The 42,750-nt window shown below is 61.3% G+C and carries 30 protein-coding genes and 4 tRNA genes; 4 read left to right on the forward strand and 30 right to left on the reverse strand.

Features of this window, described 5'->3' with window-relative positions; all coding sequences use genetic code 11:
* The 3 genes from CLV65_RS08940 to ilvA all read right to left on the reverse strand — a co-directional run.
* Positions 1 to 246 (reverse strand): hypothetical protein (locus CLV65_RS08940; protein ID WP_211287613.1); only part of this gene is annotated, 246 nt, incomplete at its 3' end.
* 129 nt (positions 247 to 375) lie between these two features.
* On the reverse strand, positions 376 to 1,146 hold the full coding sequence (locus CLV65_RS08120; protein ID WP_094691249.1) for an SIR2 family NAD-dependent protein deacylase: 771 nt from the start codon (positions 1,144 to 1,146) through the stop codon (positions 376 to 378).
* 214 nt (positions 1,147 to 1,360) lie between these two features.
* Complete coding sequence (ilvA, locus tag CLV65_RS08125; protein ID WP_094691274.1) at positions 1,361 to 2,626, reverse strand: threonine ammonia-lyase; 1,266 nt, start codon at positions 2,624 to 2,626, stop codon at positions 1,361 to 1,363.
* A 208-nt stretch (positions 2,627 to 2,834) separates the two neighbouring features.
* Here ilvA and CLV65_RS08130 point away from each other — a divergent pair, with 208 nt between their 5' ends.
* The gene (locus tag CLV65_RS08130) at positions 2,835 to 3,512 is read left to right on the forward strand and encodes a hypothetical protein (RefSeq protein ID WP_094691250.1); all 678 of its coding nucleotides are present in this window, start codon (positions 2,835 to 2,837) and stop codon (positions 3,510 to 3,512) included.
* Positions 3,513 to 3,702: 190 nt separating this feature from the next.
* Here the strand turns inward: CLV65_RS08130 and CLV65_RS08135 are convergent, their stop codons facing one another.
* The 15 genes from CLV65_RS08135 to CLV65_RS08205 all read right to left on the reverse strand — a co-directional run bounded on the left by CLV65_RS08135 (position 3,703) and on the right by CLV65_RS08205 (position 21,841).
* Positions 3,703 to 4,284 (reverse strand): hypothetical protein, encoded by a 582-nt coding sequence (locus CLV65_RS08135; protein WP_094691251.1) that lies wholly within the window; start codon positions 4,282 to 4,284, stop codon positions 3,703 to 3,705.
* On the reverse strand, positions 4,281 to 4,688 hold the full coding sequence (locus CLV65_RS08140; protein WP_094691252.1) for a hypothetical protein: 408 nt from the start codon (positions 4,686 to 4,688) through the stop codon (positions 4,281 to 4,283). Before CLV65_RS08140 ends, CLV65_RS08135 begins: the two co-directional genes overlap by 4 nt.
* Before the next feature lie 51 nt (positions 4,689 to 4,739).
* On the reverse strand, positions 4,740 to 5,261 hold the full coding sequence (locus CLV65_RS08145) for a hypothetical protein (protein ID WP_094691253.1): 522 nt from the start codon (positions 5,259 to 5,261) through the stop codon (positions 4,740 to 4,742).
* A gap of 20 nt (positions 5,262 to 5,281) precedes the next feature.
* The gene (locus tag CLV65_RS08150) at positions 5,282 to 5,764 is read right to left on the reverse strand and encodes a hypothetical protein (protein WP_094691254.1); all 483 of its coding nucleotides are present in this window, start codon (positions 5,762 to 5,764) and stop codon (positions 5,282 to 5,284) included.
* Positions 5,761 to 9,561 carry a starch-binding protein gene (locus tag CLV65_RS08155; protein ID WP_094691255.1) on the reverse strand — a complete coding sequence of 1,267 codons (3,801 nt, stop codon included), beginning with the start codon at positions 9,559 to 9,561 and terminating at the stop codon, positions 5,761 to 5,763. The genes CLV65_RS08150 and CLV65_RS08155 overlap by 4 nt, the downstream gene beginning before the upstream one ends.
* A gap of 406 nt (positions 9,562 to 9,967) precedes the next feature.
* Positions 9,968 to 10,339 carry a fluoride efflux transporter FluC gene (locus tag CLV65_RS08160; protein ID WP_094691256.1) on the reverse strand — a complete coding sequence of 124 codons (372 nt, stop codon included), beginning with the start codon at positions 10,337 to 10,339 and terminating at the stop codon, positions 9,968 to 9,970.
* Positions 10,339 to 11,115 (reverse strand): fluoride efflux transporter FluC, encoded by a 777-nt coding sequence (locus CLV65_RS09240; protein ID WP_094691257.1) that lies wholly within the window; start codon positions 11,113 to 11,115, stop codon positions 10,339 to 10,341. The genes CLV65_RS08160 and CLV65_RS09240 overlap by 1 nt, the downstream gene beginning before the upstream one ends.
* A 5-nt stretch (positions 11,116 to 11,120) precedes the next feature.
* Positions 11,121 to 12,428 (reverse strand): adenylosuccinate synthase, encoded by a 1,308-nt coding sequence (locus CLV65_RS08170; RefSeq protein WP_094691258.1) that lies wholly within the window; start codon positions 12,426 to 12,428, stop codon positions 11,121 to 11,123.
* A gap of 217 nt (positions 12,429 to 12,645) precedes the next feature.
* Positions 12,646 to 13,707, reverse strand: a complete 1,062-nt coding sequence (fbaA, locus tag CLV65_RS08175; RefSeq protein ID WP_094691259.1) for a class II fructose-bisphosphate aldolase — start codon at positions 13,705 to 13,707, stop codon at positions 12,646 to 12,648.
* Positions 13,708 to 13,823: 116 nt separating this feature from the next.
* Positions 13,824 to 13,897 (reverse strand) — tRNA-Gly (locus CLV65_RS08180).
* A gap of 146 nt (positions 13,898 to 14,043) precedes the next feature.
* The gene (locus CLV65_RS08185; RefSeq protein ID WP_094691260.1) at positions 14,044 to 14,700 is read right to left on the reverse strand and encodes a hypothetical protein; all 657 of its coding nucleotides are present in this window, start codon (positions 14,698 to 14,700) and stop codon (positions 14,044 to 14,046) included.
* A 183-nt stretch (positions 14,701 to 14,883) separates the two neighbouring features.
* Positions 14,884 to 15,846: a zinc metalloprotease HtpX gene (gene htpX, locus CLV65_RS08190; protein WP_244569147.1), complete on the reverse strand. Its 963-nt coding sequence runs from the start codon at positions 15,844 to 15,846 to the stop codon at positions 14,884 to 14,886.
* A 210-nt stretch (positions 15,847 to 16,056) separates the two neighbouring features.
* Positions 16,057 to 17,553 carry an FAD-dependent oxidoreductase gene (locus tag CLV65_RS08195; protein ID WP_094691262.1) on the reverse strand — a complete coding sequence of 499 codons (1,497 nt, stop codon included), beginning with the start codon at positions 17,551 to 17,553 and terminating at the stop codon, positions 16,057 to 16,059.
* Positions 17,554 to 17,646: 93 nt separating this feature from the next.
* Positions 17,647 to 19,626 carry a heavy metal translocating P-type ATPase gene (locus tag CLV65_RS08200; RefSeq protein ID WP_094691263.1) on the reverse strand — a complete coding sequence of 660 codons (1,980 nt, stop codon included), beginning with the start codon at positions 19,624 to 19,626 and terminating at the stop codon, positions 17,647 to 17,649.
* Between the two features lie 376 nt (positions 19,627 to 20,002).
* Positions 20,003 to 21,841: a S1C family serine protease gene (locus CLV65_RS08205; protein ID WP_094691264.1), complete on the reverse strand. Its 1,839-nt coding sequence runs from the start codon at positions 21,839 to 21,841 to the stop codon at positions 20,003 to 20,005.
* Between the two features lie 296 nt (positions 21,842 to 22,137).
* On the opposite strand from CLV65_RS08205, the gene tgt reads away from it, so the two are divergent.
* Entirely contained in the window at positions 22,138 to 23,490 is a 1,353-nt protein-coding gene (gene tgt / locus CLV65_RS08210) for a tRNA guanosine(34) transglycosylase Tgt (RefSeq protein ID WP_094691265.1), read from the forward strand.
* Here the strand turns inward: tgt and CLV65_RS08215 are convergent.
* The 5 genes from CLV65_RS08215 to CLV65_RS08235 form a co-directional block, all read right to left on the reverse strand.
* Positions 23,467 to 24,840 (reverse strand): amidase family protein, encoded by a 1,374-nt coding sequence (locus CLV65_RS08215; protein WP_094691266.1) that lies wholly within the window; start codon positions 24,838 to 24,840, stop codon positions 23,467 to 23,469. The genes tgt and CLV65_RS08215 overlap by 24 nt on opposite strands.
* A gap of 123 nt (positions 24,841 to 24,963) precedes the next feature.
* Positions 24,964 to 26,517 carry a hypothetical protein gene (locus tag CLV65_RS08220; RefSeq protein ID WP_094691267.1) on the reverse strand — a complete coding sequence of 518 codons (1,554 nt, stop codon included), beginning with the start codon at positions 26,515 to 26,517 and terminating at the stop codon, positions 24,964 to 24,966.
* A gap of 228 nt (positions 26,518 to 26,745) precedes the next feature.
* Positions 26,746 to 26,829 (reverse strand) — tRNA-Leu (locus CLV65_RS08225).
* Between the two features lie 297 nt (positions 26,830 to 27,126).
* Positions 27,127 to 27,199 (reverse strand) — tRNA-Ala (locus CLV65_RS08230).
* A gap of 37 nt (positions 27,200 to 27,236) precedes the next feature.
* Positions 27,237 to 27,310, reverse strand: a tRNA-Ile gene (locus tag CLV65_RS08235).
* A 598-nt stretch (positions 27,311 to 27,908) separates the two neighbouring features.
* Here CLV65_RS08235 and CLV65_RS08240 point away from each other — a divergent pair.
* A complete protein-coding gene (locus CLV65_RS08240) occupies positions 27,909 to 28,490 on the forward strand; it encodes a M48 family metallopeptidase (RefSeq protein WP_244569148.1) in 582 nt (193 codons plus the stop codon).
* Between the two features lie 57 nt (positions 28,491 to 28,547).
* On the opposite strand, the gene CLV65_RS08245 is transcribed toward CLV65_RS08240, so the two are convergent.
* The 4 genes from CLV65_RS08245 to CLV65_RS08260 all read right to left on the reverse strand — a co-directional run bounded on the left by CLV65_RS08245 (position 28,548) and on the right by CLV65_RS08260 (position 34,837).
* Positions 28,548 to 29,528, reverse strand: a complete 981-nt coding sequence (locus CLV65_RS08245; protein WP_094691268.1) for an SPFH domain-containing protein — start codon at positions 29,526 to 29,528, stop codon at positions 28,548 to 28,550.
* Between the two features lie 239 nt (positions 29,529 to 29,767).
* The gene (locus tag CLV65_RS08250; RefSeq protein WP_094691269.1) at positions 29,768 to 31,147 is read right to left on the reverse strand and encodes a hemolysin family protein; all 1,380 of its coding nucleotides are present in this window, start codon (positions 31,145 to 31,147) and stop codon (positions 29,768 to 29,770) included.
* Between the two features lie 53 nt (positions 31,148 to 31,200).
* Positions 31,201 to 31,812 (reverse strand): carbonic anhydrase, encoded by a 612-nt coding sequence (locus CLV65_RS08255; RefSeq protein ID WP_244569149.1) that lies wholly within the window; start codon positions 31,810 to 31,812, stop codon positions 31,201 to 31,203.
* 241 nt (positions 31,813 to 32,053) lie between these two features.
* Entirely contained in the window at positions 32,054 to 34,837 is a 2,784-nt protein-coding gene (locus CLV65_RS08260; protein ID WP_094691270.1) for a phosphoenolpyruvate carboxylase, read from the reverse strand.
* A 409-nt stretch (positions 34,838 to 35,246) separates the two neighbouring features.
* Here CLV65_RS08260 and CLV65_RS08265 point away from each other — a divergent pair, with 409 nt between their 5' ends.
* Positions 35,247 to 36,935, forward strand: coding sequence for a threonine/serine exporter family protein (locus tag CLV65_RS08265; protein ID WP_094691277.1), 1,689 nt, complete (start codon positions 35,247 to 35,249; stop codon positions 36,933 to 36,935).
* 81 nt (positions 36,936 to 37,016) lie between these two features.
* Here CLV65_RS08265 and CLV65_RS08270 read toward each other — a convergent pair whose 3' ends face one another.
* The 3 genes from CLV65_RS08270 to CLV65_RS08280 form a co-directional block, all read right to left on the reverse strand.
* The gene (locus CLV65_RS08270) at positions 37,017 to 38,888 is read right to left on the reverse strand and encodes a hypothetical protein (protein ID WP_144441877.1); all 1,872 of its coding nucleotides are present in this window, start codon (positions 38,886 to 38,888) and stop codon (positions 37,017 to 37,019) included.
* Between the two features lie 650 nt (positions 38,889 to 39,538).
* Positions 39,539 to 40,897 (reverse strand): hypothetical protein, encoded by a 1,359-nt coding sequence (locus CLV65_RS08275; protein ID WP_094691272.1) that lies wholly within the window; start codon positions 40,895 to 40,897, stop codon positions 39,539 to 39,541.
* Entirely contained in the window at positions 40,887 to 42,125 is a 1,239-nt protein-coding gene (locus CLV65_RS08280; protein ID WP_094691273.1) for a hypothetical protein, read from the reverse strand. Before CLV65_RS08280 ends, CLV65_RS08275 begins: the two co-directional genes overlap by 11 nt.
* Positions 42,126 to 42,750: the final 625 nt, after the last annotated feature.

The following is a 42,750-nucleotide window of genomic DNA, read 5'->3' on the forward strand; positions in this document are numbered from 1 at the left end:
GACCGGACCCAGCCGGCCGCCGCCCCTCGAAGCAGCAAGAGAAGAACATACACCACCCCCCGCAAAAACACAAACCACCCACAAACCCACACCCCCAAAACCCAACAAACAAGCCACCACCCACGGCGTGTCGCACACACCCACAAACACACCACACAACAACACAAAACAACCCACAAACACACCCACAAACACCAAAAACACCCCAACAAAAACAAAAACCCGCGTGTCGCGTCTTGCGACCACGCGGGTTGCGCCTCAATCGACCGCCTTACCGCTCTACACGATTCCCCACCGGTGTATCGCCAGTTCCCAGAAACTTACTTACGCGGAATAAGGCTGCCTCGCTTGCGCCCTGTTTGCGCCCTGCCTGCCCTATGCGGCGACCTCGCCGCCATGTGCAGCGATAGTTTCGTCGACCAAGCGCGGCAACGCGTCCTGGATCGGCTCCGAGATGAGGCGCTTGGCGATCGAATCGTATTGGGTGCGTCCCATGTTCATGATCGTTACCGGCACGCCCGCCTGAGCGGCGATCGGGGCCAGGCTTGCCGCCGGATACACCTCCAGCGTCGAACCAATCACCCAGAACTCATCTGCCTGTGTCACAGCCTGCATGCTGCGCTCCATTGCGCCCTCGGGCAGAGATTCGCCGAAATACACGACATCCGTCTTGATGATGCCGTTGCACACCTCATCGCCTCTATATGGCAGATTGCGGTGGCAATGCGGATCCGGCTCGGCATCGAGGTTATTCATGATGTCAGCCGTGTCGTATTTGTGGTGGCAGCGCATGCAATGCGACGTGCCGATGGTGCCATGGAGGTTCACGATGAGGCTGGGGCTGTTGCCGGCTTTCTCGTGCAAGGCATCGAAGTTCTGCGTGGCGAGAAGGCTCAGCAAGCCAGCCTTCTCGAGCTTGACGAGCGCCTTATGCGCCGTGCCAGGCTGGGCGCCCCACACAGGGCTTTCTTTCTGCCAGCGCCACGAATATTCGCGCGCTTTCTTATCGGAGAGGAACAGATCGATGTCGTATACGCTCTGCTGATCGGGATGCTTGGTCCATACGCCGTCAGGACCACGAAAATCAGGGATTCCGGCGCTTGTGGAAATGCCGGCGCCGGTCAGCACTGCAACCTTGTATGTCATGCTTTCAGCTTAGACGCACGAGGTTGCGCAACCCGCGTGAAATCCGCCCACAACGCAACATGCCGGTGCCTTCCCGATGAACAGTGCGGAAACTGAACGTCGGGGAAGCACCGGCATGTAGATCAGCAATCTGCCAATCAGCACGACCCGCCGATTGAGCCTGCAATCAGACCTTTAACCAGGCCTGCAACCAAGCCTGCAACCAAGCCTGCAATCAGTAGATCTGCTTGGGATCGTAACCTTCGCCGCGCAGGGTCTCGAGGATCTGCGCGATGTGGTCGGGGCCGTTGGTCTCGACGGTGACCTCGAGCACCACCTTGTTGGAGTAATGCGTGTCGGCCTTGAACTGGTCGTGGGTGAGCTCGATGACGTTGGCGCGCAGGTCCGCGAGAATGCGGGCAATGTTGACGAGCTGGCCAGGCACGTCCGGAAGCTCCACGGAGAACGACATGATGCGGCCGCGGGAGATCATGCCCTGCTGGATGACCGCGCCGATCGTGACGGTATCGATGTTGCCGCCAGACATCACGGGCACCACGACATGCGGGCCGGACGCCTCGTTGTAGGCCTTGCACTGCAGCTCGAGCTGGCCGAGCGCCGCCACGGAGACCGCGCCTGCACCTTCGACGACGAGCTTGTGCTTCTCCATCATCGTCATGATGGTCTCGTAGATGTCGCGCTCGGAGACCTGCACGAGGCCATCAAGGTACCGCTGGAGCAACGCGAACGTGAGGTCGCCGGGGTGCTTGACGGCAACGCCTTCGGCGATCGTGTGCACTTCGTCGGCCTCGACCACATGGCCGGCGATGAAGCTTTCCTTGAACGCGGGGCTGCCGATCGGGATGGCGCCGATGACGCGCACATCCGGGCGGAAGATCTTCGTCGCCATGGCGATGCCGGCGCCCAGGCCGCCACCGCCGAGCGGCACGACGATGTCGGTGACCTCGGGGAGGTCCTCGAGAATCTCCATGGCGATGGTGCCTTGGCCGCACAGCACGTCATAGTCATCGAACGGCGGGATGAAGGTCATGCCGCGGTCCTTGGCGAGCTGGATGGCGTAAGCGTTGGATTCGTCGAACACGTGGCCGTGCAGCACCACCTCGGCGCCGAGCGCTTGGGTGGCGTCGACCTTGAGCGGCGGCGTGATGTCGGGCATGACCACGATCGCCTTGGCATGGCGTTCGCGAGCGCCGTAGGCGACGCCCTGCGCGTGGTTGCCGGCGGAGGCGGTGACCACGCCGTGCGACAGCTCCGCGTCGGACATCGACGCGATCTTGTTGTAGGCGCCACGCAGCTTGAAGGAACCTGTCTTCTGCAGGTTCTCCGGCTTGAGATACACCTGCGCTCCGGTGCGGTCGCTCCACTCGTCGGAATGGATGAGCGGCGTATGGCGGACGGTCCCCTTGAGGCGCTCGGCGGCGGCTTCCATGTCGGCCTTGTGGTCGCGCTTGAGATACTTCTCGACTTCAGATTGCTCCATGCGCATCATCGTAATCCTCCCCCACGTCCCAAGCACGTAACAAGAGCGAGAAATGGACGGGCTTGCGGCCTCGTGTCCCGACACGGGGCAAATACAGCGCGAACACGATGCGAGCGCCGCAAACAGACAATCGAATATCAACACCAGAAATGCATGCCCCCCCCCGCGAATCTAGAGCCAACGGCAAGTTCTAGTGAGGAGAGAATCCATGGAAGGGTTTCCTGGCAAACATGCGAAACCGTCATTCATCACGAAGTGGTGGTTCTGGGGGATAATCGCAATCGTCCTCGTCGTCGCTTTAGTACCATCTCGCAGTCAGTCGCCATCGAGCGAGGTATCTTCAGCGACGGCGAGCGCAACAACCTCAGCCACCGTCTCCACAACGCCCCCTAGCGCGAACGCATCTCCGACGATTGACCTCAGTGCACAATCGCAACAGCTCATTTCAGCAATAGCCGCATCGACGAATGCCGAGGTGATGGGCACGGAGACATTCAACCCTTACGAGGAGCATAAGCAGGGCGGCCCTCATAGCCGAGTTGAGTATCGATTAGACGCATATAAAGAATCCGCCGGTGTCCACGGAACCATCAACGGCGTTTCCGTCGACACCGTTGTGTATCGCAACGGGAAAATGCAGAGAGTTTATCTGTTCGGGAACGAAAATGACGTAATGGCTTTGTACCCCCAAGTCGCGAAAGTACTTGACCCTTCCCTTTCTGATGCAGATATCACTGCAGCAGTCACGAAGTATCAAACAGATGAAGCAAAAACCCAGACCGACTTGTTGTCACTATCCGACTCGCATCGATTGATGCAATCAGATTCAATCATCGGTTCCGGGAACGATTGCGAAGCATTCATGGATGCGAATACCGGCAACTAACGCTCCCAGCTTCTTTTCATACAGCCTGAAAGACGCGGAATTGCAACGATTTTCGGGCGAAATGCGTCTTGTATAATCATGATTATACTAATCACGATTATACAAGACTTGGGCTGCGGCGATGCGGGAGAGACACCCCGAGCAAATGGCCGCGGGAAGTGCCGCAAGCAGACGGTTATTCTCACATTGGTCACTCCTGTGCGGGAATCTGATCATCCCAATAGAACGAGAAGAAGTAATCGGGCCGGGTATCGAATCGGCGTTGAGCCCCGATGTCGACGTGCCCTTCTCCCCATTCCACCGCACACGGTTCGCTCTGGAAAGTCACCTCATCTACCGACGGCACATATACGATGGTCGATCGCGACTCCAGCACGTCACCAGAGGAATCGACATGTCTCAACGTGAACCGGGTGGGTACTCCGGACAGCGAGTACCATGCCACCCTGTCGGCCTGAAGGGTGTATATACCGTCAGGCGACGCAGACTGGCACCATGTGCGATTGCCTAGAACGGGCACCTTGGTCAGGCCGAAAGAACACAGGAACACCAGGGAGCAGACGATCAAGACGTTCGCCACGAACGACAAGCCGTGCAGTGCATCCGAACCGCCGTCTGGTCTCCTCCGCTCCACAAGCCAGCACACGAAGAAGACCACAAACGCGAACGTACACAGCGCGACGATGAGGAAGGTGGCGAGGAATACGGGCACCACGACATAAAACAACACCGTTGCGAAATCACCCGCAGCAATCAGACTGGCTCTGTTCATCGCGCCGCCTGAACGCGGGCAACAAGACTCTCATTGGACGGGCAGCCCGGGAAGGTGATACGCACGTATCTTCCGCCCTTTCCGCCATCCAGGGTGCGCACATCGACACCTATCTCGGTGACGATCGGATCGCCCGCCGCACATCGGGGTATGACGAAGGTCAGGTCCTTGCCGTTCAGCGTTTGCGCCAACGACAATTGCATGCATGTGCCCACGACGCCAGGGCACGTAATTTCCCGAGGGACCCAGCCCGAGTATTGCGGGTACTCATAAGTTCCCAAACCATACGGGAACAGGGACGTGATTCCCAGTGCTAGCATGACGAACGCCAGCACAACCTTCGCGAGCACACGGCGGGGCATCAAGCGCGCCTTGGGCATCGGAAGCCTTGCCAGCGCTGCCATCCGGTTTTCCCACACTGCCGTCGCCGGGCGTGTTTGCCCTGGGCTCTGTGCTCATGACGATTCCATGTCCTTCCAGTAGATGCGGAACGCCGGCCACGAGTAAGGGGGCTTCGAACCGGTGAAGTCGCTCCCCCAATCGCTCACCACCTCCGAAGGGTCCGAAATCTCCTCGACGTCATACATGAAGACCTCGCCGTACTCCTCGTTGACCACGGCGACGCAACCCTCCAACGCACCCAGATACGTCGTCGTGTCCGTGACCACGTCCCCCGACGCATCGCGCTGCGTGACCGTGACCTCGTACCTCCCGGTATCGAACGTCAGGTCGTACACCCCGAAGGATAAAGCGTTCACGGTGATCGAACGGCTCCCGTCGGCCGTGGACGCCGTGACCTGCGAACACGCCGCGCGCCTGTCCGCGGAATGGGCATCGAACAGGAAGCCCCAGACCAAGCAGCACGGAGCGATCAGGAACGCCACGACAAAACAGGCGCAGACGAACGGCACGGGACTCGACCCCGCCCGCCGCCCCGCGCAGGCCTCACGCTCGTCCAACGCGTCGAAACCATCCATCCTCCTGAACACGCCGCCCCCTATTCAAGAGACAGGCACATGTCGAAATCCAGGCGGACCGCGACCGGCCGGTTCTCGTCGGACGGCAGGAAGACCACGACGCCCCCGCCGTCCCACCGCGCCCGCAGGCCCTCCGGGAAGCCGGATCCCCGGCTCACCGCGAAGCTCCTGCTGGCCTCCCTCCCCCGGTAGCCCCCGTCGGAGTCCGTGGTGCGGAGGGTCACGTCCACAGGGACCCTCCGGCCGAACGCCGGGTGCTTCGCCACCTGCAATGTGTAGCCGCCGTCAGGGGACACCGACGTGAGGACCACCTCCGGCGACAGGCTCGGATACACCAGCTGCCAGACAAGCGGCGCCAGCAGGACCACGAAGACAACCAGCTCGGCGAAGAACGCCGTGCGCCAGTTCCTCCGCGCCCGCCCATCCGCCACACGCCCCCTCGGGCGGGACGCCATGCGGGAATGGTCATCAAGCGTCTTCTTTGATTTGACCGGATGCATCATTCCTCTCCTCTCCTGTCCATGATGAAATCGGTGAATGCGCGTGCGGCCGCTTCGGACTGATCGGGTGTTATCGGACACTGGCCGCCTTCCTTCAGCAGTGGCCAGGTGATCACAAGATACTTGGAATTCGTGTAGGTCTTCGTCAGGTCGAAGACCTTGCTGCGGGACCAGTAATTGCTGAAGGAATGATATCGCTTGAGGCGTCCGCTCGAATAGTATTCCCGCACCCCGTCGGCGAAACCGTGGTGAGTCCACTTGATCGAGGTATAGACATTGTATGAATCGGTGTCAGCGTACATGTCGTCCATTGAGAAGGTGGTGTCATCGCCGCCTATCAGGCCATAGAACGCGTCCCGGTAGCGGTTGACGAAGTCCTCCGATCCGATCTTGCCTGTCTTCACATATCTCTTGTATCCGTCCAGCATGAGCGTCTGCAGGTCCCCAGCCCAGCCAGCGAGGTTATCGAGATGGTATTCAGGCATGAAGGATTCCGCTAAGCCCTTGAAAGATGGGTCTTTCTCGAGTCTACCGGTATCGCCAATGCCGGTTTCGTATATGTACGCCGACAGCGTCGCGCCCCAATGGCGCAGGTCCACGGCATCGCCCTTCTCGTTCGCGTTGACGGACGTTGTCGATTCGAAGTACGGCACCAGCCTCTTGCGGGTGTCCGACTGCTTCGCGTCCCAGTCCATGACGTAATCCTTGAAGCCATTGTCGACCGGTCCCCCGACGCCGGGCCATTTCGTGCCGCCCAGATAATTGGGGTTGAACTGCCTGACGAAGGAAGCGATGTACCAGTACTCGATGTCCGTGCCGTACTTCAGGATATCCTGGCCGATGCCGTTCGCCCGCGTATAGCTATAGGCGAGTTCCTCCAGCTGTCGCATTTTGTCGATGAAGTTGTCGTTCAGCTGGTAAGCCATCGGATGCGGGTCGACGCCATCCGCGTCGAGATCCCTGTCCGTGTCCGCCTGGGTGGGGTCGGACACGTAGTTCACATAGGACGGCAGGCTAGGCCACGAGTACACGGCCGACGGGGTGCCGTTGCGCGCCAGCTTCTCCGACCAGGGGCGGATGTCGATGGTCGCCGTCGTGACCGAACCCCCGAGCTCGGCGATGTCACTGGCACCGTCCTTGTCCGTGTCGGTTCCGCTCCCCTCGCGCAACGGCGCCGCGAGACGGACCACCCGGGGCAGGAAGGTGCTGTCGGACGGACCGGCGCAATCGCCGAGCACGATCCACTGCCCGCCGGCGACTTCATCGCGGATGGACTGGGCGACCTGGAGCAATTGTGACTGGAAGTCGCCGTTCAGGTCCGCAAAGATGCCGCCGGTGCCCTCCCACAGCGCCTCGTAATCGTCCTTGTGGGATTGCCCGGTGACGACGGACACATGCCACCCGGCGGCCTTGAGCCTGTCGGCGGCGTCCTGCATGCCGGCGAGCCCGTGGGAGTTGTCGGCCTTCGCGCCCGCGTCGGTGACCAGGACCACGAACCTCTCCGCACCGTCCCGCGCGTCGAGGTCCAGCACCTCGCCCAACGCATCGAGGGGCGTCTCGGGGTCGTCGCCGCCACCGTCCACGGTGAGCGCGTCAATGGCCTGCTTGAACCGCCCGAGGTCCGTGTACCAGGGGGACCCGTTGTCACGCGCGACCCTGGTGGAGTCCGGGCCGTCCGCGGTGGTGTCCCTGAAACTGACCAAGGCGAGGCTGGCGGAGACGTCGGCGCCGTCGATCCTGTCGACGAACCGGTCCACGTTGGCCTTCACGTTGCCGATGGCGCCTCCCATGCTGCTCGTCGTGTCTATGGCGAACACCACATCCGCCTGGCCTTTCACGTCCCATGTGGCGATCGTGGCGCCGGGCGCCCTCATGACCGGCGCCCTCGACAGGGACGGGGACGCGGGCGCATTCCCACCGACAGGCACCAGGCCGATCCCGCCGGCCCATTCGATGAAGTCCAGCACGAAGTAGTACCCTCCCTGCGTGATGGGCACGGTGAGAGTGCGCGCCGCCACGTCCCACCGGGCGTCCAGCGCCTCCGCCTGGCCGCCGTCCGAATGCATGACGAGCAGGCCGTTCGTGACGGTGCCGTCCGGAAGCGCATACTCATGCAGCGCGTACCCGTCGGACAACGCGAAGGAAAGCGTGCCCGAGCCGAACGAACCGTCCACCCGCGCCACGTCGCCCACGAAGCCGCGGGCGTCTCCCTTCAGCCACCCGTCGTACGCAGCGACCCTCACGCCCGCCACGTCCCGCGCCGCGCCCGTCACCTCGAGGGATGGCACGGCCAGGCTGGCGGCGTCCAGGAGCCGCGGTTCGATGCCGCCCACGGCGGACGGGCCATCCGAATCCTCCGCACCCAGGGTGCGCGTCACCGTCGCCGACGCATCGCCCGTGCCATCCCCGTCCGAATCCGCCGCCAGCGGATCCAGGCCCAGCGCGGTCTCCGCGCCGTCCGGCAGGCCGTCACCGTCCGAATCCGCCGCCAGGGGATCCGTGCCCAACGTCACCTCGCGGGCATCGTCCAGGCCGTCCCCGTCGGAATCCGGCTCCAGGGGATCGGTGCCCAGCCCCTGTTCGCGCAGGCTCGACAGCCCATCGCCGTCCGGGTCCGCGTCGCCATCCGCGACCCCATCCGCATCGCTGTCCGCCGAAAGCGGATCCGTGCCGGACCTCCCCTGCTCGAACCCGTCCAGGAGACCATCCCCGTCGCTGTCCGCGACGGCACGGTCCGTGCCGGCCACCAGCTCCATGCAATCGGCCAGCCCGTCCCCGTCACTGTCCGACTCGCCATCGACCCACGCGCCGTCCCGATACCACATCGTGCCCTCGGCCTCCAAGCCCGGCTCCATGCGCGCGGGCACCTGGCTGGCGCCATCCGTGAACACCACCCGGGCACGCGAATACCGCTCGATCCGGTACGCCCACCAGCCGCCGCCCGCATCCGACATCGCCACCCCAGGCCACGCAGGCCCCGTGTCCGAATCCGACGCATAGTAATACACCCGCGGCTCGCCCCAGCCATCCGGCCGGCGGAACAACACCGTCACCCCCTCCGGACGCGACCCGGTCCACACGCCGCCCCGGTACCACGCCTCGCCCGACACCGCGAAACCCTCCTCCATCCGGGAAGGCACCTGCCGCGACCCGCCGTCGCTGAACAACACCCTCAGCCCGTCGCCCGCGCCGAACACCGTCCTGCTCCACCAGCCGTCCCCGTCAGGGAACATGCGCGCGCCCGGCCACCCCGGCCCCGACGCACCCGACGAATCATACCAATACAGGCACACCCGGCCCCACGAATCCCAATCGAAGAAATGGACCGTCACCCCCTCCGGCTCGCTGCCATACACACGGCCGTCCACGACCCACGCGCTCCCGCCCGACAGCACGACCCCCGGCTCCCCCGCGCCAGGCCACTGCGACGCCCCGCCGTCGCTGAAAATCCCCCTCACGCTCCCATAACCGGGCACCTCGCACGAATACCAGCCGCCACCGCGCGCCTCCATCGCCACGCCCGGCCACGCCACCGGCCGCGCGTCATCCGCATACCAATAGAAGAACAGCGACTCCCAGCCATCCGAATCATAGAACCACACCGTCAGCGAACCATCGGACGAAGCCGAAGACGAAGCCGCCGGGGACCCCGAGCCGCCGGAACCATCCGCCTGCTCCGCCGCCGCGCCCGCCGCCCCGCACGACACCGCCACCGACAAAGCCACCAGGCACGCCAGCGCACGCAGCAACACGCCCCGCACGCCACGCAACCCACACGACCAGGAACCCCGACCCGTCATCGCGGTCCTCCTCCCGGGCCCGCTCCCAGGCCCCGTCCGATCCCATCAGCCTCCCACGGCAGCAAGGCGACACCGCCCCGCCAACCACGAGTGCGACAAACATAACAAACACACGACCCACGACACGCCAACACACAAAACCCACACACAACAATCACAAATCGCCACAAACTTCCCATGAGATACACGAACGCCCGCAGTATGAGGTGGGCTCACACCGCGGGCGGTTGGGGGTTGGGAATTATTGGAATCCTGCAATCAGGCAAGGGACAGAGCCGCTGGCGACCAAGTAACAGACCGGTGCCAGCAATGAGGCGACACCGACAGGTGACACGGACAGACCCTAGCTCAGAAGACGTCTCGGACAGACGGCTTAGACAGATAGCTCGTGGCTCGTGCAGCCCGCTTAGATGACGGCGTAGCCGGCGATGACGCACAGAAGCGGCACGATGACGCAGGTCGCCATGTAGGCGGCGGCGGTGCCGAGGCGTTCGCTCTTGAGCAGTGAGGTGATCTCGTTGATCGCCGTCGAGAAGGTCGACAGGCCGCCGCAGAAACCGGTGGCGAGCAGCAGCTTGGCGTCGGCACCCATCGCGCCATACGCCGCCATTGCGGCGAACATGCCGGCGAGGAAGCTGGCGATGGCGTTGATGAGCAGCGTGGTGAGCGGAAACGCCGCCTTGTAGGCACGCTTGATCTGCGTATCGATAGTGAAGCGGGTGACGGCGCCCAAGCCACCGAGCGCCGCGATGCCGAGAGCCAGAACGAAGGATGACATCACTTCACCTCGCTTTCGGATGCATCAGAGCTTGCGGATGCATCAGGGCTTTCGGACGTATCAGAATCAGCAGCATTGCCCACATCCATGGAAACGCCTGCGGAAACCGGCTCAGACGGCGCGTCAGCGACCGAGGAAGCGGAATCCGGCCCAGAATGCCCGGCAGCGGCCTTGGCACCCAGGGAAGCGCCCACTGCGGAGCCTGCGTAGGCAAGCAGCACGCCGACCACGTAGGTGAGCGCCACGTAGATGACGAACGCAACGTTGGCGGGAATCGTGGGGCCGGCGCCCGTGGTAGTCACCACAATCGAGGTGCCGCCCACGCTCTGGGAAGCGGCGTCAGCGGCATCCTGCGCGACGCGCAGCTGGGTGAAGCCTTCCAGAGCGAACGTGGACATCGTCGACAGGCCGCCGCACAGGCCCATGCCGAGAGCGCGGTTCGTGCGCTCCTTGCGGCGAGCGCCCATCCATGACGCGGCGCCAAGATACGCCGCGACCGCCGCGTAGACGAACGCGGCAAGCATGTTGGCGGTGAAGGTGCCCCAGTAGAGCACCCCGCCCGCCGAGCCGTTTTGCGGCAGCGCGACCGACAGCGCGTAACGCAGCAGGGTGCCGACGAAGCCGCCGCAGAACACCGCGGCGTACACGCCCCAATCGGTCAGAGGATTGTAGGCAGGTGCGGGCGCTGGCACGGCGTGGTCATCGGCGGCCGGCTGAGCGGCATCGGCCGGTGCATAAGCGGCAGAATCCTTGTGCAAAGCTTCAGAATCCGCCATGCCGGTCAGTCCTCCCCGAGCAGGTTGTGCACGGAGATGATGTGGTCGCGCGCGGCGCCCGTGCCGATGGCGGAGATGCGGCAGCCCGAGAGCTCCTCGAGGCGCTTCACATAGGCCTGGGTGTTGGCGGGCAGCTCATCGAACGTGTGGCAGTTCGAGATATCCTCCGTCCAGCCAGGCATCTCTTCGTAGATCGGCTTGGCGCGGGAGAAGACGTCCTGATCGGTGGGCATGTCGTCGTAACGGGTGTGCGTGCCGTCGGCGTTCTCCACGTCGTAGGCGACGCAGATCGGGATGGACTTAAGGCCGGTGAGCACGTCGAGCTTGGTGAGCACAAAGTCGGTGAGGCCGTTGACCTGGGTGGCGTAGCGCTGCACGACGGCGTCGAACCAACCGCAGCGGCGCGGGCGGCCCGTCGTCACGCCGTACTCGTGGCCTTGCTCGCGCAGCCAGGTGCCGGATTCGTCAAACAGCTCGGTGGGGAACGGGCCCTCGCCCACGCGGGTGATGTAGGCCTTGCCCACGCCGATGACGCGGTTGATCTTCGTGGGACCCACGCCGGTGCCGGTGCACGCGCCGCCCGCGGTCGGGTTCGACGACGTCACATACGGGTAGGTGCCGTGGTCCACGTCGAGCATCGTCGCCTGCGCGCCCTCGAAGAGCACGGTCTTGCCTTCGTCGAGCGCCTTGTTGAGGATCACCTGGGTGTTCGCCACGTACGGACGCAGCTTCTCGCCCATCTCGAGCAGGTAGTCGGTGGTCTTGTCGATGTCGACGGGGCGGCGGTTGTACAGCTTGACGAGCATCTGGTTCTTCTGGTGAAGCGATGCCTCGACCTTGTCGTGCAGATGGCTGGGGTTGTACAGGTCATGTACGCGAATGCCCACGCGGTTGATCTTGTCGGCGTAGGTGGGGCCGATGCCGCGACCAGTGGTGCCGATCTTGTGCTTGCCGAGGAAGCGCTCGGTCACCTTGTCGAGTTCACGATGATACGGGGCGATGATGTGCGCAGAATCACTGACCAGCAGCTTGGAGCAGTCGACGCCGCCTTCCTCGAGGTTGGCGATTTCTTGCAGAAGCACCGCAGGGTCAACCACCACGCCATTGCCAATGACCGGCGTCGCGGTGGGGCTAATGATGCCAGACGGCAGCAGGTGCAGCGCGTACTTCTTGTCACCGACCACGACCGTGTGGCCTGCATTGTTGCCGCCATTGAAACGAGCGACGTAATCCACCTTCGTACCGATGAGATCCGTCGCTTTGCCCTTGCCTTCGTCTCCCCATTGGGTACCGATAAGAACGATTCCAGGCATAGTGCCACCTTCCCTAGTCGTGCTCTCACAGACTATCGCAATGGCTCTACCGCTAGGGTTTCTCGGCACGCGCCACGCTCACAGTGTGGAATCACCACATGGAAGCCCGGGAGGAACAGAGAAGAGGCAGAGATGGCAAGAAGGATGCGGAACAGTGACAGAACGGGGCGGGGCGGCGGGACGGTGACAGGAAAGACCTTGTCACCGTCCAAATTCGCTACTTGAGTGCCTTGCCGGCGGAGCCGAGCTCTTGGCACGCCTCGACGACGCGCTTCGCCATGGAATCCTCGGCCTCGCGTCCCCATGAACGCGGATCATACTGCGCCTTGGCACCCACTTCGCCGTCCACTTTGAGCACCTTGTCGTAGTTGACGAACATATGCCCGGCGATGGCGCGGGTGAAGGCGTATTGCGTGTCGGTGTCGATGTTCATCTTGACCACGCCGTAGCTCACCGCCTGCGCAATCTCTTGCGCCGCGGAACCGGATCCGCCATGGAACACGAGCAGGAACGGCTTGTCTTCGGCCCCCTGCGGCAGCGGCGAGTGCAACTGTCCGTCGCGCACCGCCTGCGCCACTGTGGACTGAATGTCGCCGAGAATCTGTGGACGCAGCTTGACGAATCCAGGCTTGTAGGACCCGTGCACATTGCCGAAGGTGAATGCGGCGGTATACAGGCCGTTTTCGCCCAATCCCAGCCTCTGCGCAACCTGCATGCCCATGCTCGGTGTGGAATACAGCTTGTCGTCGATGGCACCGGTCATGCCATCCTCCTCGCCGCCGACCGCGCCGACTTCGATTTCTAGACCGGTGTGTGCCTTGCGCGACTTGTCAAGCAGTTCCTCGGCGATTGACAGATTCTCGTCAAGCGATACCGTGGATCCATCCCACATGTGGGAGTTGAAGAATGGCTCGCGGCCATGCGCGACTTCTTCAGCTTCCAGGTCAAGCAACGGACGCACCCATTCGTCGAGATACTGCTTGGCGCAGTGGTCGGTGTGCAGTGCGACGGTGATATGCGGATATTTCTTGGCAACCTCACGGGCGAACGCCGCCATCGCCAGGGAGCCGGTGACGCGATCGGCAACCCGTTGCCCCGAGAAATAGGCGCTGCCGCCTACCGACACTTGGATGATTCCATCGGACTCAGCGTCCGCAAGCCCTTGCAGCGCTGCATTGAGGGTCTGGGAACTGGTCACATTGATGGCAGGCAAGGCATAGCCGCCTTTACGCGCGGCATCATACATCTGCGCGTAGCGTTCAGGAGTCGCAATCGTCATGAATCTATTATCGGACGCATTTCTGACGAATCCAACATCGCAACGCCGCGGTCTCCCTCAAACAATGCGCTCAAGCAATGCGGCAAAAAGAAAAGCCGACCACAATGGCCGGCTGATGGAGCGGGCGACGGGAGTCGAACCCGCCTCTGAAGCTTGGGAAGCTTCCATTCTACCGATGAACTACGCCCGCATGGTAGTTGCGAAAAGTGAGTCTAGCACAGCCACCGGGATTGCGCATCTGGGAGAGGGCCAAATCCTTCTCCGATTCCGCAAAACGTCGCAGCCACACAGCCAGGCAACCTCAGCCTTTCGCAACCTCAGCCTTTCGCAATCACATCATTCGGAACTGCCGGAAGCGTCCGATGCAGAACCCGATGAGGCATATGCCGAGGCGCTCGAAGCGGCAGCGGAAGCCGAAGCGCTGGCGGAGGCGTTGGCTTCTTCCGTGGAGTATTCGCGGAAAATTTCAGCAGAGCTGGAATCCCCGCCATCAGGCAGGTAATACAGCCACGCGTACTTGGCCATGTCGGAATCCGAGAAACCTGCCTTCTGCACCGCGGCATAGATGTCAGAGAACGCATCCTTGGTCAATGCGCCCTGCGGCACATACGTGTAGGTCACGCTGGCGTCGGTGTCCCATGACATCGCGCTGCCATCGAGCTGCTTCAACGTGCCATCTTTGTAAAGCATCGAGTTGTAGAGCGACTCGCCCACGGCCTTGACGGTGACCGCGCAATCGCTCGCCACCGAAAGCGTGTAGGCCTTGCTGGTCTCCTGGATGTAGCTCGTGGGGATGGTGGAGCAGGCATCGGTGGCAGGGGTTGTGGAACCGGTTGCGCTCAATGTCGCGGCGCTGATTGCCGATGTGCTTGAGTCTTGGGATCCGCACGCCGCAAGGCCGACCCCCGCCACAGCGAAAACCGAGAACGCAGCAGCGGCGCGGAATGCAGCGGTGCGTGCAGCGGTGCGAGAGAAATGAAAGTGACGGGACATGGCGCCTCCCTGTGCCGGCATTCCCCGCAGCGAGCGCACACACATTGCCATTGCGCTTCGGCGAGGAACGCATTGTGATTTCGATTCACCGCGATTTTATAGCTGCTGCCTGAAAACATACTGCGAGTAGCACACTGCGAGTAGGCGCGGGAACAGGAGAGGGAACGCGCCTCCCCTGCGCAATCAGCGCGACGAGTATTGAGAGTATTGCGCATACTGCTCGTATTGCGGAATTTGCGCGGATTCCGCTGCCGCACCATGCATCTCACGGTCCATTTGGCGCAACCGCGCGATGCGGTCGGATGTCGGCGGATGCGTGGAGAACAGCTTCTGCAAGCCTTCGGCACGGAACGGGTTTTCAATCATCATCGCGGCAGTGGTTTGCGTGCTGGACGTGACGGGAATGGTGTTGCCGGAATTCACCGAGCCTTCGATGCGTTGCAGCGCCGAGGCGAGCGCAGCGGGGTCCTCGGTCAGCTTCGAACCGTCTTCGTCTGCATCGTATTCGCGGGTGCGCGAAATCGCCATTTGGATGAGCGACGCACCGATGGGCGCCAGGATGTAGGCGAGCAGCATACCCAGCGGGTTGACGCCGCGATCGTCATCATCGCGGTCGTTGCCGAAATACATGAGCGCGTAGCCCAGATAGGTGATGACCGTTGCCATGGATGACGCGATGGCGCCGGTGAGAATGTCGTGATTGTAGACATGCATGAGTTCATGGCCAAGCACGCCGCGGATTTCGCGCCATGAGCAGATTTGCAAGATTCCCTGCGTGCAGCACACCGCCGCATGACGTTCATTGCGGCCGGTGGCGAAAGCATTGGGGCTCATTGTGGGAGCGATGTAGATGCGAGGCATGGGTTTGCCGGCCTTGGTGGACAGCTCTCGCACGATTTGGTACAGCTCCGGCGCCTCTTGTTCACTGACCGGCTGTGCGTGCATGGAAGCGAGCGCCAGCTTGTCAGAGAAGAAATAGCTGAAGAAATTCGTCCCCAGGCCAAGCAACAGATAAAAGACCAGCGTGTCTTCTGACGCTCCGGTGAACCACCAGATGAGCATGATGATGCCCCACATGAGCGCAAACAGCAGCGTGGTCTTGAGTCCGTTGAAGTGCCCGTGCACATGCATCGTTCCGTTTGACATGTTCCAAGGATACAGAGCGCGGTGTCCCGGCGCTAAATTTCACTGCGCGCAAACTTCACTGCGCGCAAACTTCACCTTCACCGCGCGCCACCTTCATGCGCGATTGATTGCAGCCGCAAAAATGGTTTCGGCCCCCGCATGCGGGAACGCGGGGTTCCTATGCATACGAGGGCCGAATCGCCGTCACCGTTTCAGTGGGCTGTATGGTTCTCAGGCGGTTTCTTCGCCACGGGCGACACGCCGAATCTGATCGGGCTCGACGAGCTTGATGTGCTCACGCCCCACCTTCTCGCCCTGCGCATGCTCGAACGCAACGACGCGGTCCCAGCCTTCACGACCGATGGGCTGCAGCCCCTTGCCATGCAGGTAGTCGAGGACCTCGGCCTCATCCCCCGCCTTGTCGGCCACACGGCCCGCCATGCCGCTCGCCGCCCAATCATCGAGGATGTTGTTGACGGTCTCGAGTGCATCGGACTTCGTGGAGCCAATGAGGCCCACAGGACCGCGCTTGGCCCAGCCGGTCGCATAAACGTAAGGCACGGTCTCGGACTCGGCGTCGGCAGTCGGCTCGGTCTGGATGCGGCCTTCCACATTGAGCAGGCGTGTGCCTTTATCGTCATAGGCCACGCCGTTCACTGCGGCAGGCTTGTAGCCAATGGCATGGTAGACGGCCTGCACCGGCACGTCGTAGGTTTCGCCAGTGCCCCTCATCTTGCCATCGGGCGTCGTTTCCGTGCGTTCCACGCGCACACCCGCCACGCCACCGTTGGCATCCGTCAGCACTTCCACCGGGTTGGAATTGAAGTGCAGGTAATAGCGCTTGTTGGCCGGCTGCCCCTGGAAGTCAGTGCCGCCGTCGTATTCCATGTCTTCCGCCATGTCGCGGATTGCGTAAAGCTCCTCAACCATCTGGCGAGTGAGCTTGTCATCAGCGGCGACCTCCAGTGTCTCGTCCGACAGGTCGAAGTCGTCTTCGTTCACGATGAGCTGCACACCCGGCAGTTTCTCAAGTTCGCGCAATTCCTGCACCGAGAACTTGGCATGAGCCACGTCACGGCGCACGAACAGGTGGAGTTCACGGCAGGCGTTGGACTTGATGCCGTCATACACATTGTTGGGGATATCGGTACCCAGCAGATCATCGGCGTTGCGTACGAGCTCGCGGGCGACGTCCATTGCGACGTTGCCGCCGCCGATCACCGCCACGGCCTCATCGGTGAGAGGCCATGTGCGCGGACCCGTGGGGTAACCGTCGTACCACTCAACAAAATGCGCCGCGCCATACACGCGATTCGCATCATGCCCAGGAATGCGCAGCGGCTTGTCATCCACGGCGCCGGTGGCAAACACGATGGCGTCGTAACGGTCGCGCATCTCGTCAAGCGTCACATCCTTGCCGAATTCGACATCGCAAAACAGCCGAATCTTGGGATTATTGAGAGTCTTGGCAAGCGCCCCTTGAATGAACTTGATGGATGGATGGTCAGGCGCCACGCCGTAACGCACCAAGCCGAAGGGCACCGGCAGCTTCTCGTACAGGTCAATCGTTGCGTCGTCGCCCAAACCAAGCTCGGGGCCGCGCTGCTTCAGCTGGCGCAGAAGAATGTCGGATGTGTAGACGCCGGCGGGGCCTGCGCCCACGACTGCAACGCGCAGGGGACGCGATGCGGCATTGGTGGCGGAAAGATTCTCAGAGTTGTCAGTCATAGGAATTGATAGTAATCGTAGGGGCGGCGCAGCGGAACCCCGCCGCCCCGCACGATTTGCGTCTTTCTTTCGTTGCTTCTTCTGTTATTTCCGTTACTTCTTGCGGTCGATGAGCGCGGTAAGCGCCCACGTGATGGAGACGACATCGATGCCTTCCTGAAGGATTGCGCCGATGACTGCGGGAATGAGGTTGAACGCCGCGCATACCATGCCCACGATTGCCAAGCCCAAGCCCACGAACACCGCTTGCAGCATGACGCGCTTCGTCTGACGCGCTACGAGAATGGCGCGGGGCACCATCTCGATGTTGTCGTTCATGATAACGACCTGCGCGGATTCCGAGGCGGCGGTGCTCGTGCCATCTGTCATGGCCATGCCAATGTCCGCCGACGCCAACACTGGGGCGTCGTTGACGCCGTCGCCCACCATCATCGTGACGGTGCGCGTCATGGATTCGCCCACATACTTCATGAGCAGGCGGTCCCACCATGGGGTCTTATTGGGGATCTCTTTGCGCGCTTCCTTCACAGCGTCGGCCTTTTCGCCTGGCAACAGTTCATAGCGCACGTCATCGATGCCGACCTGTGCCGCGATTTTCTTGGCGGCGGTGGGCTTGTCGCCCGTGAGCATCGTCAGACGCTTGACGCCCAGTCGCCGCAGTTCGTCCAGCGCGGCGGCGGAATTAGGCCGGGGCAGGTCGCGCAGCACGATGCGCGCGGCAATCTGACCGTCGATGGCAATGAACGTGCCCATGCAATCGTCCGAAAGCTCGTCGAACAGTTCGCTGGGATCGGCAGGACGCACCTTGCCAATCACCACGTCGTCATCCACGACCTCCATCACATAGCCAAAACGCCCGACGCGCACCGTGTGCCCGGACACGACGCCTTCAATGCCTTGGCCGGATTCCTCACGCACCTCGCTCACCTCACGGCGAATGTCGGGATGCTTCTTGTATTCCTTCTCGCCTGCCGCCACGATGCCGGGCGCGAGAATATGCACCGAGTAGTTCTCGATAAGCCCTGCGAGCGCGATGATTGCTGAATCTGACATGTCGAGCTTGTCGAGGATGCGCGTGGAATCGGGCCGGTCGAGGCGGATGACCTGCGGCTGCTTGCTGGTAAGCGTGCCCGTCTTGTCAAAGAACACATGGGATACGCGGCCGAGGGTCTCCAGAATCTCCTGCGACTTGATGAGTATGCCGTTGCGGGCAAGGCGTCCGGTGCCTGCCAAGTAGGCGACAGGAGCGGCGATGAGCAGCGGGCATGGCGTGGCGAGCACCAGCACCTGGGCGAAACGCACAGGCGTCTGCGCGATGAACCATGCGACGCCGGCGATGGCCAGCGAAATCACCGTGAACGGCACGGCGAGCAGGTCGGCCGTTTTCACAACGGCGGGACGCGAACTCTGGGCGCTCATGACCATTTCAAGGATGCGCTGGTATTGCGAATCGCGCGCGACCTCGGTGGCACGCAGACGGAACATCGCATCGCCGTTGATGGAACCGGACAGCACTTTCTGACCGGAGTAGATGGTGCGCGGCACAGGTTCACCGTTGACCTGTGAAAGGTCGAGCGTCGCCTCGCCATCGAGCAGCATGCCGTCGACAGGCACGGTCTCACCGGGACGCACAACAAGCGTGTCGCCGATCTGTACATCGTCCACGGTCTTGTCTTCCCAGTCGTGCCCGGCCTCGTCAGCTGCGATATGCGCGACGGTCGGCGCCGCCTCCATGAGCTTACTGAGGTTGGATTTTGCAGCGCTTTCCGCGTAATTCTCGATTGCGGAGCCGGAATACACCATGAGCACCACGACCCATGCCGCCCAGTATTCACGCACTGCGAGCGTGGAAATAAGCGCTATCACCGCCAGGATGTCGAGACCGACATGGCCTTCGCGAATGTCGCGGATCATGCCGACGACCGTCTCCACCAGGCAGATGGTGACCACGGCGATGACAATGCCATGGCTCACACGTGGTGCGGAAGTCTGACACAATGCGATGGGGATGACGCACAGTATGACGATGGGCAGCATCGGCACCATCTTGCAGATATTCCAAACCGTTCTCATGTTTACCTTGCCTCTCACGTTGTTTCGCATGCCCGGGGCGTGCGACGTTGTTCGCTGGATTGTCAAGGACGACAAGGTGTCGCGGTTTCCCTCCCGCCTCGTCTTCTTTACCTTTTCTCCATCTTCCCACATGACCCCTGTGCATGTGCAATTTGCGGTATCGGAGGTCTTGCGATCTCTTGGATTCCGTTGGAAGAGCACAAAAACGCCTTCCATCCCTCGCGTGTCGCGAATGGAATGGAAGGCGTTGGGATTCGGAGTCTCCGGCAGTGTAGTGCGGTTTAAGTTCCGCCTGCGCGTCGGAAGCCACGACCTGACTATGCCGTAGGCATAATGGTTGCCCGTTGACGCGTTTGCGCCAGCGAATCAATCACCGTCAGTTATTGTCGCCGTTGCCGAACAGGCCGAACGGATCGTACAGGCCGCCGCTATCGCCGTTGCCGTTGCTATTGCCGTTACTGCCGTTATTGTTGCCGTTGCTGTTGCTGGACGACGAGGAGGACGACGTGCTCTCCGTTTGGTCCATGGTGACTTGGATGTCTTGCATGGCGCCGTTTCTGATGACGGTGAGAGTGACGGTATCGCCCTTGTTGGTGGCGCGCACGTAGCCGAGCACCGACGAGGAGCTGTTGACGAGGTTACCGTTGTAAGCCACGATCAAGTCACCCTTCTGCAGTCCGGCCTTTTCTGCCGCGGAACCAGAGGTGACGCTTTCGATCTGTGCGCCGGCGCGGTATCCGTTGTTGTATTCGACGTACTGCGTAGAGACCTGCACGCCGAGCTGCACGTGTGCGACGGAACCGGTGTTGATGATTTGGTCGCATACGCTCTTCACCAGGTTCGACGGGATTGCGAAGCCGATGCCGATGGAACCGGACGACGAGGAATCAGAGCTGCTCGACGAACTTGTGGTGGCGATCGACGAGTTGATGCCGATGACCTGACCTGCGCTGTTGAACGTAGGGCCGCCGGAATTACCCGGGTTGATGGCGGCGTCAATCTGGATGGCGTTCGTCACAACAACCGATGATGAAGAGGATGACGAGGAGTCATCATAGGTGGAGACCGGGCGGTTCAGCGCGGAGATGATGCCCGTGGTCGTCGTGTTCGACAGTCCCAGCGGATTACCGATGGCCATGACGCCTTCGCCGACTGCAAGGCTGTCGGAATCAGCGAAGGTGATGGGCGAGAGACCGTCTGGCACCGTGTTCATCTTGAGCACCGCAAGATCGGTCGTCGCATCCGTGCCCACGACAGTGGATTCATACATCGAACCATCGGAAAGCGTCACATAGATCTTGGAGGCACCGGAAACGACGTGATTGTTCGTCACGACATGCCCATCGGTGTCGAGGATCGCTCCTGAACCGCGAGCGCTGCCCTCATTGGTCGTCACGAGGATGGATACGACAGAATTGCTCACGTTCTTGGCGACGGTGACCCAATCGGAACCGTCGGCGACCTGCGTGGAGGAGCCGGTATCGGTGCCGGTGGAGCTCTTCAGAGCGGTCGTGGACGTTGAGGTCGAGCCGACTTTAATCCAGCCGTGTTCGACTGCCGCAAAGCCGATCGCCAGAGACAGCGCAACAGCCACGATGGCTGCAATCACGGCTGTCAGGACTGGAGATGCGCCGTTTTTCTTCATTTGTGCTGCCGGCGGCTGCTGCGGGAACGGCTGCTGCGGTCCGTTGCCAGCGTTGCCAGCATTGCCGCCGTCCGCGCCAAATCCAGGGCCAGCGTTCACATTCGCCGCGTACCCGGCATTGGCTGCGTCGTTTGCCTGAGGGGCCTGAGGATTCTGATATCCCGGCGTGGTGTAACCGGTGTTCTGCCCATTGGCGCCCGACATGCCGGCATTCGGATCGGAATACCCGTAGTCGTATGCACCATAACCCGGCGCCAGACGATAACCGGTGGATTCAGCAGGACGCTGGGAAGCCGCACCATAGTCCGGAGCGGGATCGGGAATCGTCTGGATGGGCTGGGTCGGCTGGGTGGCATTAATCGGTTCGGTGGGCTGAGCGTCCGAAGCCACATACAGCGGCTTCGTCGGCTGCTGCGACGCGTCCTGTCCTGCCTGCGCCTGCTGGTCGGCGGACGCATCACTGCCCGTGGTGGAATCATTGGAATTGCTAGAGGTGTCGGGGGTCGAACTCCACGAAACCTGGTTCCAGGAATCCTGCTGCGGATCCCTCTGGGAATCGTTATCGCTCATGCTTCATGCTCCTTCGTGCATCCGCGGGTTGCCCCGCCGCATTCGTGTGCTGATAGAAAGTAAAGAGCACAATCCTGAAAGCCTTCTAAATGCCGCATGAAAGAAAACATCCAACTTGTGTGCAAATTCCTCATGGCGTCATCTACCCCGCTCGCACCTGCGGGAATCCGATTGGCGAGCTGACATTGATAGGCGTGGGATGCCATCGCCTATGACGGCGGGAATCCACGGGAATCAGCCCCGCCGCGTAATCTGATGGCATGACTTCCGAGGGTTTGACAGCACAGCCACCACACATGACCGACGCAATCGCAGGCGCAGCCATCGCCGCAACGGCCGCGACCTGGCCGGCGACGCCGCTCGGCGCGCACCCCGACAAGCCCGGCGACCGCGCGGCATTCGGTTTCACGATCGGCACCCGCATACCGGGGCGCCATGGCCGCACCGGCGTCATCCACACGCCTCACGGCGACATCGCCACGCCGGCGTTCGTGCCAGTCGCCACGCAAGCGACAATGAAAGGCGTGCTGCCTGAGCAAATGCGCGACCTGGGAGCCCAGTGCCTGCTGGCGAACGCCTTCCACCTGTTCGAACGCCCCGGCGAGGATGTGCTCGACGAGGCGGGCGGCTTGGGGCGTTTCATGAACTGGGGCGGCCCCACATACACGGATTCCGGCGGTTTCCAAGTGCTTTCACTCGGCGCAGGATTCAAAAAGACGCTGGCGATGGACGTGCAGGGCATGAAATCCGACGACGTGATCGCCAAAGGCAAGGAACGCCTGGCGTTCGTTGATGAAGATGGCGTGACATTCAAGTCCCCGCTCAATGGCGCCAAGAAGCGTTTCTCTGCGGAAATCTCCATGGGCATCCAACACAAAATCGGCGCTGACATCATGTTTGCGTTCGACGAGCTGACCACCCTCATGAACACGCGCCAATACCAGGAGAAGTCCGTGGAGCGCACGTTCCGCTGGGCCAAGCGCTGCGTGGCCGAGCATGAGCGCCTCACGCAGACGCGCCTCGGCAAGCCGTACCAGGCGCTGTTCGGCGTGGTGCAGGGCGCGAACTACGAGGACCTGCGCCATCTGGCCGCACGTGAAATCGCATCGCTGGACTTCGACGGCTTCGGCATCGGCGGCGCCATCGAAAAGCGGATCCTGGGCGACACGTGCCGCTGGATCTGCGACGAGCTGCCGGAGAACAAGCCGCGTCATGTGCTGGGAATCGCGGCAATCGACGACATCTTCGCCGCGGTGGAGAACGGCGGCGACACCTTCGACTGCGTGGCGCCGGCCCGCGAGGCGCGCAATGGCGCGATCTACACGCGCACGGGGCGCTGGAACATCAAGCGTGCGGCGCTGAAGCACGACTTCCGGCCGCTCGACCCCACCTGCGACTGCTACACCTGCACGCACTACACGCGCGCCTATCTGAACCACCTGGTGCATACGCGCGAGATGACCGCAAGCACGTTGGCGACGATTCACAACGAACGCTTCTTCGTGAAGCTGCTGGGAGATATCCGCGACGCGATCGACGGCGGATACTTCCCTGAATTCCGGGACGAAACGCTCGCACGCTTCTACGGCGGCTCGGACCGTGTGGCGCCGGGAACGCACGCGAATTCAGGCGCAGCAGATTCGCAATAAACGCACCGCCAGGCGCGCCAATGATCTGTCGGAATCTGCCGGGCCCACGAGGCACACGCCGCACGGCAGACCCTCATGGGTGCGCAGCGGGATGTTCACGGCAGGCAGGCCGCCGACTCCGGCGAGGGACGTAAGGCGGATCGTGGCCGCACGCGCGGAGGCGATGCGCCTGGCGGCGTCTTGCGATGCGCTGGCCGGCGGCGCCACGGACGAAGCGGTGGGGATGACCAGCACACGGTTCCCCAAGCGCTCCCGGAGTTCGGCGCGGGCAGCACGCAGGCGGCGCAAGCCCTCCTCGTAGTCCGGCTGCGCGAGTCGCGAGTCCCGCCGAAACCGCGCTGCGATGTCGGGGGCGAGGGCATCCCAGTTGCGACCCACCCACGCGCCATTGTTGCGCCACGCTTCATACCCGCGCACCGATTGGAAAATAGATTCCCACCAATCCAAATCCTCCGGCGTCACCTCCATGCGCGTCACCGAGGACGATCCCGCGGAAGACGGCGCCGACAGCGCCTCGCCACGCCTTCCGACAACAGCAACCAGCCGGCGGCGGAACCCGTCCACCGCTTCCGCGACATCGGGCTCCACCGCCGCATCGAGGCCGGGAGCCACGGCGAAATCCACGGCTTGCGGCGCATCAGGGATGGCGATGCTGTCATCGTCAGGCATCAGGGCATCGACCGCCCGAATAAAGACCTTCGGATCGCGCGCCAGCAGGCCCACGGTGTCGAATGACTGCGACAGCGGGTGCACAAGGTCGCGCGGAACGCGATTCCATGTGGTGCGAATCGCCCACAGCCCCTCATACGAACCGGGGATGCGCAAGGATCCGGCGGTGTCCGTGCCCAGGCCGACATCCGCTTGTCCGGTGGCCACTGCGGCGGCAGGACCGGAGGACGAACCGCCGCTGATGCGCCCGGGGGCGCACGGATTGGGCGGAGTGCCGTAATGCGCATTTGTGCCGGCGAGGGAATAGGCGAATTCATCGGTTTGCGCAATGCCGACAATGGACGCTCCCGCCTCCATCAAGCGCATGACGGCAGGGGCGGTGGCGTGTTGCGCCGCGGATTCGGCAAGGAAACGCGGGTTCCCCGCGCCGATGGCGAATCCCTTCACGGCAAACAAATCCTTGACGGCAACGCCAAGGCCCTGAAGCGAAGCGCCGACGGATGCGGAACCACCAGAGCTATCAGATTCAGCGGGCATGGCAGGCGAGGGCACGAGCGGATTCCCCACGACCCGCCAGATCGCTGTGTCGAATGCCCGCGACGCCGAGAAAACCGGCGGTCTTGAAACGCTGACCGCCGCGGCACTTGCCGCAGCACCGTCCGCCGAGCTGTTCACATCCACGTCCCGCCTCCCGCAACCATCACACGACTGCGATATCCAAAGCCATGGTAGCAAGCCGCGGTTAACCAGGGCCGGACCGCACACATTCACGCACACGGCAGGCGTCAGGCTCTGCCCAATACGTCAGCTGGTCGCAAAAACAGGCGTGACGGAACCGTCTGTGATCACGATGGTGTCATCCCAGGAATGCCAGAAACTCCGGGGTGAGTCATACGTGTCGCCGCCGCTGTACGTGACATTCAGCACGAGTTCGCTGGACACGTTGTCAGATATCGCGCACACGACCGTTCCGTCGTCCTGCGGCTTACACCGGTAGGGGGATAGCAAGTCGCCTTTGAGTTCGCCCGGGGTGTAGGAGACGTTCCACGTGGAACCATTCTGCAAATCGAGGTATTCCGAGAGGAAAGTGCACGTATCGTCGGACAGGTCGCGAGCATTCACCTTGTTGACGCAACTGCGCGTGTGAGCGTCCAGTTGCCTCAGAATCGATACCTTGGCTTCGTCGGTCCAATCGATGTCGATGAAGAAGGTGTACGGCCTGTCGGCCTCGACGACGGCAATCCACGTGCCATCGGCGGAACGCATTTCCGCGTAGCCATATTCCTCGGAATCCTCGCCTGAACTCCCCGCCGAATTGGCGGCATCGTCGGTACCGGCGCCTGCGGAGCCGTCCGCATCGTCAGGACCGTCAGGATCGTCAGCATTGTCGTCGCTTCCCCCGCCATTGCCGTTCGACGTCTGTTTGCTGAAAGGAACGAAAGGAGCAGTGGCGTCCTGCTGCACGATGGTGAACGATTCCGGGTCGTCCGCCGGCAGGGGCGTGTTGACGGAATAGATGCCCGGATATGCGGGGACGCAGAAATCGTCATCCGACATGGGACGCATCAGCTTGCAAGAGGTGTCCGACGTGGAGCATATCGACTTCGGATCGAAGCCCGCGTCAGACACTGACACACCGTTTATCGTGAACGTCTCGGAACGCGGCAACTGCATGACATTCAGCAGACTCTTGTCGAAGGCCCATGATCCATTGGGCTTCAGATGCAGCGAAAGAGTGGTGGAGTCTTCGTATTGCTTGCCTTCTTCACTGCCTAGGACGTAGGACACGCGAACCGAGTAACCGAAGGGCGTAAAGGACTCGCTATCGAAGTTGATGTTATAGCTCGTGATGCGATGATCGGCGTCCAGCACACCCGACGCAAGAAGCGCCCGGGAGGACTGCGGCACGCCCGGGTTAGCGAGTTCCGTGGCGCGTTCAAAATCGCCGTTCGAGACAGCCCAGACATATGAGGCAATCAGCTCGCGCGGCACCTTGACGCGCGGGATGATGAAGGCAGACGCAACGAAGGCCACGATGAGTACCACAATGGCACTGCCCCACACAGCTGCACGCGACGAGGACCTTGCGGGAGGAAACGGACTGACACCATGCTCAGGCGCATAATTCGCTCCCGAATCAGCCGCGCCACCGCGCCTGGAGCCGGATGCGGACGGGACATCGGACGCGTAATGCTCATGATACGCAGATGCATCAGATGCGCTGGGTGAATTGGACGGCCACGCTTCGAACGGCGACGCGACATCATCGCCCGGCGTGAACGAATCCGATCCGATTGACATTGGCTCTGTGTCGCCTTCGCCATATGGTGCATCCAGGTGGGATCGCCATCCGCTCATGTCATTCCCTTTCGCGTAGTGCCGCTCACCACCATCTTACGGTCGCCATCGGCGTTCGGTGCGATGCGTGCTGTCCTGCGACGGCCCCTTGCGCCGCCTTGCCTGCACCATTTGACTCGTCACCCACCGGACCGCGCGCATCCTCGCGGAGAGGCACAGACATCAAGAAGCACAGGCACAGGAAACGCAGAAGCCCTCGGAATCACCGGATTCCGAGGGCTTTAATCGTGCGCGCGGGGGGAGTTGAACCCCCACGGCCTTAGCGGCCACTGGCACCTGAAGCCAGCGCGTCTACCATTCCGCCACGCGCGCAAACAATTTAATACGATAACACCACCATAAGGATTTTGCAACTCCGCGCGTGTTGTCCCGAATCCGCCGCATCCTCCGTCTTCGGCGACCCCACACACCACACGAAACCGAAACGGGGATATCCGCCGAGGCGCCATAAGAAGGCGCAGTGAAAAACACTCACAGCATCACGAGAGTGAAAATGCTGGCAGCATCACAGGAACAAACCCGACAGGAAATACTTCAGGGCAAAAAGAATGAGATGAAAAATCGCAATACCACATTGCGGCATGCATAATTGTGGGAGAAAAGAAAAAGTGGAGCTAGCCGGGTTCGAACCGGCGACCCTCTGCTTGCAAAGCAGATGCGCTACCAGCTGCGCTATAGCCCCGTGCAATATTCAGAACAAACGAACCAAATATGCAAAGTGGGCCCGGGAGGACTTGAACCTCCGACCTCATCCTTATCAGGGATGCGCTCTAACCACCTGAGCTACGGGCCCGCTGTGTTTGTCACACAAGTGGATATCTTACACCCAATAATCAATACGTCAAACGGCGTGTCGAATATCGGTGTGTCGCACTTTCTTCCACGTAAGGCTAGGCATAACGGGGTTTCTGCGATCTGTTCGACGGCAATTTCAAATCGTCTAACGCCGCCCGGACAGCGGAAAGCACAAAACAATGAATGTCGGCGAAATCCTGCGCCAGGCGATCAGCCCCTGCTTCACCCAATGCAACGGACACCAGAAACAACGAGCCCCAAAGTCAACGGAAACCGGCGATAACAACATAGGGACAACACCTCAGAGGCAACAACGCAACACAACAAAATGACACCAGAGACAACAGCACAGACCGCGGCTGCGACACGACGAGCGTCAGTGCTTGAATGAATCCATGCGCACACCCCATGCACCTTCTCCGACCGCCCCCACCATGGAAGCATCCTCAGCGGTCACAACTGCCCTACACCGACAGGCACCTTCACCAGTTGCAACCACCCGCGAAACGCCTTCTGCGGTCGCAACTTCCACACCAATCACAACTTCCGCAGCAACAGCCAAGGCGACATCCACCACGACCATTGTGGTGGACGGAATGACGGTACTGCTCACGCGCAAGCGCATCAAAAACATGTATCTGCGCATCCGGCCGGTTGATGGCGCAATCACCGTATCCGCGCCGCTTCGCATGCAGCGCGCGACAATCGAGGACTTTATACGGGCGCATCGTGCATGGATAAACCGCACCCAGCACAGCATGGGAGATGCCAGAAGGCATCAACAACCGACACAACCCGGCAGCTCCACCCTCAGCGCACACGAGCTTTTCATGCTGTCATGGCCGCCGGAACGGCAACAGGCCGCAAAACAGTACCTTCGCGCACGCATTCCACAGCTTGCCCACAAATGGACGCGCATCATTGGACGCGCGCCCACATCCATCACATACCGCGCTATGACAAGCCGCTGGGGCTCATGCACCCCGGCCACAGGCCGCATTCGCCTCAATCTGGAGCTTGCCCTCGTGCCAGAGCCGCTGATGGAATATGTGCTCGTGCACGAGTTGGTGCACCTGTGGGAGCCTGGCCATGGCGCAGGCTTCCAACGGCGCATGGATTCCCTCATGCCCGATTGGAAGCAGCGCCGTCACGACCTCAACACGCTGTGGCGTTTCTGAGTGGCGCCGCCACCGCGGCGTCACCAAGCCACGCCATCACGCATCACCACTCGCCTCTCAGCGCGGCAGGTCAGGAACCGTAAGCTTTGCCGGGGAGTTGATTGTGTTATGCGGATTGCGCAGTGCCTCATTATCTGATGCTGTGGTGTCATTGCGAACATTGAGATCGTTGACAGCCATTGCATTCGTCAGTTGCTGGAACAGGTCCGTGTAACCGCCAGGCGTTGCAGCAGGCAGCACCACGGTCTTTGCGTTGCGCGATTCAGACAGCGAGCGCAGCACATCAAGGTACTGGTTGAACAGCACAACGTTGTTCACATCATCGATGCCCATACCCACAGCCTGCAGGCTCTTGATCTGGTCGACGATACCGCTGGCGATCTCACGACGGTAGTTGGCCTGGCCTTCACCCTGAAGGCGAGTCTTCTCGGCTTCTGCGGCTGCCTGGGTTTCGATTTCAATACGGTTTGCTTCGGCACGCTCACGAGTGGCTTCCTTCTCACGCTGTGCAGCGTTAATGGAATCCATTGCATGCTTGACCTGATCGGACGGGTCGATGGACGTGATCAGCGTCTTGACGACGGAGAAGCCGAAACGGCTCATTTCAGCACCGACAGTGCGCTGCACGTCAGACGCCACGTCATCCTTGCGGGCGAAGGCATCGTCAAGCGTGAGCATAGGAATGGCGGAACGCAGCGCGTCCTCCATGTAGCTGCGCAACTGGGCGCTGGGGTCTTGCAGTTCGTAGTATGCCGTAGCGACCTGAGTCGGGTCGACGCGGAACTGCGTGGATGCAATAACGGTGACGAACACATTGTCAAGCGTCTTTGTCTCAAGCCGCACGTCAAGCTGGAGCACACGCAGGTTCGTCTTTTGTGCAATGCGGTCGACGAGCGGAATCTTCAGATGAAGACCCGCGAACGACACGCTTTGATACTTGCCCAGTCGTTCAATGACGTATGCCTGCTGCTGTGGCACGATGTAAAGGCCGGTGCCGATGATGATCAGCACGATGACCGCCACGATGATTAAAGCCACCTTTGCTCCTTGTCTCTTTTCTTCGAGCGCCTTTCACAACGCCCCTCTGCCAATGAGATTGTCGAACGCCAACGAAGAACCCCGATTCGAATCAAGATCCCTCATGGCATCGCTCACGCGCCGCCCTCTCTTGCCGGCGCCCTCAGCACTCGGATTCTTCCGTGAATAATGCCGATTGCCATCATTATCGCATAGAAGCAATTGCAGCGCGAAGTGACACGCCCAAGCCGCGGCCTGCATCACTCTTTTTCAGGAGTATCCAATGTGGGAGCATCCGCCGCGGGAGCATCCGCCGCGGCATTGTCGGATTCCGCAGCGGCACCTTCGCCTTCCGCAGGCAACTTGCGCACGCGAATCGTCTGAATGCGCCGCCCATCCACGGCGGTAACCGTCATGTCGTAGCCGAATTCCGTCTGCACGGTCATGCCCACATGCCCCATCTCTCCGGTATGAGCCATCACATACCCAGCCAATGTCTCATAGGGGCCATCATCGAGTTCAATGCCGGTCAGTTCATGGAAATCATCAAGCGTTATGCCGCCGTCCACGTCAATGGAACCGTTATGGAACGTGGGTCGCACGGCGCTTGTTGCAGGCTCCGGCAAATCATATTCGTCACGAATGTCGCCCACGAGCTCTTCGGTCATGTCTTCCAGAGTCACGATGCCATCGGTGCCGCCGTATTCGTCAATGACCACTGCAAGATGAATACCGCTTTTGCGCAGCATGGACAGGCTCGGCAGCAGCTTTGACGTGCCCGGCAGCTTAATGCCCTGCCGTGTCACATCCGCGACGGTACGCGCATGAGGATCGCGCACATCCAACAAATCGCGCACGTGCACAAACCCCAGCACATCATCGAAATCCTTACCGATCACCGGATAGCGTGAATACGGCTGATCGCGCACGAACGCCGCCGCCTTGTCGATGGGATCGTCACCATTGAGGAACGTCACATCGGCGCGCGGCCGCATGACTTCCGACACGCTTGTTTCCGCCGCGCCGAACACATCCTCCAAAATCACACGCTCGTCCTTCGACAGGTTCGTGTTTGTGCTCACGAGCACCCGCAGCTCGTCATCGCTCACTTCGCTCTGCGTCTCGTTGGGGTCGAGTCCCACGAAACGCACCAGAAGGTTCGTGTTATGCCCGATGAGCCAGATGATGGGCGTGCAGATTGTGGCGAAAGTATCGATTGCCGGCACGACCGCCCGGGCAATCGCCTCGGATTTTTGCAAAGCGATGCGCTTAGGGGTCAGTTCGGAAATAACGATGGAGAAATACGAGATGATAAGCGTGAGCACGATCATCGACACCGTGCCGGCAAGACTCTCCGACATACCCGCTGCAACAAACAGCGGGGAAACATAAGGAGAGATTGCCGATGCACCGAACGATGCGGAGAGGAAGCCGGCAAGCGTCACACCCAGCTGCACAGCCGACAGGAACCTGTTGGGGTCGCGCGCCACTCGCGCCACACGCGCCCCGCGGGCATCCTCCAGTTCCATTTGCTCAATCTGCGAACCTCGCAGCGACACCAGCGCCATCTCCGAGCACGAGAACACACCGCCAAGCAGCATGAACACGAAAATAAGCAGCACATTGAGCCAAACGGACATGCTTCTAATGTAACGCACCCGTTCAACGACGTGCTGGCGTCAAAGGTGTTGCGCTAGAAGCTCAAAACCTCCACGCGCCCTGTCTCCATCGAATAGCGCGCACCGGCGATATACACGGTGTCGTCAGCCACATGGCGGCGGATCACTTCGGAGGAATCCACAAGCCGTTCGATTGTCTGCGCCACCAGGATGCGCTCCACGTCAGCGGGGTCGTCAAGCTCAGCCTCACGCGCAAGGTCAATCGCAGAATCCAGCTCGCCCATGATGTGCGGCAGGTCGGCGTCATGCCCACCTTCCATCGCGGCCTTGACGGCACCGCAATTCTCGTGGCTCATGACGACGATGACCTTCACCCCCAAGGTCTCGACCGCATATTCCAGCGATTCGACGACGGTGGTGCCCAGCACCGCCCCCGCGGTGCGCACGCAGAAAAGGTCGCCCAGACCCATGTCGAACACAATCTCCGGTGGTACGCGCGAATCAGAGCACGACAGCACCGCCGCCAGCGGACGCTGCCCCGCACGCAGGCTTTCGCGGGTGGCAACATCCTGACCGGCATGCTCGGGCTTGCCAGTGGCGAAGCGACGATTGCCAGCGAGCATCTGGCTCCAGATGGAGTTGGCCCCGAATTGGTCGATGGATGTGATGGGAGACGTGGTATTCATGGGCACCATCGTACGTCATGCCGCAGCGGCAATGCGCCAGATTCCCCTCTGACGCAGCATTCCAGCGAGCCCCCCCCCGCCAGCGCAACCCGCCAGCGCAAGCCGCCAGCGAGTCCCCACACACCCCTCGCCAACGCAAACCACCGCCGCAAACAAAAGGCCGCCGCCGGCAGCCCAGTGCTGTGTGCAAAACCACACAGCACCAAGCACACCGACGGCGGCCTTGGCAAACAAAACCGAATCAGCCAGTGTTCTGCAGGCCTGCAGCAACACCGGAGACCGTGCACAGAATCACGTAGATGAACTCTGCCGTCTGCGATTCACTCAGCTCCTTCTTGTCGTTGAGCTCACGCAGCTGACGCAGCGAACGCACCTGGGTGATCGACAGGGCATCCACATACGGCGAACGCACGCGGATTGCCTGGCCGAGCACGTGACGGTGCTGCAGCGGGTAGTCGTCGCCTACGATGTCAAGCACCCACTTGCGGGTGAGTTCCATCTCTTCGAGGACCTTGTCGCGCAGATCGTCGCGGTCACCCAAAGCCAGGTACATGCGAGCGATACGTTCGTCGGTCTTCGACAGCGACATCTCGATGTTGTCGATGAACGTCGAGAACAGCGGCCACTCCTCATACGCCTTACGCAGGGTCTGGAGGTCACCGAACTTCTCGCATGCGGTGCCCAGGCCGTACCATGCGGCGAGGTTGATGCGGGCTTCGGACCACGAGAACACCCACGGAATGGTGCGCAGATCGTCGAGGGACTTGGCGCCCAGACCACGCTTGGCGGGGCGGGAGCCAATCGGCAGCAGGCCGACCTCGGTCAGCGGGGTGACGGTGGAGAACCACGCGGCGAAGTCCGGCGTGTGCAGCAGGTCGAGGAAGCGCTCGTGCGAAGCTTGGTTGAGCACATCCGCCATCGGCTTGTACTTCTCGGTCATCTCCGTGTTGATCTTGTCGATGCTCGGAGCGGACTGGAGCAGCGTTGCCGCTGCCACGGACTCGATGTGGCGCATGCCAAGCACCGGGTTGCCGTAACGGGCAAAGATGACCTCGCCCTGCTCGGTGAGCTTGAAGCGGCAGTTGACGGAGCCGACCGGCTGTGCCAGCACTGCACGGTTGGCGGGGCCGCCGCCACGACCGACGGCGCCACCACGACCGTGGAACAGCGTCAGGTCGATGTTGTGCTTCTTGGCCCAGGCTGCGATGCGGCCTTCGGTCTCGTGGAGGGCGAGGATGGAGGTCGTCGGGCCGGCGTCCTTGGACGAATCCGAGTAGCCGAGCATGACTTCCATCTTGCCGTTGGTTTCCTTGAGACGCTGCTGCACCTCCGGGATCTTGATGATCTCTTCGAGCACGTCCACCGAATTCTCAAGGTCCTCGAGCTGTTCGAACAGCGGGATGACGTCGAGCGTCGGGGCATCCTCGGGGTGGGCGAATGCCAGACGGTTCAGCTCATACACGTCGCGCACGTTCTGCGCGGACTTCGTGAACGAGATGATGTAACGACCGGCGGCCTTCTTGCCGTTGCGCTTCTGGATGGCGCCCAAGGCACGGAACGTGTCGAGCACCTCGCGCGTCATCGGCTGCAGTTCGCCACGTTCGCCGTGCAGGCCATGCTCGCGAATGTCTTCCAGAGCGCGCCTATGCACGACGGAGTGCTGACGGAATTCCATCTGCACCATGTGGAAGCCGAAGGTCTCCACCTGCCAGATGAGGTTCTGCAACGGGCCGTAAGCGGAGCGCAGAGCGCCAGCCTTGGCAAGGGAATCCTGCACGACACGCAGATCGGCGAGGAAGTCCTCGGCGGTCTTGTACATGAGGTCGGCGTTGCGTTCGCGAGTGGCGGCCAGACGGTCGGCGATCACGATCATGACAGCGCGATGCGGTTCCTTGCTGGAGATGAACTCGGCCTTGTTGGTCAGGGTCTCGCTCATTTCTTTCTGGTGATTCCACAGGTTGAGCAGCTCCGGGCTTGCCGGGGTCGTTTCGTTCTCCATCGTGAGGTTGCGGCCCACGGTGCGGGTGGCTTCCTCAAGGGTTTCGAGCATGTGGTTGTAGAACTTGCGCGCAACGGTGCGGCTGACCTTGGCGGTGACGTTCGGGTTGCCGTCGCGGTCGGAACCAATCCAGCTTCCCGGATGCACGAACGCAGGGCAGATCGGCTTGGCCTTGCCGGCCTTGTCGCCGAGCAGCCAGTCGTCGAAGCGGCGATACACCGCGGGAATGGTGTCGAACAACGTGTTGTCGAAGATATCGATGATCGTGTCCGCTTCCTCCACCGGGGTCGGCTTCTTCAGCGCGATCGGGGACGTGCGGAACAGCGCATCGATTTCGTTGTACAGCTTGCGATCAACCTCGTTGAGGTCGCCGCCGCCCAAGTGACGGCGCACGGCGAGCAGCTCCGAGATGCGACGGATCTTGCCTTCAACGGCCTTGCGGCGCGCCTCAGTCGGATGGGCCGTGAACACGGGGTGGAACTCAAGCTTGTTGAGCAGTTCGAGAGCCTTGTCGTAACCGACTTCACGAGTCAGCTGCTTGAAAGCAGTCGTCAGTTCGTTGACAGGATCGGTCTCTGCCCTCTTGGGGACCTCGGACTCGCGCTTCTTCAAAGAGCTCACGCGGTAGTTCTCCTCGCTCAGGTTGACGAGGTGGAAGTACGTGGTGAAAGCGCGAGCGAGCAGTTCCTTGTGGCGCAAATCGGAAGCATCGATGAGCTTCACTGCCGCCTCAAGGCTCTTAGCCGCAGGAGAATCGGAGGAAATCTTGTCTGAACTCACCCAATGGTCTTGGCTTGCCACAACGACATCGTCGAGCAATTCATCGAATTGCTTGAGCAAATCCTCGTCGTATTCGCCAATGACATCGCGAAGAATCTTCAGACACAGGTCCATGTCGGACTGAAGGCTTTCCGGAAGCGTGCGCTCCTCGGGGCCCTTCGTGCCGGTGCCGGATGAGATGAGGGTGGAATCAGCCGGCGTTACCGGCGCTTCCTGCCCTCGGGACTCTTTTGTTTTGTCTAGCATTCAACCTCCTTGCGCATCTCAGGCGGTTGCTCGTCTACCGGCTCTCCCCGGCTCCTCCGGGGTTGTGTGAAGCGATCGTTCCGAGCCCAAAGCCGCTATGGATGCGTGGGTAATGGACGTTCCCGATTATAGGCTGCGATGTTTCGAAGGTTTTACAAGGTTCAGATGATGAAAACGAGGTTTTCACATTGTGAAACGCGTGATTGCTCATTATGAAACATCTCGGCAGCATCATCCCTCTCTTTGTCACAGCGGTCGGGGCAATATGTAGGGAAGCCGACACGAGGAGATTGCATTGGTTTTCCATATCAGCACAAACCGCAAGGACACACGGGCGGAGCACGAAAAAAAGGTGCGCGCAGCCGCTGCCGCGGTGGGCAACCAACACCACCATTCGATTCCGCTGGATATGAAGGACATTCGCGAAGACCTCGACACGCCTCTGATTGACGCGAGTCTCGCCGCCAAGACAAGCGTGATCGTGCGCGCCGGAGCCCTTGACCTCTCGGGAGGCACCGGCAGCTTCCGCGTGCGTGAGCTTATGGGGCGCATGGCGATGTCGATGGGCTGCTACGTGCGGGCGGATGTGAAACTCACCGACATCGAAGCCGAATGCTCCGATGGCGAAAACCGCATGGCCGAGGTGGTGGACCTGCCCACAACCGGCGTAAACACCGAGCGCATCTGGTACATGGAGCATTTCGCCGACTGGCTTGCCGTGAATCTGGGGCAAAAGAGCAAATATCACAATGCCGGGGATTTCTCCGCCTCCATGGTGGACGGCCTGCCGCAAGGCAAGAAGCACCGCATCTCGTTGCCGACGCACATGACGCAATCCCCCATTAGCAAGGAAGCCTGCGAAAGGGCGCACAATTCCCTTGACGACAACGGCGTGCCACCGCATCATGCAGACCGCGTAACCACGAAACTGCTTCCAACGCATGCGCCGGAAGACGCGCCAGCGACACCAGCGACACCAGCGACACCAACCGCACAGACGGCGGCGAATGCGGCAGGCAATGCGAGCACCACACCAGCGGTGGACAGCGTGGACCTTGGCTCCTATGGGCATGACACTCGCGAAGAACACCGGCATACCGGAGCCTTCCACGGCGTGACCGTGCGCCAAGTGCACGAGCGTCTCGATGCCATCGAATTCAAAAAACCGCTGTATTCCCCTGCGTTTGCAGCGCTTGCCGCTGCAGTGGCGTGCGCATCCTTCGTGTTTTTGCTGGGCGGTGGGCTATACGACATGCTGGCGGCATTCATCGGCGCCGGATGCGGCCAGTTCCTGCGTTCCAACCTCATGCGCCGGCACATCAACCAATTCTTCGTCGTCATGGTGTCCGTGGCGCTAGCCGCTCTTGTGGCAATAGGATTCCTGCGACTGCTGGCATTCTTTGACCCCACGGCGCTTCATCACGATACCGCCTACATCGGCGCCATTCTGTTCGTCATCCCCGGATTCCCGCTGATCACGGGCGGCCTTGACATTTTCAAAATGGACATCCAGTCCGGAATCCAACGCCTGACGTATTTCATGGCCATCGTCATTGTCGCCACGCTCGCCGCCTGGGCAGTGGCGCGATGCATCAGCCTGGACCCGCAGGGCTTCGACACGCCTGAGATGAGTCTGTGGCTGCGCACCGCGCTGTGGCTCATCACAGCATTTGGCGGCGTGTGGGGATTCTCCGTGCTGTTCAATTCCCCTCAAAAAATGTGCTGCGTCGCCGGAATCATCGGCGCCATCGCAGACACGCTGCGACTGGAACTGGTCAATCTTTCCATGCCGATGGAAGCCGCGGCGTTCATCGGCGCTCTCACCGCCGGTCTACTCGCCACTGCATGGAGGTCATCCGTGCGCCACGGTTTGCTGGCGCCGGAGCTAGGCTTCCCCCGCATCTGCCTGACGGTGCCATCCATTGTGATCATGGTGCCGGGTCTGTATATGTATCGCGCGGTGTTTTATTTGGGCGAGCTTGACACGCAGGGCACTGTGCAATGGGCGTTCGAGGCGCTGCTCGTCATGTTGATGCTGCCCATCGGGCTTGCGGTGGCGCGCGTGCTCACCGATCGCGGCTGGCGCTACGACATCTAAAAGAGTTCAGAGAGTTCTCAGGGATTGCTGCCCGGGATTCGCTGCCTGGGAATTGCTACGCCGAAATTATTGCGATTGAGATCACTGCGACCGAGAATCGCAATCCTTCGGCGTCACCAGGTTCGGACCTTCGCCGCTAGCAAGCCATAACGTCACATTGTCGCCAGGCTTGACCGGAAGGATCACCGGTGAATCCTGCCCCATATAGGAGGCAGAGCATGCCGGGTCGCCAAACGCCCACGCCTGCTGGGTAAATCCGCGGTAGCTGAATTCCACAAGCGCCATGTAGCCTTGCCCGCAGTAACGCCGCCTGCTGAACACTGGCACTTCCGCAGCGTCCCGCACCACGCCGTCCAAGCAGATGAGCTTCGTCTCGTACGGCGACTCCACATCCCAAATCTGCGACGCGTCCGAGCCGGGGCGCACATCCCACACCGCTGAACGAAGGATGCGAATCCCCGAGGATTCCTTCGTTGATTTGCTGCCGGTTTTCTTGCCGACCGCACCAGCCGCCGCACCCTGCGTCGGCTTGCCGGCAAGCTTCACCTTGGTGGCATCGGTCACAGCATCAGTCGCGACATCGACCACACCATCACCTGTGGTATCGCGGTAGAAATCATCGGATCCTCCAGCGCCGCTCCCCTGCTCAACACCAGGCATCCTCTCATAGCAGTAACCGGCAACCGGAAGGAAACGGTACTCTCTACCCCACGGACTGCCCGCAAGCGCCGCACCATAGGAACCACCCACCGGTGCGATCGTAGGACCGAACTGCACATCCTTCGTCATCTCGTCGCGGAATGCGCTGGCAAGGCTACGCCGCTTGGCCGGGCGGCCGTCGGCAAGCCATTCAGCGGTATCCGACCAAGCGAAGTTGAACAATTGGACCGCATGATCAGCAACATTCACCGGCAGTGCCGCATCCGCAAGATCATGGATGCGTATGCCGGAGTGTGCACCACTGGTGATGCGATACCAATACACGGTGACACTTTCGCCCTTGTCGAAGCGCTGCCACAGGGAATCCGACCACACACGGCGCGTGAAACCACCGTCATCGGCGAATTCCACGCGGTAGAACCGTGCCTTATGCACCTGCAGCGTTGCGGATGTCTGGGAATCCGAGGATTCCTTGAGCCGGCTATGCACTTCGAAGACAAGCGAGTCGACGACCACGCCGGACGCCGCCATGAGCGGTGACGTGGTCTCATGCACACGCCATGCCGCAGCGAACCGCGGATCGCTCAGGGAGTCGTCGGACATGATGACGGGAAACGCGGCGCCGGTGCGGTTGGTGAGGCGCTGTTCCATCTGCGCCATGCTCGGCACCGCCATGCTTGCGTCGCCGCAATCCCGCTGCGGCACTGTCGGCAGACTGCTGGCGGACGTGGCCTCAGCCACATTGCGGTATTGCCTCGAGGCCATGACCTCGATGAGCGCCGGCGTGCCACCACGGCCGCGCGCAGTGCCGGACAGCCGGTGCAGGCGATTGAGCGGACGCACGACGCCGAAATACAACGATGCGGCGCAGAGCGCCCACGCTGCCGCGAGCGCAAGAATCACCGATGTGGGAATCGGCACCTCCAGTGAACCGAAAATGTATTCAAAATCGAACGTGATCATCAGTACAAGGCATGCGACGAGCAGAATCCCCACAAGCCAGCGGTGAATGCGAGCGCGCAGGCGGTGGATCATCACGCGGGCGACGCGAGGGAATCCCAAGGATTCGTAGGGGTACGTGCAATCCTTGGATACGGCGCGGCCATCATCGGCATGGTTGTCGGCGATGGCGCCGCCATCGATGCGATCTGCAGTGATGCCGGCACTGGTGCGGTTGTCGGCATCGCGGTCACTGGCATGGCTGTCGGCATCACGACCACTGGCATGGCTGTAGGCATGGTTTGCGGTTGCATTCACTGGGTGGCAGTCCGCCGGACTTTCACTCCTTGGCATCGTCGTCTCTCTCTCACGTTTTCACGCCTCGCAACTGCAACAATTGCCGATGCGCCGGCACTCTCTGCTACAAGGATAATCCCGCCCTCACGCGTCGCCAATCATCTCTAAGCGCAATCCATCGCGGTGCCACACGCTAGGCATCGGTGGGACCGCTATGTGCGAGCTGCGGCTGGCACATAAGCAACCATGGACGGCCGCATTGGGGGAGAATCATTGAAATCACTGGGCTGTTGATGCGCCGGGCATCGGCGGGACCAGCAATGTGCGAGCGGTAACTCACACATAAGCCGCTGCGGGCGGTTATGCGTTGGGAGGACCGCTGGAAATGCTGGGCTGTCGGTGCAGGGGATGCCGACGGAATCAACAATGTGTGAGTGCTGGCTTGCACAGAGAAAAGAAAAACCGCGGAACGCGGGTTATTGGCCAAAATGTGTGTCTGGAAATCGGGTGTAGGGGTTGTCCTGCCGGGCGTGCCGCGGTTTCGAATCCTCATGCCGCCACTTTCGAGCCCGGCCAGAATGTGTGTCCGAAACTGGCGCGGACCCGTTGCGGCGCAAGGCATGCAGGCGATTCGAAACCACGGCGCCCCCGACTGACCCACCACCGGACACACAATTTGGCCTATAACCCCCGCATCAGGCCGAACCTCACGCCATCGGATCGACCACGCACAGACCATCGCCCGAGCGCCACAGCGCCACGGAATCACCCACGCGCACAGCAGGACGACGCAAAGCATTCTCATCGGCCCCCAGATACGAGTCATCACGCCCCGGATCGCAGAACGCCCAGACCGCCTCCTCCTTCCCGCGCCGTTCAAACCGCACCAACGCCATATACCCAAAACCACACCAAAACCGACGATTAAACAACGGAACAACCACCACATCCTCAACAACGCCCGCGAAAGGTTCGAAACGCCGTTCCGGAGAATTCTCGATGGCGCCGATTCGATGGCTGGGATGCCCCACAGTACAGTCAAAGCAGGGAAACTTGACCTTCCGACCTTTTCCGGCAGCCCGAACAACACCGCCCCAACTCTCGCCAAATCGGGCATAGCGCAGTTCGGTCATCGAGGAATATGCGGCGCGCCATTCCAGAGAACGGCTGGGACCCCACTCTCCTTCAATCATCGTTCGCGCAGACTCGCTCACGAACCACCGCGGATGGTACATCTGCACGGCGTGTTCGGCGGGATCAGCGGCGTATTGGGAATCCGCGATGTCATGAATGACAATCCGCTGCGAACCGTCGGAGCATGATCGCTCATACCAGTAGACCGTCACGCAATCACCGATGCCGAAATCCATCCACATGGCATCCGACCAGACGCATCGGCCACCGTTCGGCGCATCAGCGAATCGGATTTCGTAATAGTTGGCCGTGAAAGCATTCGTCACCGGGTTATCCGTGCCATCAAGGAAAAAGGACCGAACGTGCGCAGGGAGGCGCAGCACCCGCACGATTGTGGCACGCGAACAACACAACGGCCCGGCTCCCGCAATCCGCCAAGCGGCAGACCGACGGCACGATCCGCCCGGCTTGCCGACCGCCAGCGGGGTCGCAACCCCCATGCGCAAATCAGCCCGCTCCGCAGACCTCCCTCGCATCGTTGGAGCATCGGCGTCTCCCGCCCTGCACGAACGCCCAGCCATTGCCACCGCTGCGGCGACACTCCCGACGATTATTACGGCAAGGAGAAACAGCACCGCCTTGGAAGCGATTGCCGCGAGCGCTTGCACGCGTCCTCCGTTTTCTCGTATCAAGGCATCAGCGCATGCAATCGCCGCCACGGGCAGCATGCAGCACATGACGGCACCGAGAATCCGCCTGAAGCAGGACTGCCACGACCACCATCCGGATTCGACGGCGGCGGCATCCAGGGTACCGCCCAAACGAGGGCGTCCCGATGATTCATAAGGATAGATCTGGGCGATGGGCACTTCGGAGAATCCTCGGGGCGTTCCGTCATGGCGTGAATCGTCTTCTTTTCCTTCAGGCTTCACGATTGCCCTCCCCGGGATCGACGAATGAATACTCGGATGCAGACCATACGGTGGCGACCATTCCCTCCACGACCGGAGCGGTAGCATCGTCGATGTTCCACCCCAGGTATGAAGATGCACGTTCGGGGTCTCCGAATGCCCAGGACCTTTCGCCGGCGAACTCAACCAATGCCATGTACCCGTAACCGCAGAAACGGAAGCGATTGAACAGGGGTATGATGCGCACCTCGCGCACCACAGCCTTGTGCCGGTGCATGACGACGGAGGGGAATTCCCATCCCGGCTCACACAACCCCGGTAACAACGATGGCGTGGGAGCATGGTACTCGCGCCCTACGCCGGCAAGCGATCGGTCCTCGAACCATTCGCTTGCACCGACAACCACGGGGTGCCCGTCGTCCTGATAGCCGATGTTCGCCACAGCCTTCTGGTATGCATCGCGCCATTGATCTCGCCCGAAGCCTGCAGAAGAGACACTATCCCCGCTTTCCACGATTTCGGCCAGTTCAAGGGAATGCACCGCAACCATATGCGATTCGACCGACGCTGGATAGGAGAGATCCGCGACATCGTGCACAATGGCCCGCACGCCATGCTCCGTGTCCGCAAGGTAGTAATAGACATTCACTCGCGCACCCGCAAGGAACCCGCAACCGATGGGGCCGGACCACACATTACGCTCCGTGCCGCCCGAATCCCTGAACCGCACACGCACGAATCCGAGCTGACGCGTCTCCGAAGTCCTTCGAAGAACACGAAGACGCGAACGCCGCTGCAACGTGACAATGACGGATACGGAATCGACAACCACACCTTCGCCAACATGCAATCCGCCGGTTGTGGGAACGGACCAGATACGAGCGGAGCCACGCCCGCCTCTCGGTCTAGTGGGAGGCAAGGCACAGCCTTCGCATGACCTGATGCGGCGCACCATCTCCTCCTCGGTCAGTTCCCTAACGCCGAGACCTTCGACGGCCTTAGCCGGCTTGCGCCGATGCGCGGCACAAACCGCATGGTTTCCGCCATGATCTGCAACCCCATCGGGGTTCCGCCACTTGGAATGCGCCCTGCGCCACGATGCAGCGCACAATTGAATCGCGATGGCGCTGATGATTCCGTAGACGATGATGCGCACGTCGGCTCCATCCATGGCGGCGCCAATCCCCCAGAACCTCTTCACGCACACGCACGCCACACCACACAAGGCGAGAACAAGCACAACGACCATGCATATCCGTTCGACGAGTGAGGGAATGCGGCACCGCCATCGCCTAAGCGACGCGCGGGTGAGATGCGGAATGAATTGCGAATCGATGAACGCCCGATCCCGGGAGAAGCCAGTGGCGAGACCACTCACACCGACCATCACGCACGCCACGACACAGGCCTGGCATAGACGCCGGGCGGCATCTTCCACCACCGACACACCCTGCCGAACCAGGAGGAAGGAACCGACAATGCAGAGAATCAGACATGCTACGAGGGCGACTCGCATGACACCGGCCAGAAAGCCACTGCGAGCGCATGAGGCATTGCCGTTGGCCGACGAATCGCGTGAGGAACGCATCCGTCCCACGCCGCAATCCGGGTTCTTCCAGAAGCACACATACGGGCGCGGGCCATCCGAAGGCCCAGCAGCCCCAAGACCCGGAATAGGGCGGGGGCGCGTTCCGCTCTCCGGAACACCTCCTCCCGATTCGACACCCATATCCACTCTCCCGATTCTTGATCAAACTGTCACGATTGCCACGTCCTCATGGTAGTGCCCGAAAGGTTGCGCACTTTGGATCATGCCCGTCCATGGCGCGATGATCAGTTCGCTTCCTGCAGATTGTCATCGAGCCGGGACATGT

This window comes from Pseudoscardovia suis, assembly GCF_002797875.1.
Classification (GTDB): domain Bacteria; phylum Actinomycetota; class Actinomycetes; order Actinomycetales; family Bifidobacteriaceae; genus Pseudoscardovia; species Pseudoscardovia suis.

Coding starts and splice junctions, on each gene's coding strand:
- CLV65_RS08155 (WP_094691255.1), bottom strand. CDS start 9,561: ATGACGGGTCGGGGTTCCTGGTCGTGTGGGTTGCGTGGCGTGCGGGGC.
- CLV65_RS08270 (WP_144441877.1), bottom strand. CDS start 38,888: ATGCCAAGGAGTGAAAGTCCGGCGGACTGCCACCCAGTGAATGCAACC.
- CLV65_RS08280 (WP_094691273.1), bottom strand. CDS start 42,125: ATGGTCGTTGTGCTTGTTCTCGCCTTGTGTGGTGTGGCGTGCGTGTGC.
- tgt (WP_094691265.1), top strand. CDS start 22,138: ATGACCGACGCAATCGCAGGCGCAGCCATCGCCGCAACGGCCGCGACC.
- CLV65_RS08130 (WP_094691250.1), top strand. CDS start 2,835: ATGGAAGGGTTTCCTGGCAAACATGCGAAACCGTCATTCATCACGAAG.
- CLV65_RS08135 (WP_094691251.1), bottom strand. CDS start 4,284: ATGAACAGAGCCAGTCTGATTGCTGCGGGTGATTTCGCAACGGTGTTG.
- CLV65_RS08205 (WP_094691264.1), bottom strand. CDS start 21,841: ATGAGCGATAACGATTCCCAGAGGGATCCGCAGCAGGATTCCTGGAAC.
- CLV65_RS08250 (WP_094691269.1), bottom strand. CDS start 31,147: ATGTCCGTTTGGCTCAATGTGCTGCTTATTTTCGTGTTCATGCTGCTT.
- CLV65_RS08255 (WP_244569149.1), bottom strand. CDS start 31,812: ATGAATACCACGTCTCCCATCACATCCATCGACCAATTCGGGGCCAAC.
- CLV65_RS08265 (WP_094691277.1), top strand. CDS start 35,247: ATGAAGGACATTCGCGAAGACCTCGACACGCCTCTGATTGACGCGAGT.
- CLV65_RS08120 (WP_094691249.1), bottom strand. CDS start 1,146: ATGACATACAAGGTTGCAGTGCTGACCGGCGCCGGCATTTCCACAAGC.
- CLV65_RS08200 (WP_094691263.1), bottom strand. CDS start 19,626: ATGAGAACGGTTTGGAATATCTGCAAGATGGTGCCGATGCTGCCCATC.
- CLV65_RS08150 (WP_094691254.1), bottom strand. CDS start 5,764: ATGATGCATCCGGTCAAATCAAAGAAGACGCTTGATGACCATTCCCGC.
- CLV65_RS08140 (WP_094691252.1), bottom strand. CDS start 4,688: ATGGCAGCGCTGGCAAGGCTTCCGATGCCCAAGGCGCGCTTGATGCCC.
- CLV65_RS08195 (WP_094691262.1), bottom strand. CDS start 17,553: ATGACTGACAACTCTGAGAATCTTTCCGCCACCAATGCCGCATCGCGT.
- CLV65_RS08240 (WP_244569148.1), top strand. CDS start 27,909: ATGACGGTACTGCTCACGCGCAAGCGCATCAAAAACATGTATCTGCGC.
- CLV65_RS08160 (WP_094691256.1), bottom strand. CDS start 10,339: ATGTCATCCTTCGTTCTGGCTCTCGGCATCGCGGCGCTCGGTGGCTTG.
- htpX (WP_244569147.1), bottom strand. CDS start 15,846: ATGTCAAACGGAACGATGCATGTGCACGGGCACTTCAACGGACTCAAG.
- ilvA (WP_094691274.1), bottom strand. CDS start 2,626: ATGGAGCAATCTGAAGTCGAGAAGTATCTCAAGCGCGACCACAAGGCC.
- CLV65_RS08185 (WP_094691260.1), bottom strand. CDS start 14,700: ATGTCCCGTCACTTTCATTTCTCTCGCACCGCTGCACGCACCGCTGCA.
- CLV65_RS08170 (WP_094691258.1), bottom strand. CDS start 12,428: ATGCCTGGAATCGTTCTTATCGGTACCCAATGGGGAGACGAAGGCAAG.
- fbaA (WP_094691259.1), bottom strand. CDS start 13,707: ATGACGATTGCGACTCCTGAACGCTACGCGCAGATGTATGATGCCGCG.
- CLV65_RS08260 (WP_094691270.1), bottom strand. CDS start 34,837: ATGCTAGACAAAACAAAAGAGTCCCGAGGGCAGGAAGCGCCGGTAACG.
- CLV65_RS09240 (WP_094691257.1), bottom strand. CDS start 11,115: ATGGCGGATTCTGAAGCTTTGCACAAGGATTCTGCCGCTTATGCACCG.
- CLV65_RS08220 (WP_094691267.1), bottom strand. CDS start 26,517: ATGAGCGGATGGCGATCCCACCTGGATGCACCATATGGCGAAGGCGAC.
- CLV65_RS08145 (WP_094691253.1), bottom strand. CDS start 5,261: ATGGATGGTTTCGACGCGTTGGACGAGCGTGAGGCCTGCGCGGGGCGG.